Origin of the sequence: Prochlorococcus marinus str. MIT 9107 (assembly GCF_000759855.1) — a bacterium.
Classification (GTDB): Bacteria; Cyanobacteriota; Cyanobacteriia; order PCC-6307; family Cyanobiaceae; genus Prochlorococcus_A; species Prochlorococcus_A marinus_N.
On the sequence record NZ_JNAI01000003.1, the window covers coordinates 55,427 to 112,795 of the forward strand.

The following is a 57,369-nucleotide window of genomic DNA, read 5'->3' on the forward strand; positions in this document are numbered from 1 at the left end:
ATAATATTAAAACTTCGAGCAAATCAGAATATCTTACTTTTAATGCCTGCATCAAGATCCCAAGAGTTAAGATATATATTACCTACCTTCTTAAAAACTGCAAAAAAACTACAATTAAGATATCCAAGTCTTGTTGTTTATATTCCCTCCTGTAGGAAAGTTTTTGATAAAAAATTTAGAAAGGGTCTAGAAAAATATGGAATCCAAGGTAAGGTTATTTCTCAACAAGATGATTCTGAATTGATGCCTTATATTTATTCATTATCAAAATTAGCTTTATGCAAATCAGGAACAGTTAATATGGAATTGGCATTACATGGAATACCTCAGATTGTTGGATATAGAGTGAGTAGGGTTACTGCTTTTATTGCAAAAAAAATTCTTAATTTTAAGGTAAAGTTTATTTCTCCTGTGAATCTTTTATTAAAGAAATTAATCATACCTGAGTTTGTACAGCAAAATTTTAATGAAAAGAAAATTTTTAATAAAGCTTGCAGACTTCTCAATACGACATCAGAAAAAGCAAAAGTCAAAAAAGGTTATGCTCTTTTAAAAAAAGAATTAGGGGAGGAAGGAGTAGTTGAGAGGGCAGCTAAAGAAATTATTAATTCTATAATTTGAACTTTATAATAAAAAAATGAAATATTTTTTACCTCTATTAATTGTTTTTTCAATATTAATAAACCCTTTAAATACTCTTGCAGAAGAATTAATTCTTGGAGGAGGTTGTTTCTGGTGTTTAGAGCATGACTTAGAGTCCCTAGAAGGTATAAATTATGTACAAAGTGGATATTCAGGAGGAAATTTACAAAATCCTACCTACGAAAATCATGATGGGCATCAGGAAGTAGTTCTTGTTAATTATGACTCTAAATTGGTAACTTTACCTGATATACTCAGGCTATACTTGAGAAATATTGATCCTCTAGACGGTAAGGGTCAATTTTGTGATCGTGGAGATTCTTACAGGCCAGTTATCTTTTTCAAAGATTCAATGGAGCAAAGTGATGCAAAAAATGCACTTATTTCGGCCTCTAATGAATTGAGAGTGCCATTGGAAAGAATATCTGTAGAACTAAAATCTAAAGATCAATTTTGGTTAGCTGAAGAATATCATCAGAATTTTGCTGAGAGAAATGAATTAAAATATAAGTTTTACAGATTCTCATGTGGGAGAGATCAGAAATTGGATAAGTTATGGAGGGATAACGCCAGATCTACCAATCTTTGGTCTGAATGATTCCAAATTTATTTATTTTTAATCCATTGAACTAGAGTTTTAACTCCAAAACCAGTTGCGCCTGAAGGATTAATCCCATTATTTTTATCAGTCCAACAAGTGCCAGCTATATCAATATGAGCCCATTTTATCTCTTTATCAAAGAATTCCTCTAAAAATAAAGCAGCAGTTATTGAACCACCTGCTCTGGGCCCTGTATTTTTCATGTCTGCTATATGAGACTTTAAACCTTCTTTATAGGATTTCTGTAAAGGCATTTGCCATAATTCTTCTCCAGCCTGAGTTGATGCAGTTTTTAGATCATCTGCTAGATCATCATTATTACTCCAGAATCCAGCTACATCATTCCCTAATGCAATAACAATTGCTCCTGTTAACGTAGCAAGATCTATAATTGAATCCGGTTTTAAATTTGATGCGTAAGTTAAAGCATCAGCCAATGTAAGCCTTCCCTCTGCATCAGTATTATTTATTTCAATTGTCTTACCATTTGATGCTTTAACTACGTCTCCTGGATGAACTGCAGATCCATTTATCATGTTTTCGCAAGCTGCCACAATAAAATGTATTTCTAATCCCTTTGGTTTTATAGCTCCAAGTGCTTTTGCCGCTCCTAAAACTGCTGCGCTGCCGCCCATGTCATATTTCATCATCTCAATTTGAGATGCTCCTACCTTCAGATTGTATCCTCCAGAATCAAAGGTTAAACCCTTCCCAACAAGAGCTATCTTTTCTTTAATAGGTCCATCTGCCTTTAAAGTAAGGTGTATAAATTTAGGTTTTAGATCAGAACCTTTTGCTACAGCTAAATATGCACCCATTCCTAAATCTTCACATTCTTTCGCATCTAAAATTTTTACTTCTAAATCATGTTCTTTTCCTATTTTGGAAGCTATTATAGACATTTCTTGGGGCGTAAGACTATTTGGAGGGGCCGCTACAAGTCTTCTGGCTAGTTCTACACCTTCACATATGTTTTCGGTCTCTTCAAAGCTAATATTCTTAAATTTATTTAAATTCAAAAACTCTATTTCATTAAGAACATTCTTTTCATCTTTTTTCTTATTGAATCTATTGTCCTTGTAAGCTGATAATCTTGCTGACTCAGCTAGATTATGTATTTCTAGTTTTGAATTTATTAATTCCCATGGCAACAAGATGCTTATTTTATCATTTTTATCAACAAGCTTTCTTACTAGATCTCCTAAGGAGTTTTTAATGAGGCCTTTATTCAGGTCTCCTGATTTGCCAAGGCCTATTATTATTAAAGTTTCTAATTTCTGATCTAAAAATTCAAAATCTAAAATTTCCCCTTTTTCTCCTTTAAATTTTTTTTTGGTAATTTTTTTTAGTAGTAACTGTGGGTCAAGCACGAATTTTATCTTTTCTACTTGGATTTCGATGTCTTCCTCTACAACTCCAAATATTAATGAATTACCATGCCAGTCATTTAGATCGTTTTGGAAAGTGGAAAATTGCATTGTTGAAATGGATTTAATTAACTTTTAGTTATTTGTGAAAGTAGTTGTCCACCTATCTCGGGTTTCTTTATTAAAAGGCGGCAACCATAAATATATCAGTTGCTGTTCTAATTTACGTCTTAATTTTACTTCTTTGGGTACATCTAGGTAGAAACGTATATCTTGGTGACTTGAGAGATTGTTATCAGCTAGGGCTTCTTTATAGTTAGTGAGGTAATTTTTACAGTCATGCTCTCCCTTCCATCTTTTATTAGCTGAATTTGTTTCTCCTATATAGAGTATTATTTTAGAATTTATCATTGTGTCAATTACAAAGTACATAGCTGGACCATTGTGTATATGTTGATTCGTTCTCCAGAAGTTCAATGATAAAGGCTGCAGAGAAAACGGATCAATTTTTTTTTCATAAGAAATTTTTTTAATAGGAAGAATTGTTTGTTGCATATTTTTATTTTGACTATCTTCCGAAATTTTGAGTTGGTGATTATGTATTTTTTTTCTCCATTCAGTTAAGGTCTCACCTTCTATTTTTAGATTATTTGTGTGTTGAAAATTAATTGATGTATTTGTATTTGAACCAAATAATTCAAATTGTCTATTTTGGTTTGAAATATTATTTATGTTGAAGTTTTCCAAAAATTCTGATTCATGTTTTCTAAATTTAATTCTGAATAAATATAAATCAGAGAATTATTTATAAACTTAAATTTTATTAATGCTTTAATAAATTTTTAAGATGATTTCGTTCTTTTAAATAATCTTTTGTCCTCGCGAAGTTAAACAATATAAATGGGATTTTATGAGTCTAAAAAAACTTATAAATTAATCTTTTTGTTTAAAAAATTTAGGTAGTACTTTCTACCTTTCAATTCTTGTTAATATAGATTAGTTTAGGATGACATAAGTTTAACTTCAATCCAAACCATATGGTGTCAAGGTGTGCAAAACATCAAAAGTTTCACCGTTGCAACAACTTATTTAAAACATGCAAATCAGGCAAGTCAGTTGTAATTTTGTTACTCAGAGATTAGAGGGAGGAACATAATCATGGGATTCTTCGAGTCAGACATCGTACAAGAAGAAGCTAAAAAGCTTTTTACTGATTACCAAGAACTTATGAAGCTTGGTTCTGATTATGGCAAATTTGATAGAGAAGGGAAAAAAATGTTTATAAAAAAAATGGAATCTCTCATGGATCGTTATAAGGTTTTTATGAAGAGATTTGAATTGTCTGAGGATTTTCAAGCAAAAATGACAGTAGAGCAATTAAAGACGCAGTTAAGCCAATTTGGTATTACGCCTGATCAGATGTTTGATCAGATGAATAAAACCTTAATTAGAATGAAGGATGAACTCGATAAAACTTCTTAAAGTTTACAATTAAAGCTTCATGTCCGATAAATTAATATTGCCAAAATGGATTTCGAGAGGAATCGAAGAATACTTTCCAATTAAGGGTACAAATCAAACTTTTGCAGAGATAATCGATGATGCCGAAAAAAACAATAGAAAATTAAGGATTAAACTCGGAATCGATCCGACTGGAACCGATATTCACCTCGGGCACAGTATATTGTTTAAAAAACTTAGGGCATTTCAAGATAACGGACATATTGCAGTTTTAATTATTGGCGATTTTACTGCTCAAATAGGAGACCCAACTGGAAAAAATAAAACAAGAGTTCAGTTATCTGAAAAACAGGTTAAGGAAAATGCAAAAACATACTTAACCCAACTAGGGATGGGGAAACCATCTAATGAATCTATTTTAGATTTTGATTCAAAAGATAGAATTGAAATTAGATATAACAGTGAGTGGTTAAAAGAATTAAATCTTAATTCGATAATTGAATTGATGGGGAGTGCAACGGTTAGTCAAATGCTAGCTAAGGAGGACTTTAATAAAAGGTATAATGCACAAGTTCCAATTGCTTTGCATGAATTTTTATATCCACTATTACAAGGTTTTGATTCGGTAGCAGTTCAATCAGATATCGAGCTTGGTGGCACAGATCAGAAATTTAATATTGCAATAGGTAGGGATCTTCAAAGGCATTTTAAACAAAAACCTCAATACGGCATTCTGTTACCAATTTTGACAGGTTTAGATGGAATTAAGAAGATGAGTAAATCTGAATTTAATACTGTAGGTTTGAGCGAAGATTCTCTTTCAATGTATTCAAAATTAGAAAAAGTTCCTGATAATATAATTCCTACATATTTTGAATTACTTACAGAATTAGATTTAAATATTCTCAAGGACGAAAATCCTCGCGAGTTGCAGAGAAGAATGGCTTTGGAGGTTACTTCTTTATTCCACGGCGCTGAAGAAGCATTAAAAGCACAATCAAACTGCGAGAAATTGTTTCTTGGACATAAAGAGAAAGTTGGAGACATCCCAGAGATTTCATTAAAAGAAATAGTTTTCCCCGTTAAATTTTTTTACTTACTGAGTGCTTTAGAGTTATTTAAATCTAGCAGTGAATCCAAAAGATCTATTAAAGGTGGCGGTGTAAAGATTGATAGCCAGAAAGTAATCAACCCTGATCTAGTTTTTGACTCTAAAAAAGATTTAGAGGGTAAAATTTTGCAAATTGGAAAAAAAATAATTAAGAGGTTTGAAAACTAATAAAGAAATGAATAACAGATTTAATTCGGGAGATAAGATAATATTGGCAATTGATGGCCTAGATGTAAGTCAAGCAAAATTACTTTTAGAAAAATGCCCTGATATTAAGTGGGTAAAAGTTGGTTTAGAGCTTTTTGTTAGAGAAGGCCCAAGAGTTATTGAACTATTGAAAGGTTTAAATAAAAATATTTTTTTGGACTTAAAGTTTCATGACATTCCAAATACTATGAGTGCAGCTTGTTATCAAGTTTCAAAATTAGGAGTTGATATAATTTCTGTTCATGCTTCGGCAGGTCTTAAGGCTCTGAAGGATTCGAAAAAAGCATCTTTAGAAGGAGCAACTTTATCTAATGTAAAAGTTCCATTAATTGTAGGCATCACTGTATTAACAAGTTTTTCTCTTAAAGATTTTCAAACTGATCTTGATAGGAATAATTCAATTGAGGATAATGTTTTGAGACTTGCAAAGTTGTCTTTTGATGCGGGATTAGATGGATGTGTCTGTTCCCCATGGGAGGCGAAAATGTTGAGATCAATCTATAAGGATAATTTTGAACTAATTACTCCAGGTATCAGGTTAAAGATTGAAAATAAAGATGATCAAAATAGAATTATGACTCCCTATGAAGCCATATATAATGGTGCTTCTAAATTGGTCATTGGTAGATCTATATCAAAAGCCACAGATCCTAATAAAGCTCTCACAGAAATATTTAAATCTATTAATTCTGGTTGATTTTAGATTCTTCTCCCTTAAGCAATCTTATTATGTTTGCTCTATGTTTCCAGATAACTAACAATGTCACAATTAAACTTATAAAAAAGTACGAGTCCATAAAATTATCGAGGTAAAAAAACATAAAAACAGGAAGTAAGATTGCAGCTGAAATACTGGATAAAGATACAAATTTAGTTTTTGCTAATACGATTAAAAAAATGCCAAGCGATGCCAATCCAACTTTCCAAGAAATAGCTAAAAACATACCTAATCCAGTCGCAACAGCTTTTCCTCCCTTCCCTTTAAGCCATATTGGCCATATATGACCTGTTATAGCGGATATGCCTGCCATTACTTCTATAAACCCTTGATCAGTAAAAGTTTGAGCAATTTTTACTGCAAAAAGACCCTTTCCAACGTCAATTATAAAAACAAAAAGTGCTGGCCATTTCCCTACATTTCTTAAGACATTTGTGGCACCTGTAGATCCAGAGCCTATAGTCCTGAGATCTATATTTTTGAGGTATTTCCCAATTAAAAAGCCTGTGGGAAGAGATCCTAAAAGATAACTTACAGAAATTATTAAAATATTCATAAGTATCAGTTTAGTTCAAGATCATCGTAAATTTCACTATCCGAACCAGCGAATGCAAGCCATAATGGGAATTGAAGTATTGGAATTTCAACAGATGTTTCTGCTGCATCAATAATAATAAATGGCAATTCTTCATTGGATTCTAATCTATCAGCTCTTTCGATAACTCCCTCAGGTCTTTCAAAAAGTACAATCCCACTATTAGGTCCAAAGTCATCTCTTGTAAGACCAAGTGAATCTTGAAGAATTCTTCTCCACTCTCCTAATCGTTCAGGCTGGGAAGCTAAGATAAGCGTCTGAAACTGATCTCCATATAATTCGCCAAGAATAGATATTAAACCAGCTGATAATAAGGCATTTTTTTGTCGAGATCCTCTACTTTCAAGAGAACCTCTCCCACCCATATTGAAGAACCAATCTTCCATGATTTCTATATCTGATGAATCAAGACTTCGTCTTAATTTCCATGGTTCAGCATAAAAATCAGGTTGTTCTGTAAAAGCTGAAAAGCAGCTTTTTATAATCTTTTCATCTGGCTTAAATGTTTCAGAGAGAGCAGGAACATTAACCGAATTATTTATGCTAATGTCCTGCTTTTTTTCATCAAGCGGAGATGGCTTTACAATTATTGGTTGAGAAACTAATTCAAGTTTCTCCACATTTTGTGAAAGGTTCTGCAAAGATCCCGTTAAATATTCTTGAAAGCCTTTAACTCTTTTAGCAATATTATCTGACTGTCCTTTAAAATTTGACTCAATATCTTTTTCTAGTTCATTTTTTTTTGTTTTTAATTCTTTTATTTCTTTAACTAAAGAGTCTTTTTTTGAAATGAGATCGCTAAAGATCTCATTAGAAATTTCATCAAAGGATTTAATTGACTTGTCGTTTTTTGAAGTATTTTTTCTATTTTGAGTTGACTTTTTCTTATTAATTTGATTTGTTTTATCATCTGAAATCGTCTTGTCTGGGATTAACTCCTTCTCAGGATGATTGTTTGAAATTTCTGTATTGGTCATTTAAATAATTTTGATGATTAAGCAAATACTGGATTTTAGGAATTTTTAATTTCTAAGGAGTCAACTTTTTTTAAAAGTTCATCTTTTAATTGCTTTGGATTAAATAATATTGGTAATAAATGGGGACTGGACTTTTCTCTAAAATAAAAAATACCCGGGATTACAGGAAAAAAGAATTTCCAAGATATCCAGTTCTTGAATGGGAAAGTTCTAATCTCTTTTCCTAGTTGTAAAACGACAAAATCATCACTTGTTATTTTTATTCTTAGGGTAAATGATTGCAGTAATAAAAAAAAGCTAAAAGATGCAGAAACTATTGTTGGCAAAGAACCAATATTCAAGAATAAAAGCATAAAACTTAAAACTATCAGAATAATTGGTAATTGAAATGATGGTGATATTATTACTGGCTCTTCTTTTTTTGATTTAGTGTTAATCATAGAATCATCCAAATAAAATTTGTGTTAGTAATACATCCATTAAAGATACAGTAACGAGAGTCATTACAACTGCCCCTGTAGTACTTGTTCCAACTTCTTTTGGACCACCTTTAGTTGTAAGTCCATATCCACAAGAAATAATTGAAATAAGTAATCCGAACACTACAGATTTTATTAACATTGAGTTTAAATCTGTATTTGTCAAACTTACATTACCTGATCTTACAGATGTCCAAAAAACTATTGGAGGAACGTTATAAAAAATTGTGCTCCAAATTTGTCCACTCCACAAAGCTACAGATAAAAACAAAAGACACTGTATCGGAGACATTATTACCATCGATAGTAACCTCGGGACTACCAAATATTGGACTGGTTCCGTTCTTAACATTGTTATAGCCTCAATTTGTTCTGTAACTTTCATAGTGCCTAGTTGAGCAGCATAAGCGGTAGCAACCTTCCCTGTCATTAAGGTAGCAGTTAGAAGGGGAGCCATTTCTCTTGCCATTCCTACTGCTAATAAACCTCCTATTTCACTTGAGACACCCATACTTGTAAGTTGTGATGCAACTTGAATATTAAAGACTGTACCTGCAGCAATTCCTGTAATTAAAACTATTAATAAACTTCCAGGTCCCGACTCCATTAGTTGCTCATAGAGATCATTTTTAGAAATCTTACCTCTAAAGATAAAATTAATTGCTTGCCCGCCAATGATTAAGCTGCTTAGAAGTCTTATAAAAAACTTAGGGTAATTCATATCTCTAGATTAGTTTGTAATTAATTCTTGATCCCATTTTCTCATAATTAATAGGCCCCAATAGACAAGAATTGAAGGTATTAATCCCATACAAATTCTTACAGTTATTAATGCGGAATCTGGTTGAGTGATGTCTAAAATTCCTTGACAGGCTGCTTGTTTGAAACCAGTAAGAGTTAGTAGATATCCAAATAATCCTACGCTTAAAGCTATACCAAGTTTTTGACATAAAACCATCCAAGCGGTGTAGATCCCTGCTGCTTTGTCTGGATCATGATCAATAGCATCTGGCAATAAAGACCAAGGTATTAAATATGCTGTTGATGCTCCAAATCCAACAAATAATATTGTTAGAAACAAAATTAACATTTTTATAGAATCTATATTGAAATTATTCATTTCAAAATTATTTGACAATGAAGGTAATATCATTGCGATCAAGCAACCACCAATCCATATAAATCCTCCTATTTTTAGTGCTTTAATTCTTCCATATCTATTGGAATAAAAACTCCAAACCTGCAATCCTAAAAGAGCACTGATTTGAAAAGGAATGATGATCCAAAAAGATATCCCTCTTGGTAAATTCATCACTTGTTGCAAATATATTAATGAAACTGTTTGCATTAACTGCAATCCGCACCAAAGCAGTAAATAGAGATAGATTACTTTTATAAAAATTTTATTATTGAAAATGCGCTTGAATTGATTTTTTATTGGTTGTATTTTATTAATGGGTTTTCTCGCATTTTTTGCAAATGGAGCTAAACCCCAAGTTGAAAGTAGAGTGATTAGTGCAACAATAGTACCAGATGTTCTTCCCATTGTTAGGTACCCAATATCCCCTTTCGTTAAGAATATTGCTCCTACAGTTAATCCCGATAAAGAAGCTAATATTGAACCAGTAAATCTCGCGGCGTTAAGTCTAGTTCTAATATTTTCGTCTTCACTAATTTCTGTTGCTAATGCTCCATAAGGAAGATTTACAGATGTATAAGCTGTCATGTACAAAATTGATGTACATATGTAGTAAAAAGTTTTTTCTTTTATGCTGTAATCATTGGGAATCCACCACATTGCAGCTAAAAAAATTCCTAATGGAAGTGATGCCCCAATCATCCAAGGTAGTCTTGGACCCCATCTTGATTGAGTATGGTCACTCATCCAACCAATCAAAGGATCATTAATTGCGTCCCAGAGCTTAATTGTCATCAAGATAGAACTTGCTACCCATGGGGGTAAACCTGCCGCACAAGTAAAGAAAGGGAAGAGGTAAAAACCAAATTGAGCATTAGCAAGTCCTGTCCCAGCATCACCAAGCCCATAGGAAAGCATTAATCTAGTTCTTGATCCAGTTATATTTTTTGAGTGTGAATTTTCCAATCTTTTTAAGTTGTTGATTGTTTGATAATGTATTATTGCAATTGTAATTCTATTACGTATTGCGGGCGTGGTTTAGTGGTAAAACCTCAGCCTTCCAAGCTGAAGATGCGGGTTCGATTCCCGCCGCCCGCTTTTAGAATATATTTTTCCTTCCTCCAAATAATTCTTCTGAAATAATTAAAAGAGAGCTTCTACTCTTTATTAAAACAGTTTTTTCATTAACAGTTTGGGGTTCAAAAATCTCAGACATGCTAGTATCAATTACTTTTAACCAATTATATTTACATTTTGGTAATGGGAAATCGATACTTTTTGAATATGCATTTAAACCTATCCATACAAGAGGATTAGTTTTGCCTTTATTAATGCTAAAAGCAACTGTGTGCGACCAACTACTCCAATCGGGGCTATCTAACTTTGTTCCATGCCAATGATATCTTGGAATATCTTCATGGTTTTGATTGTTAGGTAAGAATAATGGATTGAAAATTTTTATAAGTTTTTTTCGAATTTTTATAACGTACTTTAAATAGTTTAATAATTCTAAATCTTGTTGATTATGATCCCAATTCATCCAACCCAATAAGGTATTTTGGCACCAAGAATTATTATTGCCTCCTTGGGACCTTCCTATCTCATCTCCCATAAGTAGCATTGGAACACCTTTTGAAATAAGTAAACTAAGAAGAAGATTTTTTTGTTGTCTTTTTCTTAGGTCATTTATAAATGAATTTGTAGTTGGACCCTCTATCCCATGATTCCAGGAATTGTTATGGTTATCTCCATCTTTATTCTGTTCTTTGTTCGCGAAATTATGTTTTCTATTAAATGTTACTAAATCTTTGAGAGTGAATCCATCATGAGAAGTAATAAAATTTATAGATTTAGGAAATATATTATCTTGTTTATAAATAGATGGGCTACCTTTTATCTTATCGCTCATATTCCAAGCTGTATCTTTATCTCCTTTCCAAAATCTCCGTAAGTCATCTCTAAAGTGACCATTCCAAGTGAAAGTATTCCTAGATGGGAAATTACCCAATTTATATAGGCCACCACAATCCCATGGTTCACTTATCAATTTGATGTCAATAAGCTCTGGTTCACATTCTATATCTTCAAAAATTGGAGGATTATCTAGTGGCAAAAGATTTTCTCCTCTTGATAGTGCAATTCCTAAATCAAATCTAAAACCATCAACTCCTAATTCATTCGCCCAACATTTTAATGATTCAATTATTAGTTTTCTAACTAATCCTCTGTTTGCTGCAATAGTATTCCCACAACCAGATACGTCCTGATAATTTTTGTCTTTTCCAATAAAGTAATAAAGATTTTCATCTATCCCTTTCCAAGATATTGCAGGCCCTTGAGAATCTCCTTCAGATGTATGATTGTAAACAACATCTAAGATGACTTCAATTTCTGCATTATGACATTCCTCTACTAATTTTCTAAATTCCTCTCTATTTTTTTCTGCAGATTCATTCGACAAATATTCAAAGTGCGGCGTAAACCAATTGATTGGACTATAACCCCAAAAATTTTCTAGACCATCTGGAGCATCAGTGGGATCAAAAGAAAAAATTGGAAGTAATTCTATTGTTGTGATACCAAGTTCTTTGAGATATGGAATTTTTTTTAAAAATCTCTTAAAACAACTTTCATCTTTATCCGTTGATTCAGTGAAGGCTTTGATATGGAGTTCATAAATAATTGTTTCTTCCCAAGAATGTTTTGGTCTTGGATAATCTTTAAAATTAAATAATTTTCTATCGCAAACAACGCTTTTAAGACAAGAATTGGTATTTTCATGCTTTTCTAATGCATTTTCTCTCTTATAACTTCCCCATCCAGTAATACCCCTTGAACATGGATCAAGTAAAACTTTTTTTTCGTAGTTATTGTTGATTCCATTATTTTTTTGTTTTATTCTAAAAGCATAAATACAGCCTTCATTTAGATTCCTTATTTCAGCATGCCAATAGGGACCTGTATTATGCTTCCTATCTAGTTTTAATATATTTTTTGGGCAAATAGAGTCCTCTTTCTCAAACAATAAGATTTCTACATATTCTGCATTTGTTGCTATGAGGGAAAAATTCACTCCTTGTGAAGTTAGAGAACTGCCTAGAGGGAATGGTTTACCTTTATTAATATGAGTCACTGTCTACTTATCATTGATTAGTTAAATATGAGATAAATTTATTTAAATTAGTGATATTGGAATAATAGATGCAAAATTTAAAAAAAAACTCAAATTTAAGGTTTCACTAATCAACTTCTTTAAATCTTGAACTATATTAATTTTTAACTTATTGCAATTTGCCCATATATCTGTTCAGTGAATTAAACCATTTAGGAAGAAAGATTGATTAAAAAAAACAGATTTTTTTTATTTCAAAATACTAATTAAGCTTTTTCATGTGATGAGAAGGAAATATATCTGAAAGTTAATAAAAAATAATATAAAGTTCAAATTCTTAAATTCATTGCCTTTGGAATATTTTTTCTTTGATAAATGAAGTTAACTTTTTTAAGAATAAGGCTAGTATTACCAATGGATTTAGCTGTTTTCTAGGTGTAGAGCTAATGTTTAATATAAGAAAAATTTGCGACTATAAACATAAACAATACAGCTAAAAATGTCCCTAAAGTTTGTATAAAGCTTTGCGCCGCCGGGATTTTCGGTTGCCGTATTCGTATTTGCTCCATATGATGTGCAAGTTCGAGGTTATAGGCTTGATTAACACTCTTGTCTTTTTGAATCTCTGCTTTATAAACAATTCAATGAACAAAGCTGATTTAGTAAATCTTGTTGCTGCTCGTACCGAGCTCACAAAAACGGATGTTTCTTTAGTTGTTGATGCAGCTATTGAAACTATTGTTGATTCAGTAGTGGAAGGCAAAAAAGTCTCCATACTAGGATTTGGTTCTTTTGAACCAAGAGATCGTTCTGCAAGACAGGGATTAAACCCTAAGACAGGCGAAAAAATAGCAATACCTGCTAAAAGAGTTCCTACATTCTCAGCCGGTAAACTTTTTAAGGATAGAGTTCAAGGGTAATCTTTTTTAATCTAATTCTTCCCTTAATACTAAGATGCTCTTTTAGAGCATCTTTTTTATGTCTTAATAAGTAATGAAATTTTTAACTATTTTATTCCTGAAATATTTGTTATTCTCTAATTTCGTTTTAGCAGAGACAATACCAACAAAGTTCAAGGTTTTAAAACAATCGAGTGAATGTATTAAATATTCTCAAACCCAACAAGTATGTATAGAGTTAGTTTCTCAAATAGAAAAACTCCAATTATTAGTATTTGATCAAAATAGATTCAAATGTCAATCTAGTTTATTGGGATTACAGGCTGAACTTATTGAAGCTTATTTTCTGAAAAATTTATCCAAGAAAAGAACCTCATTTATGATTCCGTATGTGAATAAAAATTGTTAATTATTAAAATAATTTCTTTTTTTGGAATATTATAAATCTGATATTTAAGTTGTAATGGTTAAAGGTTTCTCTGAAAATGAAGGTAAGAATGAAGATCAAATAAAAGATTCAAAAAAAGAAAAAAAAGGATTAGCTTCTTTTCTTAAAGGCAAGAAATTTACTTACACCTTGCCAGGGAAAAAACAAATAAATATTTTTGGATCAATAGTACTAGGGTTGAATATGATTTTGTTGCTGTTAATTATCCTGTATCTAAATAATCAAAAATTCCACGATTTTATTTTTAATGTCGGCCGTTAACTATATTTTTTGATCGCAAATTTTTTCTAAAATGATATATTTAAATTTTAGAAATTCTTATGAAGTTAGTTAATTTGGTTTCTCAAGTATTTTTTTTGTTAGTACTTGTTTTTTTCTTGATATATTTTCTAACAGGTTATGGCTCTGCTTTTGAAGCGGATCAGTATTGCCATTCATATCTATCAAGTTTCGAAAACGTTTCTAGTAATTATGGTTGTGATCATGATACTGAAACACATCAGTGGATACTTTATGAGTCAAATGAAAACAAAGAACCTGCTAAGGTTATTAAGAAATTTAGGTACAAGTTTTTATAAATCAATTTTTTTAAAAATAAATTTTGCACATATGACTGAAAGTATCGCTGTAATTGCGAAAGTAAGATATTGATATAGGCTCCCTTCTAAATAAATTTTATTTGTATATAGAGGATAATCTATCAAAGAGCCTAAAGTCCCCCAAATTATTACCCATACAGAAATGTATAAGAATACTTTTATTGGATTAGATTTTTTTTCTTCCATTTTTAATTAATACCAAAGATTGAAGATGTAACGGGTCTGCCGCTAAAAACCAACTCTGTTAATATGAGCATCAAAAATCCGATCATTGCTGCTCTACCATTAACAAGCTCAGAACTATTATTAAATCCAAATACATTCTTTACTTCATCTCCCTGATTGTCTACCCAATTTGAGAATTCATTATTAGTTGATGATGTATTAGTAAAATCATTATCTTGATTTTCTATTGGAGAATTTTGTTCTTGCATAAAGTCTTTTTGTTTATATTAATATTTTTAAAACTAATTTATTATTAAATTAAACTCGAAACTATAAAAATTAAGATAAAAATTATTATCCATAAAAATTGTAATCTCAAAATTAATTGACAAATTAAGTTAATTTTCTCTCCAGTACAAATACCTCCATTTGCATTGATTATTGGCTTTTCAATAATTTCATTGTTATATACACTTTTTCCTCCCAATTTAATGTTAGAGATATAAGCAAATATAGCTTCTGAAATCCCAGAATTAGGCGAATCATACTTTTTGCCATCAAGATAACTTTTTTTTATGATTGATTTATAATCATTAACTTTAGAACCAACTATAGGTAATGTGATCAAAACTAATCTTGAAGGAATAAAAGTACAAATATCTTCAATTTTTGCACTAAAAAAACCTAAATATTTAAAGTAATCATATTTGTAACCTATCATTGAATCCAAAGTGCTTATAGCTTTATAAGAAAAACCAAGTGATAAAGGCCCTGGAAAGAAAATTGAAAACTTCATTAAAATAATTCCAATAAATATCCAAAATAAGGGTCCAAATATTCCATCAACAGAATTTTCAGTAAGACTCTCAGTACTTGATCTCAAAAGGTGTTCTATCGAAGATACTCTTACATCCCTACTTACTATTCTTTGCACTTTCTCTTTAATTATTTTTTCAATTTGGTAATTAATTTCTTTGTGTTCTATTAGCTCTGCAATCTCTTTCACACTCAAAATAAGGCTCTTAGTAGCGATGCAACTTGAAAGTCCTAAAAAAATTAATAATCCGCTCAAAGAATTATTTCTTGATTGCATATAACTGAGTTCTATAAATTTTCCTAAACTAAAACTAATTCCAATAGTAGATATAGCGACAATCAAACCACCCCAGAATAATATCTTTTTATTTTCTCCAAAATGATTTATGAGGTAATCAGATATTTTTTTTATATAAAAGCCAATTATTTGAACAGGGTGAATGAAGTTTCTTGGGTCACCGATCAATAAATCAAAACCAATAGATCCCAGAAATATTAAGAATAAATTTATTTCAGCCAACTGAACATAGAGCGCAGACCTTTACCTACTTTTTCAATTTCATGTTTTGAGTTCTCTTCTCTTAGTTTTGTCATTAAGGGTTTATTTTTATGGCATTCTTCTACAAAATTCTTAGCGAAAGTCCCATCTTGAATATCTTTTAGGATTTTCTTCATTTCTTTCTTTGTATCACTATTGATCAGTCTTTTGCCACTTACATAATCTCCATATTCTGCAGTATTTGAAATGGAATCTCTCATTTGAGATAAGCCTCCCTTTACCATTAGATCAACAATTAGTTTTACTTCATGTAAGCATTCGAAGTAAGCAAGTTCTGGTTGATATCCCGCCTCTACAAGAGTTTCAAATCCTGACTTGACTAGTTCAGATAAACCTCCGCATAAAACCGCTTGTTCGCCAAATAAATCAGTTTCTGTTTCTTCTTTGAAATTCGTCTCAAGTATCCCAGCTCTTGTCCCCCCAATACCTTTAGCGTAAGCCATGGCTAATGATCTCGCACTACCAGAGGAATCCTGCTCTACTGCGAATAATGCTGGAACTCCTTGACCATTCTGATATTCCCAACGAACAGTGTGCCCAGGTCCTTTTGGGGCAATCATTACAACATCTACAAAACTAGGAGGTTTGATAAGTTCAAATCTTATATTAAAGCCATGAGCGAAACTTAATATCTTTCCTTCTTTTAAGTTTGGTTCTATTTCTTTAAGGTAAACATCTTTTTGAAACTCATCGGGTAAGAGAATCATAATCCAGTCTGCTTTTTCGCAAGCTTCAGAAACACTAAAAACATTTAGACCATCGCTAATAGCTTTGCTTTCAGACTTACTTCCTTTGTATAATCCTACAATTACATCCATACCGCTATCTTTAAGATTTAGAGCATGTGCGTGACCTTGTGAACCATATCCTATTATTGCAATTGTTTTATTATTTAAAAGACTTAGATCGGCATCTGTGTCGTAAAAGAGTTGGGTCATTAGTTGTAAATACTTAACATTTGATAATTAGTATTTTAGACATTAAATCTGTAAATAAACCAATAAATTATTAATTTAAAAATTAATATTAAAATATATAATTTAGAAAAATTAAGACTGATTCGCTTCGCTTGGATGTGTGATTACTCTATCAATTAAGCCATAGTTTTTTGCTTCTTCTGCGCTTAGAAAATAATCTCTATCTGTATCCTTTTCGATTTTCTCAAATGATTGACCTGTCATGTCCGCCATAGACATATTTAACATGTCTTTAATTCTTAAAATTTCCTTAGCTTCTATTTCAATATCACTGGCTTGTCGCTGAGATGTTCCTCCAAGGGGTTGATGAATCATTATTCTGCTGTGCGGTAAAGCAACTCTTTTGCCTTTTGTTCCAGCGGCTAATAGGAATGCCCCCATTGAGGCTGCTAGGCCTACACATATTGTTACTACATCACTTTTAACGTATTTAATTGTGTCGTATATAGCCAAGCCAGCTGTTACTGATCCTCCTGGACTATTTATATATAAATAGATAGGTTTAGTATTATCATCAGAATCAAGATAAAGCATTTGAGCTACGAGGCTATTAGCAATAGCATCATTAACTTCTTGACCAAGAAAAAGAATTCTTTCAACACCTAGTCTGGTATATATGTCAACCCATCTTTCATATTGACTTCCTGGAAGTCTGTAAGGTACGCTTGGAGTTCCTATTGGCATGATTTTAAGTAGTTGTTTGTGAGAGTTAAATTTTATTTGGTAAATCTTTTTGGCTTGTGAGTATTCTATCGATCACTCCATAATCTAAGGCTTCTTGAGGGTTGAGATAACTCATCCTGTCTGAGTCTTTAGAGAGTTCTTCAACTTTCTTACCAGTATTGTGAGATAGAATTTCTAGCATTGATTTTTTATTTTTCAAAACTTCCTCGGCTCTTATTTGAATATCGGTTGCTTGCCCTCTTGCTCCGCTTATCGGCTGATGTAAAACAATTGAGGCGTGAGGCAGAGCGGCTCTTTGCCCCTTTGTGCCAGATGAAAGGATAACTGCAGCTGTACCCATTGCTTGTCCTATACAGATTGTATGGACTGGGGGCTTAATGTAGCTTATCGTATCGCAGATGGCGAAAGCTTCTGTTTCGAAACCAACTGCGTCACCAGTGTACCAACTTGTCCCTGTTGAATTTATATAAAAATAGATAGGTTTTTCAGGATCTTCAAACTCCAGATAAAGAAGCTGAGCAATTATTAGCTCAGTAACATCCATTCCTAGTTGTCTTTTTGCATCATCATCAGAAAATAATGGTAAACCAAGGTAGACAATTCTCTCTTTGAGTAATAGAGAGGGCAGATCAGGGGGTGGAGTCCTCATGACGGTGTTTTCGCCGTAATAAGGAGCAGATACAGTCATTTGTATCACAAAATTAAGATTGTTTTGATTCTAGCTAGATTTAGCCCCGTGTCGCTGGTGATTTAAAAGATTTGTTTGACTCAGGATTATTTGTAAGTTTTCCGAAGACCATTCTTCCAGTGGGAGTTTGTAGTGCTCCTGTGATAATTATATCTAATCTGCTCCCCACAAAATTCTTTGCTTCATCAATAACAACCATTGTTCCGTCATCTAAATATCCAATACCTTGCATTTTTTCTTTGCCTTCTCTTACGATTTTTATATTAAGTGATTCTCCTGGCTGTACTTCTGGTCTAAGTGCAATAACTAAATCACTCAAATTCATAACTTTTAATTCTTTAACTTCCGCAATCTGAGAGAGATTATAATCAGCCGTAATTAAAGTTCCTGTCATATCTTCAGTGATTTTCAAGAGTTTTTCATCTACGCCATTACCTTCGTACCTTGTTGGGTTTATTACAAGTCTTCTCCCGTATAAATCTCTTAATTCTTTTAATAATTTTAGACCTCTTCTGCCCTTTGATCTTTTTTCATTACTGCTTGAGTCGGCTAAAGTTTGTAATTCATCAATTACACTTTGAGCAACGATTAATTGTCCTTCCAAAAGGCCACAGCTTAATAAGCCATTTATTCTGCCATCAATAATTACACTTGTATCTAGAATCTTTGGACTTGCAGCAGGGAGTATTCCTTCATTAACTAGATATGCATCGGTATTATTTGGATTGAATAATCTCAATAATGTCCTGCCATGAGTATCAGCTAACTTATAACCTAGTACTCCAAAGAAAATATTGCTTAATATAGCTGATAAGGGTTTTGCAAAAAAGACTTCTCTAGGAAAGGGAATTAATAATATTGGAGCAAGCAAAAGATTCGCTACTAGTAATCCTAAAATTAAGCCAACTGACCTACTTATTAATAAATCCGTAGGCATTGTCCTTATTTGATCAAGAAACGTCTTCCTAAGTTGAAGGAATACAAAACCAGCTGCTAAACCTATAAACAAACCTATTATTGCTAAAACAATCCTAAAACCTTCTACATTAGACACCTGTTTGAGGACGTCTACTGGCAATAAATCAACCCCAAGCCATCCTGAAGCCGCGCCAGACAATACAAATAAAATTAATACTAAGATATCTGTCATATCTATAATCTACTAGGATTTACTTATTGAGTAAATAAGGATTTTATTTTTTTCGTTCCTTGATACTGTTTTGGGGTTTAAAAATGTATTTAGATTATGAATAAGTTTCCAAGAAGTGCTTATGTACACATCCCTTTTTGCCATAGAAGGTGCTTTTATTGTGATTTTGCAGTAATTCCACTAGGAAATAAAATAGAAACTTTAGAAGGATATGGAAGCAAAACTGTTAAAGAATACTTGCATTTTTTGCACAAAGAAATATTGTCAATTAAGCATAAATCCCCACTTTCGACAATTTATATAGGTGGTGGTACACCATCAATTTTGGATCCCCAACAAATTAAAGAGTTAATTGATCTTTTTAAAGAAAATTATGGAGTTGACTATGGCGCTGAAATCACTATGGAAGTTGACCCTGCAAGTTTTTGTTTAGATGATCTTTATGGATTCATAAATGCTGGGATAAATAGATTTAGTCTGGGAGTGCAAAGTTTCAATAATCAGATACTTCAAAATTCTGGAAGAAGGCATATGAGAGAAGATGCTGAAAAATCTTGTTTATGGTTAGGGAAAGTATATGATTCTGGATTAATAAAAAGCTGGAGCTTAGACTTAATTCAAAACTTACCACTTAGTGGATTTATTGAATGGCAAGAAGACTTAAAAAAGACAATAAAGTTTTCTCCGCCGCATATATCCATATATGATTTAAATATTGAAAATGGAACTGTTTTTAAAAAATTAGCTAATTTAGGAAAATTAAAACTTCCAAGTGATGAAGAGGCTTTTAGAAATAGTGAATCAACTAATTTAATATTAAAAAAATCAGGTTACTCAAGATATGAAATTTCAAACTATTGTCTTCCGAGGCATCAATCGAGACATAATAGAGTTTATTGGAGTGGTTTAGGCTGGTGGAGTTTTGGTCAGGGTTCTACTAGTTCTCCTTGGGGAGAAAAGTTAACTAGACCTAGAGTTAGTAAGGAATATAAAGAATGGGTAATTAACCAATATGAACTTAATTTGGATGTGTCCCTTATTAATAATGATTTTGTTTATAAAGAACTAGATGAGAAAATAATGTTGGGATTGAGACTTAAAGAGGGTATAGATATTTATAAATTGTTTAAAGAACAAAACTGGGAAAATAAAAAATTTGAAAGCAAATTTATTAAGTTGCTTGAAGAATGGGAAAGATTTCTTGAAAGCGGACTATTAGTGAGAAAGGGGAAAAGATTCTTTTTAAGTGATCCAAAAGGAATGGAGTTAAGCAATCAAATTCTTATTTCTATGTTTAAGTGGTGGGATAAGGTGAATTAAGACTAACTATATTCTTGAGGTCATAGCTAAAAAAATAGTTATTAATGGTTTTATCTCGATTTGAGATAATAAAATAAATCCCCTTAAAAACTTCCTTAAAAAAATAAGGGAAAGCAAATCCCTGAGATGAAAATGGTTGAATTTCGATCTAAATTAAAGGGTATAAAAATCCTCTTTTTCAATGTCTATTAATACATTCCTCTTGTTGTTATTAGTTATCGCAAACTACACAAACTTATTTTTAAATATCAAAAATAGGAAAAAATGAATCTCTTTCAAAATTAGCCATTTCTATAATGACTGTAGTAAAAACCTAATTCTCATGGGATTTTGCTTGATGTCAGAATATATGTGGTTAGTTAAGTCTTTCTGAGGCTACCCATTTTTTTAGTTTATCCTTAAATAAGTCCTTCCCCTGAATAATCGGTTGGCAAAATGGTGGTTGATCATCATTAAGGCCTAATAAATCTGCAGTAACTCTTACTTGCCCATCGCAATAATTACCTGCACCAATGCCTATTGTGGGAATTTTTAAGTTATTTTGTATTTCTTTTGCAAGTAATTCAGGAATATGTTCAAGAACTATTGAAAAACATCCTAATTTTTCAAGAATTGAAGCCTCTCTTTTGATTTTTTCTTGGCTTTCTAAACTTTCTCCTTGTTTCTTTAATCCGAGTTTTAAATAGCTTTGTGGTGTAAGTCCTATATGACCCATAACAGGGATTCCCATTCTTATTAATCTTGAAATGACTTTTTGTATTTCAGGTTCAGCGCCTTCAACTTTTACAGCTTTTGCATAAGTGCTTTGAATTATTTTCCCTGCATACTCCACAGCTTTATCCTCCCCACATTGGTAAGTCAAAAAAGGCATATCGCAAACAAGCAAAGGTTGTTCTTCGATTTTATTCTTAAATCCTCTCGATACAGCATTAGTATGATAAATTATGTTTTCTAAAGTTAAGGGCAATGTCGATTTGTATCCTAAACAGACCATCGCTAGAGAATCTCCTACTAAGACGAGGTCAACATTAGCTTGTTCTGCAATAGATCCTGATATAGAGTCCCATGCAGTTAATGCAATAATCTTTTGAGATTTTTCTTTATACTTAATCAGTTCTGAAGGTAACATAAGTATTGTAAGTATCTTTTTTAATCAAGAATTGCTAATATATCATTGACTCGGCCTTTCGCGGTTTTAACACCTAAACCTGGTCAGGACCGGAAGGTAGCAGCCACAAGGGATGCTTGAGGCAGGCGAGATAACCGAGTCACTCTATTTTACCTATTAATTTATATCTTTTTTATTTTGCCTTAATCTCAAAAACTCAGGAATATTTGCACCTGTGTCTTTCTTCTCGGAAACGTTATAAAAAGATTGATTAGTTAATCTGTTTTTAATTCTTTGTTGCTTCAATGTTTGGTTTGTATCAAAGCCTGTTGCAATGACTGTAACTTGTATCTCACCTTCCATCTCTTCATTAACCGCTTGACCTACAATTATATTTGCATCTTGATCTACGACATCACTAATTACATCTCCGACTGAGTTGACATCGTCAAGGGTTAAATCTCTCCCCCCAGTGATATTTACAAGGCAACCTTTTGCTCCATCAATTCTTCCTGCTTCTAGTAATGGACTATTGATTGCAGCTTGAGCAGCCTCTATAGCTCTAGATCGACCAGATCCAACACCTACACCAAGAAGAGCTGTACCAGCTTCAGTCATGACTGATCTCACATCAGCAAAATCAAGATTAACCTCGCCAGGGCGTGTAATTACTTCACTTATACCTTGAACTCCCATTCTTAAAACATCATCTGCATTCCTGAACGCTTCTTGAATAGAGGCACCTGCAGAAACTTCTTTTAAACGATCATTTGGTATGACAATAAGAGTATCAACATTTTCTGCCAATCTTTCAATCCCTTCTTCTGCTTGACGCATTCTCCTTTTGCCTTCGAAAGAAAAAGGTTTAGTTACGATACCAATTGTTAACGCACCACTTTGCTTAGCAACTTCAGCAACAACTGGAGCTGCTCCTGTGCCAGTACCTCCACCCATTCCTGCTGCTATAAAAACCAAGTCGGACCCCTCTAGTGATTGTTGTAGCTCCTCTCTTGATTCTTCTGCAGCCTTTTGACCAATACTTGGATTGCCTCCAGCTCCAAGCCCTCTTGTTAAGTTCTGACCTAATTGAATTCTTCTTTCTGCAGAAGACTGCAGTAAGGCTTGCGCATCAGTATTAAGAACTCTGAATGAAACGCCTTCAAGGTCACTATCAATCATCCTGTTTACAGCATTACTTCCACCACCCCCAACGCCAATTACTTCTATTTTGGCATTCTGACTTGGTAGGATGTCTTTTGATTGATCAAAGTTTGGAATGTTACCTAAGCTCATCTCTTAATAGGATCTAATACTGGTGTTGGGTGCATTATGAACTTACTAAGCTCATCTGTAGGAAATTGTTGAGGAAAATCTTTAAATATTCATTTAATAGATATTTTGCGTTAAATGCTAAATCCTTTTCAACACTACAATAATAAAAAAAATTATTTTAAATCCACTCCCAATTATTAGGGTTTGAACACTTTTATTTTTGGATTATTTGGATCAGTAAGGTCAATATTATCTATTTTTTCAGAAAAATTAATTTTCTTAAATTCATTATTTAGGTAATTGATTATTTGAATTTGATAGTTTATTAAATTAGGATTAAATCCAAGGAAAATTGTGTTTAAATTTTCTTCCTCAAGAGTTAGAAAACCGTTTGGTGAGAAGGTTATTTTATCTATCTCTAATTCATAATTTTCTTGGGCAATTAATAATTCAGATAATATTTTTTGAAATTTTTCTTCCCAACCAAAAACTTTTATAGTTAAACTCTCCAAATTGCTTTTTTCCGCATATTGTTTATTTATAAAAACTCCATCTTTATCAATAAAGCCAGATATTTTTTCGTTATTTACTATTCTCTCGCCGTAGGCTATTGGAATTCTTGTATTAACATGTACTCTCAAACCAAAAGGAAATATTTGTCTATTAACAGAAACATTCTTGAGGGATAAAGGTTGTTTTAACTCTTTTTCTAAAAAATTAGTTTTAATAAAAATTAACCGGATTGGAAATTTTAAAGATGAATTATTCACCACATCATTCTGCGAGAATAATTCACTTCCTGAAATTCTAATGTCCTGAATATTGACCTTTTTTAAGGTTTTTAGACTTATTAAGCTTGTTGATAAAAATAAAATTAGCAATAAAAAGCTTCTATTGTTAATGGTTTTTTTTGTTTTCACAAATCACATCGAGCTTTTTCCATCAATTGGTCCATCCATTTTCTTGCCTGTTCTGCATCTGAAAATGGTACATCCATCTCTTTCCCATTACCTACTAATCTCAATCTGCACTTACCTTGAGATTCACTTGTTAGAGGAGCTTCTCCTGAAGTTAAGGCCATTAATTCAACTAATTCTAATTTCTTGATTGTGAAACTATCTTTTTCTTCAAATGAGCCAGCTTCAAATGCACTCCATCTTAATTCCCCATCTTTCAAAGACGCAGCACCAGAACTATCTAACTTACAAAGTTCAGATCCATTTGCCCAGCTTCTAAAAAGATTTTGCCTTCTTCTTTCTAACCATCCTAGAGCAGTTAATAAAATAAAGATTAAAAGTAATGGTAACCAAAGAAATCCATGCAACATTTTATTCGAATTATAAATCTAGAGATATATCTACCAGTTTAGCCACAAGTTGTTGAATATTTAAACCTGAAGATTTCCAAAGCATAGGAAACATACTGTTTTTTGTAAAACCAGGAATTGTATTTATTTCATTTAACAAAATTCTATTTGAAGACTTTTCTAAAAAGAAATCTACCCTTGCAAAACCAAAAATATTTAGTGCTCTGCAACTTTGAATAGCAATTTCTTTGATTTGTTGGGTGAGTTTAGGATCTATTTCGGCTGGAATAGTTATTTTATTATTTGAGTTATATTTTGAATCGTAATCATACCATTCACTTTCGTACTTTACTTCGCCTATCTCAGAGGCTAAGAGTTTTGAATTTCCAATTATTCCACATTCAATCTCTCTTACCTCTAAACCTTCTTCTACTAAAATTCTTGGATCTATTTCAGAAGCTATTTTTAACGCTTGTAATATTTCTGATTCATTTATGACTTTAGAAATGCCAAGAGATGATCCAGAATTAGATGGTTTAACAAAAGCAGGAAAATTTATTTTTTTTGAAATCTCATTAATACAATTATTTATAACTTCTTTATCATTGAAATCTTTATTTTGAAAAGCTAGATAATTAGCTTGTGGAAGTTTAAGACTGGAGAAAATTGTTTTCATAGTTATTTTATCCATTCCGAGAGCAGAGCCTATGATTCCACATCCAACTAAAGGTTTCTTAGTAAATTTAAGTAAACCATGAATTGAACCGTCTTCGCCATTAAATCCATGCAGAAGAGGAAACCAAACATCAACATTTTGAAATTCAATTCCTTCTAAGAAATTAATTTTTTCTTGATTTAAAAAACCTTGTTTTTTTGCTCTATTGCTTTCAATCTCACCAATTAGGATCTGTTCTGAGATATCACTATTAAGCCATTCTCCATATTTGTTTATGTAAAAGGCTTTAACAGTAAAGCGTTGCTTATTTATTTTTGAAGTAAAGGCTTGATAAACAGTCTTTGCAGAAGAAATCGATACATCATGTTCATTGGAATAACCACCAAATATTAGTCCTATACATTTTTTCTTATCCCCAATCATTCAGAAAAAATCATATGCAAAGTTCACCTGTCAAAGAAAAAGGTCTTGCTTCATTTATTCTGACATTAATCTCATCTCCTAATGAAAATTTAAAGTCACTATTATTTGGGAGTTCTACAAAAGTCAATCTATTTGTCCTTGTTCTACCCATAATTTGCGATGAATTCTTAGGATTCGACCCCTCAATTAGAATACTTTCTATATTATTTAAGTATCTTTCATTTCTTTTCTTAGCAGTAGTTTCTACCAATTCATTTATTTCTTTTAATCTTTCTTTTTTAATTTCCTCAGAAATTTGATTGTGCCATATAGCTGCAGGTGTATTTGGTCTTGGAGAATAGGCAGCTGTCATAACTTGATCAAAGCCAATATCAGAGATCAATTTCAACGTATCTCGATATTGTTCTTCGGATTCTCCAGGAAAAGCAACTATTGCATCTGCAGTAATAGAGGCATTTGGCATCAATGATCTTATGTTTTCAATGATTCTTTTGTATTTATCAATAGTGTATCCTCTGGCCATTAACTTAAGAATTTCATTATTTCCGCTTTGAAATGGAATATGAAAATGCTCACAGACTTTGTCTAATTCATAACAAGCTTGTATCAATCTTTTAGAAAAATATCTTGGGTGGCTGGTAGCAAATCTTATTCTATGAATTCCCTCAACATCATGAATGTAATAAAGGAGATCAGTTAAGGTATTCTCTTTAATACCCTCTTTTGTAGTCTGAGGGAGATCTCTTCCATAAGCATCGATATTCTGACCCAAAAGAGTAATTTCCTTAAAATTATCATGTGCTAATTTTTGTATCTCACTTTTTATTGCATTTGGATATCTTGATTGCTCTTTACCTCTAACAGAAGGGACGACACAATAAGAGCATCTTTCATTACATCCATAAATAATATTAACCCACCCACAAATTGAGCTCTCCCTTCTCGCATTTGTAATATCCTCAGAAATGAAGGTCTCTTCTGTCGCAGCGACTTGATTCCCTGAATCAACTTTACCCAAAAGATTTTCAAGGTTATTGACGTGTTGAGGCCCCATTACTAGATCAAGTTCAGGAACTCTTCTTAGTAAGGACTCACCTTCTTGTTGAGCAAGACATCCTGCCACAACGAGCTTTAAACTTGGTTTTTTATGCTTTCTTTTTGCCTGCCTTCCTAAAAAACTATAGACTTTTTGTTCTGCATTGTCTCTTATAGTGCAAGTATTATATAAAACCAAGTCTGCTTTTAGTTCATCATCAGCTCTTGTATATCCCATTTTTTCTAAAGTTCCAGCCATTCTCTCAGAATCAGCTTTATTCATTTGGCATCCAAATGTTGTTATCCAATATCTGCCAATAGTTGAATCTTTTTGGGATTTTTTTTCGTGATTTATTGTTTCTGTTAGCACTTTTCGAATAAATTTAATGACTCTATTATTTCAAAATTACAAGTTATATAATTTTGGTGCAATTTTTAGAGGGCGAGCGAGGGGATTCGAACCCCCGAATAGCGGCGCCACAAGCCGCTGCCTTAACCACTTGGCGACGCCCGCCTCACATTTATAAATTTAACAACTCAAGGGCAATATTTCATAGTCATTTTATCTTTTAGAAAAATTTGAATTAATTTTTTATTCAGTAAAGTTTTTTTATGTTTTAAAATAAACCTATAAGCAAAAAAAATTTGAGTAATTCCGGTAAAATTGAGGCTCTAATACCTAGATGCCTTTGTTCAATTGAAAATAGTGATAATCTCAATATTGATTTTGAGGATTTATGTTCAGTTTCAATATCTTGGGAAAATGGATTTGTTTCTGAATTAAAGCCTTTAAAAATTAAAAATAAAAAACCAAATAATATTCTATTTCCTAGATTTGTCGAAGCTCATTCTCATATTGATAAATCTTTTACTTGGGAGGAATTCCCAAATTTAAGATCGAATTATGATGGGGCATTATCAATTAATTTGCAAGAACATAAGACTAGAAATACCAAAAAAGTACTTGAAAGAGCAGAAAAGTCATTAAATTTAGCTATTAAAAATGGATATAGAGCTATTAGAAGTCATATTGATACCTATCAAAATCAGGAAAATGATGTGTGGACAGATCTCTTTAAGTTACAAAGAAAATATTCTTCTAAGTTACAACTTCAATTTGTTGCTCTTTCGCCTTTAGACTTTTGGCAAACTAAAAATGGAAAAAAGTTAGCAAAAAATTTTTCTATACAGAAAGGTATTCTTGGAGGGGTTGTAGTCCCTCCTTTTGATAAAAGAGAGACAAGAAAATTGCTCTCTAAAATGCTTTTGCTTGCTGATAAATATAAATTAGAAATTGATTTACATATAGATGAATCAATTACGGAACCTGGAGCAGGAGTAAAACTTCTTTTAGAAGTTATAGATAAATTAAAGATTCAAGTTCCAATTACATGTAGTCACTTGAGTAGCATTTTATTTCTCAAAGAAAATGAGATATTAAATTTAGGAAAAAAATTGGCTGACAAAAACATTAAGGTTGTTGCTCTACCTCTTACAAATTTTTGGTTACTTAATCACAAAAGTAAAATTACATCTTTAAAAAGACCAGTTGCACCTATCAAACAATTACAGAAATCATTAGTTGATGTTTCAATAGGTAGTGATAATGTTCAAGATCCTTGGTATCCATTTGGTGATTTTGATCCACTTTATATGATGTCTTGCTCAATACCTATGCTTCAACTAAATCCCTGGGAGAGAATGACACTATCTTCTATTTTTTTAGCTCCAAGCAGATTATTAAACTTAAAATGGGATGGTTTAATTAAAAAGGGTTGCCCTGCTGATTTCGTGATTCTAGATGCACAAAAATGGGCAGATATTTTTTCGAGCACTTTAAAAAGAAAAGTTTATATCAAAGGCAATTTATATTGCTAATCTACTATTTTATGTAGAACATGAACAATTTAATTAATGTCTTCAAATAATCTTGAACTTATAGACAAATTTAGGGAAGTAAATAACTTAGAAATTATTGAAAGCCAATCTGATATAAAAAGACTTTCAAAAGATTTTTATAACTACTCTCCAGTCCTTACAGAAAAATTAGACGGATGTATTGCTGATTTGGTGGTAAGACCTAGTGATCATTATGCAGTGAAGAAAGTAGCAGAAATTTGTTGGCAGTTTAGTATCCCACTTACTTTAAGGGGTTCAGGTACAGGTAATTATGGACAAGCGGTCCCTTTGTGTAGAGGAGTTGTAATGCAGATGACTCGCTTTAATAATCTTGAGGAGTTTGATCCTGATACAGGTTTTGTGAAAGTACAGTCTGGCTGTTTAATGGGAGATTTGAACAAACAATTAGAGAAGTATGGGAGGGAATTAAGGTTGCTTCCTAGTACTTGGAAAACCGCTACAATTGGAGGCTTTATTGCAGGTGGATCAGGAGGTATTGGATCGATTAGGTGGGGATTCTTAAGAGATCCTGGCAATCTTATAGGTTTAGAAGCAGTGACGATGAATGAAAAACCTGAGTTATTAAAATTTGATGCTGAAGAATCCGAACCTCTAAATCACGCCTATGGGACTAATGGAATCATTACTTCTTTATTACTTGCTACTGATATCAAACGTAGATGGCATTCAATGGTTATCGATTGTATTGAATTTCAAAAAACAATAGAAATACTAAAAACTCTTACCAGCGCAGCAATTGATCTGAAACTGGGAGCAATCCTCGAAGAAGAAATTGTAGATCAAATGCCAACTTGGCTTAAAAGTAAATCTAGAAGTCACAAGATCTTAATTCAAACTACTGTTGGAGGAATAAGAACAATCGAACTGATTTGTAAAAAATTCAAAGTTGAATCTTGTCTCCTAGGAGAAGAAGAAAAACTTATTAATGGAATTTCTGAAGTCGTATGGAATCATACCACTCTTCATATGAGGTCTAGGGATAAAAATTGGACATATTTACAGATGCTTTTACCTTTGAATAATGAACTTGAGTTAATTAATTTTTTGAGAAAGAAATGGGGTAAAAAAGTTCTTTGGCATATAGAGGCAGTTTCTCAGCAAGGATCGCCACGATTAGCTGCTTTACCAGTATTAAAGTGGAATGGTTTAGAAGAATTAAACGAAATAATAGATGATTGTAAGAGCCTTGGGGCGTTTATTTTTAATCCCCACGTTTTAACTGTCGAGGGCGGAGGACTTGGAGTGGTGGACGCTGATCAAGTAAAAGCAAAACTAAAATTTGATCCTAAAGGGTTACTAAATCCAGGAAAATTAGAGGGTTGGGCAATTAAGGAAAAATTTAATGTTTAATCTTTCTGTTCATTTGCAAATTTTATAAATTCAGCGACTAAAAAAATAGAACCTGTTAAAACAGGATGATTTATTGGCCATTTTTTAAGAGCAAATAAATATTTTAAGGCAAATTCAAATTTCTCGAACTCAATTATTTTTTGGAAATCAATCCCTTCAACTTCTAAGAGATCTTTTAATTTCCAACTAGGTTGGTTGGGAACTGGTACAATTAGTAAATGATCGTTTTTCTTTAGAAGTGTTTTTAATATCGCTGGCATATCTTTTTGTTTTTGCACACCTATAATCCAATAAATCCCTTCCTCTTGATTATTCCAATTGCTTCTCTCATTTGAGAGCGCTTTTGCAGCAGGATAGTTGTGTGCACAATCTACAAGTATTTTTTTGTCCATGTAATTAATTATTTCTAGCCTTCCATGCCAAATTGTTTTCTTAAGACCTTCATAAATATATTTTTTTTTCACCTCAAATCCAAGTTTATTAAGTGCTTCAATTACTCCAAAGGCCACTGAAGCATTTTGCTTTTGAAAAATTCCTTTTAACCCGATTTCACAACTGTTTGAAATTGAATCTTTCCAGATAATTTCGGCTCCAACCTCTTCAACTTTTTTGTTTATTAAATTTTCAACTTGATTATTTTGACTACACGAGATGACTATTGAGTTTTTTTTTATAACTGCTAATTTTTCTTCGGCAATTTTCTCAATTGTATCTCCAAGAAATTCTTTATGATCTAATCCAATGTTCCCAATAGCAATAATTGGTCTTAATTTATGGGCTGTTGTTGCGTCTAATCTTCCCCCTAAGCCTGCTTCAAGAATAAGCAATTCAACTTGCCTTTCATCAAAAAACTTAAGTGCACAGCAAATAATTTTTTCAAAAGGAGTTAATTCATAAATTGCAAAATTTTTTTCTATCAACCTGAAAATTTTTTCAAACTCAATAGAGTTGATATTTTTTTTATTAACTCTAATCCTTTCACAAATATCAAAAAGGTGAGGAGATGTGGTTACACCAAAATTCTTGTGGGCTTCAAAAAGTATACTTTCTAAAAATGCAGTGATTGAACCTTTCCCGTTAGTTCCAATAATTTGAACTGCTGGAATATTTCTACACGGATTACCCATTTCTTGGAGAACTTTCTTAATTCTAGTTAAACATAAATTGATATTATCCCTTTCATCTTTAGGCATTATTAATTCAAAAAATTTTAAGTTGGCATTTTTCAAAATTTAGGGAGCTATTTATATCTCTTCAAAAATTGAATTTAGTTTATCTAAAAGAATGTTAATTTCTCGTCGAGATATAACTAATGGTGGGACAATCCTAATAACGTTACCACCTGCAGGCACTACAAGTAATCCTTTATCAAAAGCTTTTAAGGTTATTTTTTTTGCATCTGCATAATTATTATTGATTACAAGACCTTGTATTAGACCTAAACCTCTTTTCTCGCAAATAATTTCAGGAAATTGTGTTAACAATTTTTCAAACCCAGCGTTTAATTGTTCTCCTCTTAAATAAACGTTATTGAGAAGATTTCTTTTATTGATTTCTTCCAAGACAGTTAAGGCAGCCTTACAGGCGAATGGGTTGCCTCCAAAAGTGCTTGCATGGTCTCCTGGAGAAAAAATATTAGCTTTTTCCTTCACCAATAATGCACCAATTGCGTGACCTCCACCTAATCCTTTAGCCAGAGTAAACCCATCAGGTTCAATTCCTAAATGCTCATAACCCCACATTTTTCCAGTTCGACCTACCCCACTTTGGACCTCATCAAAAATAAGAAGAGAATTATAATTATTGCATATTTCTCTAAGGCTTTTAAAAAAGATTTTACTTCCTGGAATTACGCCACCTTCTCCTTGTATTGGTTCAACTAAAACTCCAGAAATTAATTGATCATTATTTTTACATTCTTCAAATAATTTTTTTACTGAATTGATATCGTTATATCTAAAAAACTTGAACCCTTTAACCATTGGTTCGAAACCTTTTTGGTATTTGGGCTGACCAGTAGCACTCAAAGCTGCTAATGTTCTGCCGTGAAAACTAGATTCTGCTGCAAGAATAATTGATTCTTTACCTTCATTTATTGCATTCCCATATTTCTTGATTAATTTAATCGCGGACTCATTTGCTTCAGCACCACTGTTGCAGAAAAAAACGCTTTCAGCGCAACTCAAATGGGTTAAAGTTCTGCTTAATTGTTCTTGTTCCTCAATGTTGTAGAGATTTGAAATGTGTTGAATTTTCTTTAGTTGATTTGATAGCCTTCTTCTTAAAACTCTATCGCTATGTCCAAGACTACACGTCGCTATCCCCGCCACTGCATCTAGATACTTTTTACCTGCTTTGTCCCAAAGCCAACAACCTTTTCCTTTTGTGAAAGAAATTTCGAATCGACTATAAGTATTCATCAATGTGGGAGCGGTCGGACTTGAACCGACATACCCGAAGGTGCCGCATTTTGAGTGCGGTGCGTCTACCAATTCCACCACGCTCCCAAGGCTTTTGAAAAATAAAGAACTTTATTATTATAACAAAAATTATTTTATTGACTATGCTGTTTGTAGCTTAAAGCGGCCGTTCAGAATTACTGTAGGCATTAAATAAAGTTTCTCTAGCAAAAGGTATAATCACATTTTTGGGATCGCTGACAAATAACAAGAAAAACAACGCATACTTATGCATTTTTGATGCATTTATGTGACAAATATAGAAAAACAGTCTTAAGTTCCTCGGTTTAGCTTCATATTGTGTAATATTGTGTTATATTAATAAAAAAAGTAAATGTCTAAAATTCAATCAAATAAACTTTCTTTAAAATTTGCATCTTATCTTTTTATAGCATTAACTATACTTACAACATTTGGATTTAATGGCGGTACTTGGGTATGAACCATTCCAAGATTAATGGTTTAAATAAACATTGGTCTAAACGTTTTTTAGTATTATTTCTAGTATTTTTAGGATTCGTTTCATTAATAAATATCGCTTACGTTTAATAAATGAAATTTTAAATAATTTTTTTAAGCCGCTTTAATATTTGAAATACCCACTTTCATACTATCAAATTCGTATTCTTTCTCCTCAACAATTTCATTATAAGATTCTCTAGATATAGAAATACCTAATTTTTTTAGTTTTAATTCGAAATTTTCATAACCCCTATCCAAATGTTCTAAACCGTATATCTTGCTATTCCCTTTAGCGATTATCCCGGCAATTATTAATGCGGCTGAAGACCTTAAATCTGAACCAACTAAATTCATTCCCTTAATTGTATTAACACCTTTGATATAAGCTACGTTTTTATTTAATTTTATATTGGCACCCATTTTATTAAGTAAATGTATGTGATTCATTCTGTTTTCAAAAATTGTTTCAGTTATCTTTGATTCACCATTAGCGATTGTCATTAGAGCTGTAAATGGTGCTTGCAAATCAGTAGGAAACCCTGGGAACGGTGCTGTATAAATATCTACTCCTTTAATATCTCTACCCTTTATCGTTATTGAATTACCCTTTATAGTAATTTTGCTTCCACTCTCTTGAAGCTTATTTGTAACAGCTTCAAGATGATGAGGGATCACAGGGGAAACTGTTATGGAAGACGAAGTAGCAGCAGCAGCTATTAAAAAAGTTCCAGCTTCTATACGGTCTGGAATTACTTTATGAGTACATCCCCCAAGTTTATTTACACCATCAATAATTATCTTATCTTTCCCAGAGTCGTAAATTTTTGCTCCCATTTTATTAAGCATTATGCATAAATCCTGAATTTCAGGTTCTTTTGCAGCATTCTCAATAGTAGTTCTTCCTTCAGCTAATGATGCAGCCATTACGAGCGTTTCAGTTGCTCCTACGCTTGGACACTTTAATTTGATATGAGTACCTTGTAGTTTATTTATCTTTCCCTTTATTTTTGCTTTGACAATTCCTTCTTCAATAAGAATTTCTGCTCCTAATGCTTTAAGTCCATTGATATGTTCATCTATTGGCCTTGAACCAATTTTGCATCCTCCAGGTAAGGGAAGTTTAGCTTCTCCAAATTTAGTTAATAGTGCACCGATACAAAAGAAACTAGCTCTAATTCCATTTACAAGTTCATATGGAAGTTCTTTTATGGAAATATTTTTTGAATCTATTTCTAATTTATTGTTTTTATCTACAAAGCAAACTCCTAAATTTCTAAGGATATTAGCCATTTTTTCAATATCTGTAAGACATGGAACATTCTCAAGAATTATTTTTTCATTAGTTAATAAAGATGCTGCAAGTAAAACCAAAGCAGAATTCTTTGCGCCACTTATTTCAACTATCCCTTTTAATTTACCTGGACCTATTATCTGTAAATTTTGAGATCTTAGATATGACTTTTTTTCACTTTCGCAAATCATTAAAAGTTAATTGATTAGATGTATCATGACAAACTAATAATATTAAGTCCACCATCTGTAACGTGGGTAAATATTAATTAAAAATAAAAATATGTTATGTAATTTTTAGGAAATAAATTTTAAAAATTATTGATCAAAACTTTTATGGAATTAAAATAAAAGTGATAAAAATTTTAAAAATTCCTCATAGAAAATACTTTTTTAAAAATAACTAGTAAAAACAATAATCTAGTTAAAAGATTTAGATCATTTAAAAGTGGTTCTTCTCGAAAAGACAAAGACTTTTTCTGCATTGAGGGTACTCATCTCATTGAAGAGTTGTTGAAGTCTGGAAATGTTCCTTCCAAAATTTTAGTTACTGAAAAATGGCTTGGAAAAAATCAAAATCTTAGTAAGAAGTTTGATCAGTCTGTAATAACTATTGTTTCAGAGGAAGTTTTAGCATCTGCGATATCAATAATTAATCCAGATGGCATTGCAGCATTAGTTGAAATTTCATCAATACCTAATTATCAATTTAATATTGAAGATGATTTAGTTCTTGTTCTAGATAGGATTCAAGATCCTGGGAATATGGGTAATCTTTTTAGAACTGCTTTAGCTGCAGGAGTCGATGCAATTTTTTTAGCCGGGGGGGCACACCCATTAAGTCAAAAGGTTTTAAGAGCATCATCTGGTGCAGTCTTTCACCTCCCATTCCTAAGATTTGAGGGTACTGAAGAAGAAATAATAAATTCACTATTAAAGTCCTTATCTAAATTGTCAAATAATAGGTTTCAGATATTTTCTACTAGTAGTCATAATAAAAGCTCTAAAAAATCTTCAAAGCCTTACTGGGAAATTGATTGGACTAAAAGGACTTCATTGATTTTGGGTAATGAGGGTCAAGGTATTCATAAAAAAATTCAAGAAGCTTTTAATGAAACAATTTCAATTCCGCATAGTGAGCTAGTAGAATCATTGAATGTGGCTTGTGTTGCAGTTCCATTATTACTAGAACGGAAAAGAGTCGCATACATTTCTAATACATAAATAAAAAGTGACTGATTCAAGTTTTGATTTTGATTTAATAGTAATAGGAGCAGGGTATGGAGGTTTTGATGCCGCCAAACATGCTGCTGGTAAGGGACTGAAAGTCGCAATAGTAGAATCTTCTGATATGGGAGGTACTTGTGTTAATAAGGGTTGTGTCCCCTCTAAAGCTCTTTTGGCTGCAAGTGGAAAAGTTAGAGAAATAGCTGATTATGAACATTTAGCCAAATTTGGTATTCATGCTTCCCCAGTAAGGTTTGAGAGATCAAAAATTGCAGATCATGCAAATAATTTAGTTAAAAATGTTAGAGAAAATTTAACAAAAACTCTCAAAAGGAGTGGAGTGGAAATCATTTTAGGCTTTGGAAGACTTGAAGGAAATCAAAAAGTGGGTGTGAGAGATAAAAATGGAATTGATAAAATCTTCACAACTAAGAATATTGTTATAGCAACTGGATCTTCTCCTTTTGTGCCTCGTGGAATAACTTTGGATAATAGGACTGTATTTACTAGTGATGACGCGGTTAAACTTGAGTGGCTCCCAAGATGGATAGCTATTATTGGCAGCGGATATATAGGCTTGGAATTTGCCGATGTTTATACCGCGCTAGGTTGTGAAGTTACCATGATCGAGGCTTTGGAAAATATTATGCCAACATTTGATCCAGACATTACAAAAATTGCTAAGAAGAACCTTATTCAATCAAGAGATATAGATACAAAATCAAATGTCTTCGCGACAAAAATAATACCTGGATGTCCTGTAAAAATAGAACTTACAGATGCAAAATCTAAAGAAGTGGTAGAAACTTTAGAAGTTGACGCTGTACTCGTTGCAACTGGTAGAAGTCCAAATAGTAATAATTTAAATCTTGAGTCTGCTGGGATCGAAACGGTAAAAGGTTTCATTCCTATAGATGATCAAATGAGGGTTAAAAATGGTGAGGAAATAATACCTAACATTTGGGCTGTTGGAGATGTAACTGGCAAGCTAATGCTTGCCCATACAGCGGCAGCGCAAGGTACTATTGCTGTTGATAATATTTGTGGTTGTAATGTTGAAATTAATTATAAAAGTATCCCTGCTGCAACCTTTACTCATCCTGAGATAAGTTCAGTTGGTTTCTCCGAAGCTGAAGCTAAAGAAATATCAGCAAAAGAAAAATTTTCTTTGGGAGTTGTCAAAAGTTTCTTTAAGGCTAATTCAAAAGCATTGGCTGAATTGGAGAGTGACGGGATGCTCAAGTTGATTTTCAATAAAGATAATGGGAAAGTATTAGGTGCTCATATTTTTGGGTTACATGCAGCTGATTTAATTCAAGAAATTTCGAACGCTATTTCAAGGAACCAAGATGTAATTGGATTATCTACAGAAGTACATACTCATCCCACTCTTAGTGAAGTAGTTGAGGTCGCATATAAGCAAGCGGCTTCTCAAATAAAGGCTTCTCAAATAAAATAGTATTCATAGTTAATGGAAATAAGACGCAGACCACCAAATCCAACAGTTAGGGTAGAAAATTTAGAATATGCTGTACCTCACAGAGAGGCACAAGCAAAAAATATTCTCGAAGAAATTGTATGGCATAAGGACATTGAAATTAAAAATTTTAAAAAAATAGTTTCTTTGGAAGATCTAATAAAAAAGATTGATAAACTAGCCCCTCCTAAAAATTTTTATAAAAGTATCTTCGAGTCAAGAATAAAACCAGGAGTAATTGCTGAGATTAAAAAAGCTAGTCCTAGTAAAGGTGTTATTAGAGAAGATTTTAATCCCGAAGAAATAGCCATTTGTTATGAAGGATTAGGCGCATCTTGTATCTCAGTATTAACCGATAAAAGGTTTTTTCAAGGTAGTTATGAAATACTGGAATCTGTAAGGAAATCGACTAATCTCCCTTTGCTCTGCAAAGATTTTATTATTTCTGCTTATCAGATATATAAAGCAAGGGTATCTGGTGCTGATGCAATATTATTGATAGCAGCGATTTTAAGCGATTACGATTTAGTTTATTTAAAAAAAATTGCTTATAATTTAGGGATGAGCGTTCTTGTTGAAGTCCATAATGAAAATGAATTAGAAAGAATATTAAAGTTAAAATCTTTTAATTTGGTTGGAATAAATAATAGGGACTTAAAGTCTTTTAATACAGATTTAAAAACATCAATAGAATTGATGAATATATATTCGGATATATTTTCAAAACAAAATATTCTTCCCATTAGTGAATCAGGAATTAATTGCTCAGAAGATATAGAATCCCTTAGATCCATTGGAATCAAAGGTGTCTTAATTGGTGAAACTTTTATGAGAGAAAGTAATATAGAAAAATCTTTCAAAAAACTATTTAACTTAATTTAATTTGACATTAAATCGTGCTTTTTACTCTTGACACATAATTGTTCTATAAAATTAAATAGATAAAGTCGTATTAAATATAAATGCAGGCTGTAATACTAACAGGTATTTTCGCAGGATTTATTCATGTAATAAGTGGAGCAGATCACCTAATCGCAATGGCACCCTCAGCAATTAATAGTCCCCAAAAAGCTCTTAAAAATGGCTTTTCATGGGGATTGGGTCACTCTTCGGGAGTTCTTTTATTAGCTTTTCTGGCAATTTTTATAAAGGATATTACTCCGTTAAATAAATTCTCTAATATTGCTGAATTTTTGGTTGGAATTTCGCTTCTAATTGTTGGAGTAATTGCTATAAAAAATTCTTTTCAATTAAGCATCCATTCTCACCCTCACAAACATGAAAATGGTTTTGCTCATCGTCACTACCACTTTCATACTAAGGAACAAAAAAATAATAAAAAGCACACCCATGCTTTAACAGGTTTAGGATTACTTCATGGTATTGCTGGAGGTTCGCATTTTCTTGCAGTTCTACCTGCATTAGCTCTTCCTTTAATTAGTGCATGCTTTTATTTGATTTTATATTTGATTGGTTCATTAATAAGCATGAATCTTTTTACTTGTTTAATATCTTTTACAACCTTAAACGTGGGTCAAAAATTTATTAAAAGACTAATCTGTGTTGCAGGAGGGCTATCCTTTTCAATGGGATTATTTTGGATTCAAAGAAGTGCGTTTATTTTTTTGAATTAAAAAAATCTTTTAATTTGGGAATAATTAATTTAGAGGTGAAAATCCCAATGATTTTTTCGTTATTTAATAGTCCAAATTTATTACTATCTTCGCTAAATTTAATATTGTCGCCAAGAACCACAATATTATTTTGATTAACTAAACTTATTCTTTTAATACAAATTATATTTTTAAGTGGATGATTGAAAATTACAATTTCTCCAGGTTTAGGTTCTAATTTCCCCTCCTTATACATTTTGAAAAATATAATGTCACCTTCTTTAAGGGAAGGCAGCATGGAATCACCCCTAACAATAGCGGTTTTTCTTAAACCCAAGAAAAATAAAATTAAGTCAAATAAAATTTTGAAGGTAATTATTTAACTAGCTTTTACGAAAGCATCTGATCTTCCTTTGGATGCCCAGAAAATATTATGAATCTTTTCTACATAACTCATTAGTTCTTCAGCTTGAGCTAAATCAATATTAACTTTGCAAGCACTACATAATTTAGCTGCCTTCCAAATGGTTTCATGTAAGTCTGGATAAGTTTCTAAGTGCACTGGCTTAAAATAATCTGTCCATAAAATTAGAATTTCTTTTTTAGTTTCTTTTGCTTGCTCTTCTTTAACTGCAACATATCTAGCAAATGTATTACTGTAAGCAGCCCATTCTTCTGAGTCAGTGCTAGAAGGAGGGTCTAGTGAAATAAGTTTTTTTGTCATTGATAAAACTGCTTCTGCTGCAACCCTTGTAGAAGCTGGGTCGTAAACACCACAAGGAGCATCGCAGTGAGCGTTTACAGTCATTGGAGATGACTTATATAAAAGGGAATTGATGAATTTACTTAACATTTCGAATATTTAATGTTGTACATATATTACTTAGATAATAACTAAATTGAAAAGTCTTAGATATTTTTCTTACTTAAATTTAATTGACTTTTAATAATTCAACTTCAAATATCAAAGTGGCATTCGCGGGGATCACATTTCCTGCTCCTCTAGATCCATATCCAAGTTCTGGTGGGATTGTTAATTTTCTTTTACCTCCAACCCTCATGCCAGCAACACCTTCGTCCCAACCTTTTATTACTCTTCCGGCACCCAAGGGGAAGCTGAATGGGGCTTTGCCTATACTTGTATCAAATTGTGTTCCGTCTTCTAGAGTCCCTGTGTAATTTACGGTAACTGTTTTTCCTGGACTGGCTTCATCTCCTTCTCCATTTAGGATATCTGCAATAATTAGGCCACTTTCTGTAGTCCTTGAATTACTACTCTCTGATTGTGTTTCTTCTGCCATAGCGAAAAGGATTGGATTTGGATCTGATGGGTCTAGTTCAAATAAATTATTATTTGAGACATTTGATGGTTTTGCTAAAGGTGTTTTTTGAACTAACTTGGTTTCTGATTCGGCAGCATTAACAACTTGTGGTGAATTAAATTGACTGAAAAGAGTTAATGAAACGCAAAAAACAAAAACTGCAAAACTAATAAAGACTTCTTTCACTTAAATTTTGAAAGTTACTAACACTAATATTACAGAATAAAGGTACAATAAATGGGTGATTATAAATTTAATTTCGAATTTTAGATTGTTAATATCAACTCAAATTAAAAGTTTAAGACAATATTTTTACCCTTGTTTTGGTGGCATCTTAGGAGGAATATCTGTAGCATCTCATTTTTGGCTGATTTTTATGCCGATTTCTTTGTTCATTTTATGGAAGGGAAGTGAGAGAAAAATAGCAAATTTTTGCTGGGGTTTTTTCTTTATTTTGATAAGTCATTCTTGGCTTTATGATCTTCATCCATTGACTTGGCTTGGGTTTTCATGGCTTGTAAGTTTAATAATTACCATTTCAATATTATTATTTTGCGCTTTTTTGGGTGGGTTATTAGTTTATTTATGGGGGCTGTTAGTTGAAATCTTTCTCTGGAAAGAGGATGTTTTTAAAATGAAAATTTTACCTTTAAGTGTAAAAGTAATTTTTTTATCTTTGACTTGGAGTATTGGTGAATTGATACTTTCTCAAACACCTTTTTTTTGGATAGGTTTAGGAGAGAGTCTTGTCCCAGGTGATATTTATCTTGCTGGTTTGGCAAGATGGATTGGTGCAACTGGTTTATGCGCATTACAAATATTGATTGGATTTTGGATTTTTTTTAGTCACGGTAGATGGAGAAGAAAAATTCAATTTAAAAAAACATTTATTTACGGACTATTGGTGATTATTTTTTTACATTTACTAGGGGGTTTAACAACGCCAATAAAAAGAAATTATGAATATCCAGTAGCTATTTGGCAAACCAATATACCAACAAGAGAAAAATTAAAAATAGATGATGAATTCATTAAAGAAAAACTATCCATCGCTCAAAAATATACTTTAGCCAATAAAGCGAAACTTCTTGTTGCTCCTGAAGGAACTTTGTCTAATAACTTTAATCTGGGTAAAACGATTAAGGTTAATTTGTTGGCGGGAGGGTTCAGAAATTTTAATAATGAGATAAGAAGTTCTTTACTCGGATTTAAAATTGGAGATCAATCTTTTACATCTTTTATAGATAAAAATAGACTTGTTCCATTGGGTGAAAAAATACCTAGATTTTTTAATAATTTTTCAAGAGGATTTTCCGCGGTAGGAGGGATTCAATCAGGCTCTGATTCAAGATTTTTTGATCCTAAATTTACACCACCTTTAGCTATAGCTATTTGTTACGAAATTAGTGATGGATTGAAAATAAGAAAGGCTATCAATAGCGGTGCAAAATTAATAATAACAGCAGCAAATTTAGATCCCTATCCAAATAAGCTATATGATCAATTTCTATCTATGGCTAAATTAAGAAGCATAGAAAATAGCAAAGACAATTTACTTGTTTCTAATACTGGACCCTCGGGTTTAATTAGTGATGTGGGAAAAACAATACGACTTCTGGATCTGAATACTGAGCAAAATGAAATAGTGTTCCCTAATATTTCATCAGAAAAGACTTTCTATACAAAATTTGGAGATAAACCTATTTTGTTATTGTTAGTATTTTTTTTGATATTAAATTTCTTTTGGGAAATTAATTAATCCACCACCTAGTAGAATTTCTCCTTTATAAATGACTGCAGCTTGGCCAGGTGTAACAGAACTTTGGCTTTCTTCAAAAATTAATTTAAATAATTTAGTTGGACTATCTGAATTTTTCAAAGGAATTAGAGTCCCCTTTACTGGTTGACTTCTGTATCTGATTTGCGCTTCTACTTCGATTTCTTTCTCGGGTTCTTCGATTGAAACCCAATTAAACTTATTTATTATTAATTCTTTTTTAAAAAGATGACTTTTTTCTGCTACATATACAATGTTTTTTTTCTTGTCTAAACTTTCCACATAAAGAGGTTCTGGCCAAGCAATACCCAATCCCTTTCTTTGGCCTACAGTAAAGTGTTGAATACCATCATGAGTTCCAAGAATCTCGCCATTAGTATGTATGATTTCTCCTTTTTTGGACTCAATGTGTTTATCAATAAACCTTTGCATTGATCCGTAATGCTCAACTAGGCACAGATCTTGACTTTCTGGCTTTTGAGCAGTTCGTAGTCCTAATCTTAGAGCTTCCTTTCTTGTCTCTTCTTTTTTCATTTCACCAAGAGGAAACTCTAATCTGCTTAACACTTCTTGCGTAAGAGAATAAAGAAAATAACTTTGGTCTTTGTTCTTGTCAGCACCTCTGAGAAGTAGGTAATCTCGAAATTTAAGGCCCTTGCAATTAAGAATTTCACTAGAAGATGATTTCTTTATCCTTGCGTAATGTCCAGTTGCAATATGAGTAAAGTCTTTTTTGTTTATTGCGTAATTAAGCATCTCTTCAAACTTCACATTCTTGTTGCACATCGAACATGGAAGGGGAGTAAATCCTTTCTCATAGCTTTCAGTAGTTTTCTTAATTACTTCTCTTTCGAAAATTTCTCTTGAATCGATTATTTTATGATGAATTCCTAAATCTTCACAAAGACCAGCAGCATCTACTAATCCTTCAGAACAACAGGAACCTTGTCCTTTCAAGAGCCAAAGAGTTAACCCTTCAACATTCCAGCCACTCTCTACAAGAAGAGCAGCTGAGAGTGAACTATCTACCCCACCAGAAAGACCTACAATAATATTTTTCTTCTTCTTAGCTTTATTATTAGTAAAACAGTTCTCTAATTTTTTATTCTTTTGTGTCTTTAACATGGAAGTTTAAATTTTTGAACAGTAATTAGATTGCTTTGTACTAATTATGAATGAAATTGTATGGCCAACAATTGACTCGAAACATTTAATTGTTGATTCAAAGCAAATGTTGAGATTAGAGAAAGAAATGTTTTCTGATGGGATGCCTCAAGAAGCATTAATGGAAAAAGCTGGTATCCAAATTACTAGATGGCTCTTGAAACGGAAATCTCTACTAAAGCATGGGATAACTGTTTTAATAGGTCCTGGTCATAATGGTGGTGACGGCGCCGTAATAGCTAGAGAGCTTTCCCTAAAGGGTTATTTAGTTAAGGTATGGTGTCCATTCCCAATAAAAAAGACATTAACAATTAACCACCTTAATTATCTTACATCTATTGGTGTAGCAAAATTAGTAGAGCCTCCCGACGCACATGGGAAAGAACTCTGGATTGATGCTGTTTTAGGTAATAATCAAACAGGAGAAGTTGATAATAAATTAATTAAATTGTTTAATCAGAAATTTTATAATAAATATGGCAAAGTAATAAGCATTGATATTCCTACAGGATTATGTCCTGATAAAGGAGAGCCTTTTTTAAATAATGCAGTAAAGGCAGACTACACTTTAGCTATAGGTCTTAATAAAATCGGGTTAACTCAAGATTCTGCTTTACCTTTTATTGGCGAATTGAACCATATCGATGTTGGAGTACCTATTAGCAAATTGTCCAAGGAGGATAAAAAGATTTTCAAGGTTACTTATAAAGATCTAAAAAATATTGATTTACCTTTGTTACCAAAAAATTCCAATAAATATAAAAGAGGAAGAACATTATTAATTGCAGGAAGTGAAAAATATCCTGGAGCTGCATACTTAGCATTAAGAGGGGCCATATCAAGTGGAGCAGGTTTTATCTCTGCGGTCTTGCCGGAGTTAGTGGCTAATTCTATTTGGCAAGTTGCCCCAGAAATAGTTTTAAAAGGAACTATGCAATGTGATCAAAATGGAAATGCATCTTTATTCAGTGCTTTAAAGAATATTGATCTAAGCTCATATGATTCATTAGCTGTAGGTCCAGGAATAGGCATTGATAATGATGATTGGCAAAAGTCAAAAGACTACCTTTTGGATTTTGAAGGATTGTTGATTTTGGATGCGGATGCACTTAACAGAATTTCGGAATCTAATTTAGGATCAAAATTCTTTAGAGAGAGAGAGTTTAAAACATGGATTACACCTCATAGGAAAGAATTTTTAAGATTATTCCCTGATATTAAATGTGAAACTAATGTTGGATTAGCTCTAAGTGCAGCAAAAGAATTTAATATTAGTGTTTTATTAAAGGGAGCTAACAGCATAGTTGCTGACAACAAAAAAGCTTGGCAACTTTTTGGGACTGATTCTCAGACAGCTAGAGCTGGATTAGGTGATCTTTTATCTGGATTTATAGCTGGTAGTTCTGCGATTGATTTAACCTTTTGTAGAGATATAAGAACTGATTTTTTTGCTAAATACGTACTTTTGCATTCATTTGCTGCATCAAAGTGTAAAAATGGGTCAAATGCCTTTGCTATTGGTGATGAATTATCAAAATTAATGAGAAATAGGAAAACGAGACAAATATCTTGAAAGAAACAATTTAAGAGAGTTATTTCTAGTTTTAAACACATATATATACAAATATTACCTGAAATCTGAAGCCGGTATTAAATATTTGGGTATTTCTAAAAAAGTGTAGGAGAGTTTTATTACCTTATCAGGTTAAAATATGGTCTCTTCAATATCCACTCAAGCAGAACCTCAAAAAAGGAGAAGTAGTGATCCAATTAGTTGGTATTTGCAGAACATTGGAAGAGTTCCTTTGTTAACACCTGCTGAAGAGATTGAATTGGGTAATCAAGTACAGAAGATGATGATTCTTACAGAAGATGGCCAACTAAATGAAAAAAACAAAGAATTTACAACTCACGAAAAAAGAACAATAAAAATTGGCAGAAGAGCAAAAGAGAGAATGATGAAAGCAAATTTAAGATTAGTTGTTAGTGTTGCAAAAAAATATCAGGGGAAAGGACTTGAACTTCTCGATTTAGTTCAAGAAGGTTCACTTGGTTTGGAGAGGGCGGTTGAAAAATTTGATCCTACAAGAGGATATAAGTTTTCTACTTATGCTTTTTGGTGGATTAGACAAAGTATGACAAGAGCCATTGCTTGTCAATCTCGAACAATCCGTTTGCCAGTTCATTTAAGCGAAAGATTAGCATCTATTAGAAAAGTTAGCAGGGATCTAGCACACAAACTTGGTGCTATGCCAAGCAGAATTGAAATTGCAGAAGCAATGGAAATTGATGTTGAAGAATTAGATTCTGTTTTAAGACAGGCTCTATCAACAAGTAGTTTAGATGCTCCAGTTAAGGGTGATGATGGAAGAAGCTTTTTAGGGGATTTAATTGCAGATAGTAACAATGAAGAACCTCTAGATCAAGTTGAGCAGAAAATGCATCAAGAACAACTTGGGAAGTGGTTAAGTCATTTAAGCGAGCAAGAGCAACATGTTCTTAAATTGAGGTTTGGTCTAGATGGGAATGAGAGACACACTCTTGCTGAAATAGGAAGATTATTAGAAGTTTCCAGAGAGAGAGTAAGACAAGTTGAACTTAAGGCATTAAGAAAATTAAGAAATCTAACCAGAAAATTACCCAGCGGTATTTAAGCTAATCTTCTGCCCAAATATATTTTGTTAATTCTTGTGAAGGTGGTTCAGGTGCTTCTAAAGCATTTTTAACCGACTCTGATATCTCTATATCAATCTTCTTCTCAATACTTTTTAATTCTTCTTCCGTTGCGAAATTATCATCAATAATTTCTTTGGCTAATTTCTTAATAGGATCTCTTTTCCCCCAAAACTCCTTCTCTTTCTCAGACCTTAATTCATCAGGATCTGCGAGAGAGTGCCCCCTGTATCTGTAAGTCAAACATTCTAAAAGAGTTGGTCCCTGCCCTGCTCTAGCACGTTCAATTGCCCTTTTTGCTGCTCCTCTCACTGCTAATACATCCATTCCATCAACTTCCTCACCATGCATCCCAAAAGCAGAGGCTTTTCTCCATATTTCAGGATTACTAGTTGCTCTATCGTGAGCCATACCAATAGCCCATTTATTATTTTCAACAACAAAAATTATGGGTAATTTCCATAATTGGGCCATATTTAAACATTCAAAAAACTGTCCATTATTGCAAGTCCCATCACCAAAGAATGCAGCAGTTACGGCATCGCTACTTTTATTACCTGCAACTTCTTTTGTATATTTGCTTGAAAAGGCTGCTCCCAAAGCAACTGGAATTCCTTCCCCAATGAATGCATATCCACCGAGTAAGTGATGCTCTCTTGAAAATAAGTGCATTGACCCCCCTCTACCTTTACTACAGCCTGTAGCTTTACCAAAAAGTTCACTCATTACTTCGAAAGAGGGAACACCTGCACTTAATGCATGAACATGATCGCGGTAGGTACTACAAAACCAATCATGTTTCTTTCTCATGGCTCCAATCACTCCAGTACTAATAGCTTCCTGGCCGTTATATAAATGAACGAAACCAAACATTTTCCCCCTGTAGTACATTTCTGCACACTTATCTTCGAATCTTCGACCAAGTGTCATGTCTTCATAGAGAAATAATCCGGTTTCTCGATCTAATTTGGCTTTTTTTACGTCTTGAAGATTTGAGATTCTCTCTACGTGTGTTTCCAAGAAAATACCTTAATGAAGTTTTGATTTGTTAACATTCTAGGGCGTGATGGTCAATTTTCATGATTTTTTTTAATAACTCTGTAAGACCTTATGAAAAAAATTTTTAACTTGATAAAATTTGTCTAAGATTTTTCAATAGGATATTTGTTTGGAACTTCCATTAGACCATTTTCGTTTAATCGGCGTAAGCCCCTCTGCAACATCTGAGGAAATATTAAGGGCTTTTCAATTGCGGTTAGATAAAACGCCTGATGAAGGATTTACTTATGAAGTTTTAACCCAAAGATCAGAGTTGCTACGCCTTACGGCTGATTTACTTACAGATCCAGAAAGCAGGAGAAAATACGAAAATTTGTTACTAAATGGCGCATCTGGATTGGAATTTCCCTCAAATAGAGAAGTGGCCGGGTTAATACTTCTTTGGGAATCAGGTTCTCCTAAAGAAGCTTTTAAAATGACAAGAAAAGCTTTGCAGCCTCCACAAACTCCAGCTTTAGGAAGTAGTAGAGAAGCCGATCTGACTTTATTGGCTGCTTTAACAGCTAGAGATTCTGCAATTCAAGAACAACAATTTAGATCTTATATAAACGCTGCAGACTTTTTAAATGAGGGGATACAACTTCTCCAAAGAATGGGGAAGCTTGGTGAAATTAGGAAAGATCTTGAAGAGGACTTGGCTTCTCTGCTGCCATATAGGATCCTAGATTTAATTAGTAGGGACTTAAATGATCCGGAGTCTCATGCAAAAGGTTTAAGACTTTTGGAAAATTTGATAATTAAAAGGGGTGGTTTGGAAGGTAATAATAAATCTGAATATGGAGATTATCTAAATCAGCAAGAATTTGAAGCTTTTTTTCAACAAATCAAGCCATATTTGACAGTACAAGAACAGATAGATTTGTTTCTTGAACTACAAAAAAGAGGGTCATTAGAAGCAGGATTTCTAGCTTTTATATCTCTGACAGCAATCGGTTTCTCGAGAAGAAAGCCAGAGAAATTATTTGAAGCTAGAAGAATTTTAAAGAAACTTAATTTATCAGGTCTTGATTCAATGCCTCTTCTTGGTTGTTTAGATTTGCTTTTAGCAGATATTGATCAGGCCTCTGCAAGGTTCTCAAGCAGTTCTGATGAAAAATTAAGAGATTGGCTCAATAGCTATCCAGGAAATAAGTTAGAAGCGATATGTATTTTCTGTAAAAATTGGTTAGAGAATGATGTTTTAGTTGGTTATAGAGATATTGAATCAAAAGTGGTGGATTTAAATTCTTGGTTTGAAGATAGGGAAATTCAAGAATTTATTGAGAAATTAGAAATGAAATCGAATAAAATTTCAAATAAATTAAACCTGAACAACCCACAAACTAAAAAAGACTTTTCTAAAAGAATTAATAAAGATTTTGATAGGAAAAATTACAATATTGAGGAAAGGGGATTACCCTGGCCAGGTGGAATTAAAGAGCAAGAAGAGAATATAGATACCCAAGAAAATCAATTTGAGGAAAACGTTTTAAAAAATAAGCCAATAGAGTTTTATGGATATCTAGTAGAGAAGATTGCTGAATTAAAGTTTAGTTTTGGAGAATTTTTGGAGAATAAAGCAATATTTTATAGGCCGCAATATTTAACTTATTTTTATGCTTTTGTGATTTTATTTTCTTTGGGGATAGGGTTTGGACTATTTAAAAATAATTCTAAAAAAGAGTTTACAGAGAATAATGCAATTATTGAGAAGCCTTTATTTATTTCAAATGATAATCTTGATGTAACTAAAAAGAATATTTCTAAAGATACTGAAAAAGAATTAAATAACGTAACTAAGGAAATCTTTGAAAAGAAAAGTGAGAATATTTCTTTTGAAGCTAAAGAACTTATTATTGCTTCTCCGTCAATTGAAGAAATAAAGTATTTGATAGAAACTTGGCTTGTAAATAAAAGTAATTACTTGGCTGGCAAAGATGAACTTAATATCTCTAAGATTGCAAAGACTGGGCTAATAAAAAGGACTATTAAAGAGAGACAAATCGATATTGAAAAAGGTAGATTTAAAGAAATTGATTCTCAAATTCAAGAAATAGTATTAAAATCTCAAAATTCTTCTAGGATAGTTGCGATGGTAGAAATGAATTATTTAGAGAGAATATTAAAAAATTCTGGAGAGTTGATTAACGAAACCTCTCTAACTCCTCTAAAAGTTAAGTATATTTTGGGTTTCTCGAAAAATTCGTGGAAATTAGCTGATTTTGTGAGTGGCCTCTAGGTATTAATTTAGGGATAATCTATAATAATTAAAATTACTTTGAAATAAAATATGTTTGATGAACTCTCTTCACGCTTTGAAGACGCAGTAAAGGGTTTAAGAGGCGAAGCGAAAATTAGTGAAAATAATATCAACGATGCCTTGAAAGAGGTTAAAAGAGCACTACTCGATGCCGATGTTAGTTTGTCTGTAGTGAAAGATTTTATTTCAGACGTTAAAGATAAAGCTGTCGGAGAAGAAGTAGTAAGAGGTGTAAACCCAGGTCAAAAATTTATTGAGATTGTAAATAAAGAATTGATTAACATTATGGGGAATGAGAATTCTCCATTAAACGAAAATGAAAATAGCCCTACTGTTATTTTAATGGCTGGACTCCAGGGGGCTGGTAAAACAACAGCAACTGGAAAATTAGGACTTTATTTAAAGGAAAAAGAAAAAAAAGTTCTTTTGGTGGCTGCAGATATTTATCGACCAGCAGCTGTAGAACAGCTTAAAACATTAGGAAGTCAATACGACTTAGAAGTTTTTTCGGCCAAAGAAAAAAATAGTAAACCAGAAGAGATAACAAGGGACGCATTGCAGTATGCGAGTAAAAATAATTTCAACTCGATCATTATTGACACTGCAGGAAGATTGCAAATTGATGATTCAATGATGAGTGAAATGGTTCGGATAAAAGAAGTTTCTAATCCTGATGAAGTTTTGCTTGTTGTTGATTCTATGATTGGTCAAGAAGCTGCTGATTTGACAAAGTCATTTCATGAAAAAGTAGGGATTTCAGGTGCGATACTTACTAAGTTGGATGGAGACTCAAGAGGAGGAGCTGCTTTATCAATAAGAAAAATAAGTGGTAAACCAATCAAATTTATTGGTGTAGGCGAAAAAATTGAAGCACTACAACCATTCCATCCAGAAAGAATGGCTAGCCGAATCTTAGGAATGGGGGACGTATTGACTCTTGTTGAAAAAGCCCAAAAAGAAGTTGAGCTTGCTGATGCAGAGGCGATGCAAAAGAAGCTTCAAGAAGCAACTTTTGATTTTAATGATTTTGTTAAACAAATGCGATTAATTAAAAGGATGGGATCACTTGGTGGATTGATAAAATTAATACCTGGCATGAACAAAATAGATGACGGGATGATAAAAAATGGTGAAGATCAACTCAAAAGAATAGAATCGATGATCTCTTCAATGACTCTTGAGGAGAAACAAAAACCAGAGGTCCTTGCTGCTCAGCCTTCAAGAAGACAAAGAATTGCGCAGGGTAGCGGCTATGAAGCAAAAGATGTAGATAAAGTATTAGCTGATTTTCAAAGAATGAGAGGCTTCATGAAACAAATGTCGAATGGCGGAATGCCAGGAATGGGTGGAATGCCAGGAATTGGTGGAATGCCAGGAATTGGTGGAATGCCAGGAATGGGCGGAATGCCAGGAATGGGGGGGATGAATAGTAATAAATCAATGAAAAAACAAAAAAATAATAAAAAGAAAAAAGGGTTTGCTGATTTGTAGGTTCTAAATTTTTACCTTTAAATGATATTATTATTAAAAATGCATTAATTTAAGATGATTAAATTGCGCCTTAAGCGCTTTGGAAAGAAAAAAGAAGCAAGTTTCAGAATTGTTGCATGCAATAGTACTTCCAGAAGAGATGGCAGACCTCTTCAAGAACTAGGTTTTTATAACCCAAGAACTAAAGAAACTAGGCTTGATACAGAAGCTTTAAGAGCAAGACTTACTCAAGGTGCTCAGCCAACTGATGTTGTAAGAACTTTATTAGAGAAAGGTGGTTTATTAGAAAAAATAGAGAGACCATCTATTGCTATTGGTAAGACAAAGTTAGAAAAAGAAAAATTATCTAAAGCTAAAATTAAAGACGATCAAAGCGATAGTAATGAAGCAGAAAGCTAATGTTTTGATAATTTTTTATTCTAATACAATAACTAAATGACAGAAGTTTCCAACACTGGTCACTTCACAATTGATTTGCCAAGCTCTGATGCTGCCACAGCACTATCAGGACCTGGGAATTCTTTCTTAAAAAAGTTCGAGTCTCTGACGGGAGTTTCCTTAACTATAAGAGGTTTACAACTTGAGATGAATGGAGTCATGTCTAAGATTGAGAGAGCGTCGGCATTAGTAGAACTGACAAGACCAATTTGGGAACAAGGGTTAGAAGTTCCAGAGGTAGATCTTAAAGCTGCTCTAAGTTCTTTGAATATGGGCGAGTCATCTTCACATGCTGAACTTGGCAAAAAAGTTCTTGCACGTTCCAAAGAAGGAAGATATTTAAGACCAAGAACTATAAGACAAAAAGAATATGTTGATTCAATTGAAAACTTTGATCTTACGTTTGCAATAGGTCCAGCAGGCACTGGTAAAACATTTTTGGCTACTGTTTACGCAGCAAGATTATTGAACGAGAAAAAAATAGAAAAAATTGTTTTAACAAGACCAGCTGTAGAAGCAGGTGAAAGTTTGGGATTCCTTCCTGGAGATTTACAACAAAAAGTAGATCCATATTTAAGACCTCTATTTGATTCTTTACATAGTATTTTCGGATATGACAAAACAAATTCGTTAATCGAGAAAGGAATTATTGAAGTTGCTCCTTTAGCCTTTATGAGAGGTAGAACCTTGGATAACTCTTTTGTTATTTTGGATGAAGCACAAAATACAACTTGCTCTCAAATGAGAATGTTTTTAACCAGATTAGGTGAGAGATCTAAAATGGTTGTAAACGGAGATATTACTCAAATTGATTTAAAAAAAGACCAGGAAAGTGGCCTCATCGAAGCAACAAGAATTTTCTCCGAAACTGAGGGTATAAAATTTTGTTATTTAACTGTTGAAGATGTAGTTCGTCATCCTTTAGTTCAGAAAATTATTGAGGCTTATAGATAACTTTATAGCTCTGGTGATCCGTACCCTGAAATTTCAAAAATCAAGTAGAATAGGTTTATATCTATTTAAAAAAAATGCCAGCAAGTAGTAATTTTAATCAAGCTATTCGTGAAGCACAAACTAGCTCAATTGTTGGACCTAATGTTGTTCAAAAAGCTCTACCTTACGTCGGAGGAGGCATGGTGCTTACTTCTTTAGGTGTCTTAGCGGGTGTCTCACTAATAGCAACAAATCCTGGACTTTTCCAGCCTCTTTCAATAGTGGCTTTAATTGCAGAACTAATTTTGTTTTTTATAGCAACAAGCGCTGCAAACAATGCAAATAATGCAAAGGCCTTGCCTTTGCTAACTGGATTTAGTTTGCTAACTGGATTTACTTTAAGCGGAATAGTTGCTTTAGCGATAGGAACAATTGGTATTGGTTCGGTAGGAACAGCAGCATTAGCAACAGGTATAACTTTCGTTATTGCATCTTACACTGGTCAAAGAATGAGCGATAGTGTTGGCCAAGCACTAAGTGGTGTAGTTGGACTTGGTTTGATAGGACTTCTCATAGCAATGTTTGTTCAATTGATTGGAGGGTTCTTTGCTCCAGGAGTTTTTGGAGGTTCTGGCTTTGAATTGATGATTGCAGGATTTGGAACTGTCTTATTTGTTGCGATGTCTTTTGTAGATTTTTATACAATGCCAAGAAGATATAATGATGATCAATACCTAGCAGGGGCTTTAGGTATGTATCTAACTTATATAAATCTTTTCGTTTTTATTTTAAGATTAATGATTGCCCTACAAGGTGGCAACAGGAGAAATTAGTTTTTACTAAGAATTTTAATCACCAAAGAGCGTTGATTAAATTCAACGCTTTTTTATTTGGAGATATCAAGAATTTGTTTTTTTATAAATTCCTTTTGCTCTGAATCATATTTTGTTGAATTTTTAAAACTATTTCCCATATTATCTAAGTCTCTAAGCACTTGATTAACAGACTTTGTAACTAACTTAGTTTGAAGCAGTTTCAAGATAGCTTTACATCTATCTGAAATATTTTCTGATTTTATCCCATATTCATGATTATTATTTCTTCGATGAATAATAATTTGAGCGGAACTCATTATTAAATTCTTTACTACTATTTCTGCTACAGCATCCCCACCTTCATTCAGTTTGTAAATTAGTGAAAAAGGAAGTTTATCTAACAAAAAACAATCTTTATCAGACAAAGTGTATGCAAAAAATCCTCTGAGCCCATTTCTTGATTTAATTAACTCTGCAATTCTATCGGCTAAAACCTCTTCGCTTAGTAAATCTTCAGCCCACTCTTTACACCATTGTGCGGATATGTTTATTGCTTGCGTAAACGAAGCTTCTTTTAAATTTATGGTTTTTTTTTTCATTTTTGATCAGAATTTTATTATTGATGCATTAAAAGTCTTTGACTAATTATAGATCTGGGTTTGTAACTTTACTAGGAAGGCCAAATGTGGGGAAATCTACTTTAATAAATAAATTGATTGGAGAAAAAATAACAATTACTTCTCCAATAGCGCAAACTACTAGAAATAAATTAAAAGGAATACTTACTACAAAAAATGGGCAAATAATTTTTGTAGATACACCAGGTGTTCATAAACCTCATCATCGCCTTGGAGAGATATTAGTAAAAAATGCAAAATCTGCAATTAATGGAGTTGATATGGTGATTTTTGTAATTGATTCAAGTGAAGAACCTGGTAGAGGGGATGAATATATATTGAACTTTTTAATCGCAAATAAAACTGAGTTTATTGTTGCGTTAAATAAGTGGGATTTGGTTAATAAAGAATTTAGGAATTTGCGATTAGATCAATATAGAAGATTTTTTGGAATTAATAGAAATTTTCAAATTGTAAGTGCTTTTCAAGGAGAAGGATGTTCTGAACTAGTTGATAAGGCACTTAATTTCCTTCCAGAGGGACCAAAACTTTATGACGAAGATACGATATGCGACCAACCATTAGATAATTTGTTATCTGATTTAGTAAGAGAGCAGGTATTAATAAATACAAGAGAAGAAGTACCTCATAGTGTTGCAGTAAAGATAGAAAAGATAGAGGAAATGAAAAGAAAAAATGGCAAAAATTTTACAGCTATTTTGGCTACTATTATTGTTGAAAGATCAACTCAAAAAGGCATTCTTATTGGAAAGAAAGGTTCAATGTTAAAAATTATTGGTCAGTCAGCAAGATTAAATATTTCAAAATTGATTGATGGCCCAGTTCACCTGGAGTTGTTTGTGAAAGTTGTTCCAAATTGGAGAAAAAAAGAATCAAGGTTAATTGAGTTTGGTTATGAGGAAGATTTCAGATGAGTAGTTTTAATTTTGATGTAATTACATTGTTCCCTAAAGCTTTTGAATTAATAAATAATTTAGGTGTTATAACAAGAGCTCTAGATAAGAATTTGATCGATGTAAATTTATATGATTTAAGAGAATATGGAGAAGGTTCTTACAGACAAGTAGACGATAAGCCTTATGGAGGAGGCGCAGGGATGGTATTAAAACCAGATCCTATTTATAAGGCATATGAATCAATTAGAAAATCACCTAAAAGTAAAACTTTGTTGATGACCCCACAGGGTAAAGTCTTAAAGCAAAATGATCTTACTAGATGGTCCACTTTGGATCAAATAATAATTATTTGTGGTCAATATGAAGGTTTTGATGAAAGGATTAGATGTTTAGCTGATGAAGAGATATCGATAGGTGATTATGTACTTTCTGGAGGTGAAATACCTGCTATGTCAATAATTAACGGTTTGACAAGATTATTACCAGGAACACTTGGAGATTCAAACTCTTTAGTGGATGAGAGTCATAATTCTTCTTTATTAGAATATCCTCAGTACACGAGGCCATTAACTTTTAGAGATATGAAAGTGCCAGATATTTTAGTGAGCGGTAATCATGAAGAGATTAAATCGTGGAGAAGACGAAAAAGTATTGAAAGAACATTTGAGAGAAGAATTGACATAATTTCAAATGAAAACTACAAAAAATCCCCACAAAGTAAGAGAATAATAAAAGAATATAATCAATTCATGAAATTTAGAATAGGTAATGGATACGATATTCATAGATTAGTAGAAGATAGAGAATTGATTATTGGAGGTGTAAAATTGCACCATCCTGAAAATTTAGGATTGGATGGTCATAGTGATGCTGATGTTTTAAGTCACTCAATAATGGATGCATTGTTGGGAGCACTTTCGCTGGGCGACATAGGAAAGTATTTCCCCCCATCTGATGAAAAATGGAAAAATGCTGATAGCTTGTTTTTGTTATCAAAAGTAATTGACTTGATAAGACAAGATGGTTGGGAAATAAATAATATTGATAGTGTTCTCGTCGCTGAAAGGCCAAAAATCATGCCACATATAAAACTAATGAAAAAAAACATTTCTGAAATATTAAATATTGATGAAAATTTAATTGGGATTAAAGCAACTACGAATGAAAAATTGGGTCCAGAAGGGAGAGAAGAGGGTATAAGTTGCCATTCAGTAGTGCTAATTGAGAAAAAATGAAATCAAATTTAAATTTGAAAAAGAAATTTCAAAGATTTTGTTTAGTATTGATTTTCTTAGTCGTTTTAATTTTTCAATCTGATATCCCCAATTTAAAAGCTCTTACTATGGAAAATTATCAAGGTGAAATGGTCATAGAGGAATTAAGACTTAAAGTCCCTGCCGATGTAAAAGCAGTATGGTTAAATGCTGAAAAAGAAATATGGGAGCCATGGTTATCTTCTCAAGATGGTTTTTTGGGTAGACAATTATTTTGGGATAAAGAAAAAGAAGAAGCTTTAATATTGGTAAATTGGAAAAGTAAAAAATTATGGAAAAGCATATCAATGTCAGAAGTAAATGTAGTCCAAAAAAAGTTTGAAGATAATGTTAGAGCTGCTCTAAATGGTGGAGAAAATCCTTTTGAATTAATTTATGAGGGAGAGTTAGATAAGCAACGATGAATTTTGATATTAACTTTGATTTTCAAAGAAGAGAGAGACTTGGGCTCATTGAGGCTATTTGGGGGCAAGATAAGAGTCTGGACCAATTAAAGAGATTATCTGAAAGTGTATTAAGTAAAAATGAGGTTGTTTTCATTACTAGGATTAATAGAGAAAAGGCTTGTTATCTTTTGGATTTGTATGATGATGCACGATTCTGTGAAGAAGCAAATTGCCTAATAATTGGTAAAAATCTGAAAAAAATAAATACAAATAAAAAAGTTGCAATAATTTCAGGAGGCTCAAGTGATTTAGCCGTAACACTTGAAGCACAATTAGCGCTTGAAATTTATGGAGTGAATTTTCAATCTTTCATAGATGTTGGAGTAGCAGGACTTCATCGATTAATTAGTCAGTTAGAAGAAATTAATAAATATGATGTATTAATAGTTTGTGCTGGTATGGAAGGGGCTTTGGCAACAGTTGTGGGAGGATTGTTGGCACAACCGATAATCGCAGTGCCCGTTTCAGTTGGCTACGGCATTAGCAAGGATGGAGAAACTGCTTTAAATAGTATGTTGTCAAGTTGTTCTCCAGGTATTGCAGTTATGAATATAGATAATGGTTACGGAGCAGCAATGGCGGCTTTGAGAATTATTAAAAGTATTTCCTAAATACTTACTTTTTTTCTATTTCTAATAGGTTCTCTATCCATAAATTAAGTTGTTTTGAAAGTATTCCTTCTTCTCTCATTTTGATTGCCTTTATAACGACTTCTGTGTTTACCCACTCTGGAAACCTTTTCAGCATTTATTTTAATATTCAGTAACTTTAATTTGGTACAAATTTTTATAAAGACAAGATCTAAGTAACAAATTTAATCTTTAATGTTTGATTTTGTACCTAATCTAGAAAGCTCAGATGAGGTATGTTCACTTTCTACATTTTTTAATCTTTCAATTAACTCAGTGAGATCTTTGTGGGCTAACTCCCCATTTTGCTCCCATTTTAGGGACCTTGAGTTACTATCAATTTTTTCTTTCATTGTTCTATTTAAGTATTAAGAATATAAAACGAAAACAGGAAAAATTTGGTTATTGTTTCAAGCCTAAACTTAAAAAATTATGAAGATTTTTAATATAAAAAAAATTTATCTTTTAACCACCACCAACTATTGAAACGATTTCTAAATTATCCCCATCTTTAAGTTTAACTTTTTCCCATTTTGTTGAATTAATAATTAAATTATTTAACTCTACGACAATTGTGTTGGGTTTATATCCCATTAAATTTAGAGCTGTAGATAGTAGAGCATTTTCTTGATCAAGTTCTATTTTTTTTTCTTCTCCATTTACTTTAATTTTCATGAGACAACTCTTTTAGGATTATATTAGCGTCTTCTCTCGGATCTTCAGAATTCATTAATTGCGAAACTAAGGCAATTTTTTTAAACCCATTTCTTCTTAAATATGAAATATTATTTGACTTGATTCCTCCGATAGCAAACCAAGGAATATTTAAATCTTTTGTTAATGTTTTGATCTTTTCAATACCTATAGGTTTTTTGTTCTTTTTTGTAGCAGTTTCAAATACTGGTCCTATTCCTATGTAATCACAACCCTCCTCAAGAGCATTAGAAATATCAATTTCATTATTTGCGCTTATACCAATGATTTTTGAATATCCTAATAATTTTCTTGCGTTTTTCAAATCTAAATCATCTTGTCCAAGATGAATTCCATCTGCATTAGATGCTAGAGCTATATCAAGTCTATCGTTAACTATGAATAACGAATTATATCTTTTACATAGATTTTTGATCTTAATTGCTTCTTGAAGATGATCTTTATCAGTTCCCTTTTTAAATCTATGTTGAATGATTCTTACTCCCGCAATTAAAATCTCTTCAATTATTTCTAATAAATTTTCCTTTTGA

General features: G+C 32.5%; 62 protein-coding genes, 3 tRNA genes and 1 other RNA gene (2 of these 66 only partly in view). 30 read left to right on the forward strand and 36 right to left on the reverse strand.

Annotated elements, in window-relative coordinates; genetic code table 11:
• Positions 1-621, forward strand: partial view of a lipid-A-disaccharide synthase gene (gene lpxB / locus EU92_RS07155; protein WP_032513138.1) — the 3' portion only. The gene continues 558 nt to the left of window position 1, outside the view; only the last 621 of its 1,179 coding nucleotides appear in the window; its start codon lies off the left edge, out of view; its stop codon occupies positions 619-621.
• Positions 622-637: 16 nt separating this feature from the next.
• On the forward strand, positions 638-1,240 hold the full coding sequence (msrA, locus tag EU92_RS07150) for a peptide-methionine (S)-S-oxide reductase MsrA (protein ID WP_032513137.1): 603 nt from the start codon (positions 638-640) through the stop codon (positions 1,238-1,240).
• Positions 1,241-1,248: 8 nt separating this feature from the next.
• Here msrA and EU92_RS07145 read toward each other — a convergent pair whose 3' ends face one another.
• Positions 1,249-2,721: a leucyl aminopeptidase gene (locus tag EU92_RS07145; protein ID WP_032513136.1), complete on the reverse strand. Its 1,473-nt coding sequence runs from the start codon at positions 2,719-2,721 to the stop codon at positions 1,249-1,251.
• Positions 2,722-2,745: 24 nt separating this feature from the next.
• On the reverse strand, positions 2,746-3,357 hold the full coding sequence (locus tag EU92_RS07140; protein ID WP_032513135.1) for a hypothetical protein: 612 nt from the start codon (positions 3,355-3,357) through the stop codon (positions 2,746-2,748).
• Positions 3,358-3,768: 411 nt separating this feature from the next.
• On the opposite strand from EU92_RS07140, the gene EU92_RS07135 reads away from it, so the two are divergent.
• The 3 genes from EU92_RS07135 to pyrF are packed head-to-tail and all read left to right on the forward strand — an operon-like array spanning position 3,769 to position 6,086.
• Positions 3,769-4,092 carry a DUF1825 family protein gene (locus tag EU92_RS07135; protein WP_002807348.1) on the forward strand — a complete coding sequence of 108 codons (324 nt, stop codon included), beginning with the start codon at positions 3,769-3,771 and terminating at the stop codon, positions 4,090-4,092.
• A 19-nt stretch (positions 4,093-4,111) separates the two neighbouring features.
• Positions 4,112-5,350, forward strand: a complete 1,239-nt coding sequence (tyrS, locus tag EU92_RS07130) for a tyrosine--tRNA ligase (protein ID WP_032513134.1) — start codon at positions 4,112-4,114, stop codon at positions 5,348-5,350.
• Between the two features lie 7 nt (positions 5,351-5,357).
• Positions 5,358-6,086 (forward strand): orotidine-5'-phosphate decarboxylase, encoded by a 729-nt coding sequence (pyrF, locus tag EU92_RS07125; protein WP_032513188.1) that lies wholly within the window; start codon positions 5,358-5,360, stop codon positions 6,084-6,086.
• Here the strand turns inward: pyrF and plsY are convergent.
• Genes plsY through EU92_RS07105 form a run of 5 tightly spaced genes read right to left on the reverse strand, consistent with a single transcriptional unit; the run spans position 6,073 to position 10,214 of the window.
• Complete coding sequence (gene plsY / locus EU92_RS07120) at positions 6,073-6,663, reverse strand: glycerol-3-phosphate 1-O-acyltransferase PlsY (RefSeq protein WP_032513133.1); 591 nt, start codon at positions 6,661-6,663, stop codon at positions 6,073-6,075. The two genes, pyrF and plsY, sit on opposite strands and share 14 nt — an antisense overlap.
• Positions 6,664-6,668: 5 nt before the next feature.
• On the reverse strand, positions 6,669-7,679 hold the full coding sequence (locus EU92_RS07115) for a DUF3086 domain-containing protein (protein WP_032513132.1): 1,011 nt from the start codon (positions 7,677-7,679) through the stop codon (positions 6,669-6,671).
• Between the two features lie 35 nt (positions 7,680-7,714).
• Positions 7,715-8,119 carry a DUF3119 family protein gene (locus EU92_RS0108805; RefSeq protein ID WP_032513187.1) on the reverse strand — a complete coding sequence of 135 codons (405 nt, stop codon included), beginning with the start codon at positions 8,117-8,119 and terminating at the stop codon, positions 7,715-7,717.
• Between the two features lie 4 nt (positions 8,120-8,123).
• On the reverse strand, positions 8,124-8,879 hold the full coding sequence (locus tag EU92_RS07110) for an MlaE family ABC transporter permease (RefSeq protein ID WP_032513131.1): 756 nt from the start codon (positions 8,877-8,879) through the stop codon (positions 8,124-8,126).
• A gap of 9 nt (positions 8,880-8,888) precedes the next feature.
• The gene (locus EU92_RS07105; protein WP_032513186.1) at positions 8,889-10,214 is read right to left on the reverse strand and encodes an MFS transporter; all 1,326 of its coding nucleotides are present in this window, start codon (positions 10,212-10,214) and stop codon (positions 8,889-8,891) included.
• A 109-nt stretch (positions 10,215-10,323) separates the two neighbouring features.
• On the opposite strand from EU92_RS07105, the gene EU92_RS07100 reads away from it, so the two are divergent.
• Positions 10,324-10,394, forward strand: a tRNA-Gly gene (locus tag EU92_RS07100).
• 1 nt (position 10,395) lies between these two features.
• On the opposite strand, the gene EU92_RS07095 is transcribed toward EU92_RS07100, so the two are convergent.
• Positions 10,396-12,429 carry a glycogen debranching protein gene (locus EU92_RS07095; RefSeq protein WP_032513130.1) on the reverse strand — a complete coding sequence of 678 codons (2,034 nt, stop codon included), beginning with the start codon at positions 12,427-12,429 and terminating at the stop codon, positions 10,396-10,398.
• Between the two features lie 623 nt (positions 12,430-13,052).
• Here EU92_RS07095 and EU92_RS07090 point away from each other — a divergent pair.
• From EU92_RS07090 to EU92_RS0108810, 4 genes are all read left to right on the forward strand, one after another.
• Positions 13,053-13,328 (forward strand): HU family DNA-binding protein, encoded by a 276-nt coding sequence (locus tag EU92_RS07090; RefSeq protein WP_011132955.1) that lies wholly within the window; start codon positions 13,053-13,055, stop codon positions 13,326-13,328.
• A 73-nt stretch (positions 13,329-13,401) separates the two neighbouring features.
• Entirely contained in the window at positions 13,402-13,716 is a 315-nt protein-coding gene (locus tag EU92_RS07085; protein WP_032513128.1) for a hypothetical protein, read from the forward strand.
• 54 nt (positions 13,717-13,770) lie between these two features.
• Entirely contained in the window at positions 13,771-14,016 is a 246-nt protein-coding gene (locus EU92_RS07080) for a hypothetical protein (RefSeq protein ID WP_032513126.1), read from the forward strand.
• A gap of 59 nt (positions 14,017-14,075) precedes the next feature.
• Positions 14,076-14,333: a hypothetical protein gene (locus tag EU92_RS0108810; RefSeq protein WP_052045053.1), complete on the forward strand. Its 258-nt coding sequence runs from the start codon at positions 14,076-14,078 to the stop codon at positions 14,331-14,333.
• Here the strand turns inward: EU92_RS0108810 and EU92_RS07075 are convergent.
• From EU92_RS07075 to EU92_RS07045, 7 genes are all read right to left on the reverse strand, one after another.
• The gene (locus EU92_RS07075; RefSeq protein WP_032513124.1) at positions 14,328-14,540 is read right to left on the reverse strand and encodes a hypothetical protein; all 213 of its coding nucleotides are present in this window, start codon (positions 14,538-14,540) and stop codon (positions 14,328-14,330) included. The two genes, EU92_RS0108810 and EU92_RS07075, sit on opposite strands and share 6 nt — an antisense overlap.
• Before the next feature lie 2 nt (positions 14,541-14,542).
• Complete coding sequence (locus EU92_RS07070) at positions 14,543-14,788, reverse strand: chlorophyll a/b-binding protein (protein ID WP_032513122.1); 246 nt, start codon at positions 14,786-14,788, stop codon at positions 14,543-14,545.
• A 44-nt stretch (positions 14,789-14,832) separates the two neighbouring features.
• A complete protein-coding gene (cbiB, locus tag EU92_RS07065) occupies positions 14,833-15,855 on the reverse strand; it encodes an adenosylcobinamide-phosphate synthase CbiB (RefSeq protein WP_032513121.1) in 1,023 nt (340 codons plus the stop codon).
• Entirely contained in the window at positions 15,843-16,832 is a 990-nt protein-coding gene (ilvC, locus tag EU92_RS07060) for a ketol-acid reductoisomerase (protein ID WP_032513119.1), read from the reverse strand. The genes cbiB and ilvC overlap by 13 nt, the downstream gene beginning before the upstream one ends.
• Positions 16,833-16,943: 111 nt before the next feature.
• Positions 16,944-17,555 (reverse strand): ATP-dependent Clp protease proteolytic subunit, encoded by a 612-nt coding sequence (locus EU92_RS07055; protein ID WP_032513117.1) that lies wholly within the window; start codon positions 17,553-17,555, stop codon positions 16,944-16,946.
• Positions 17,556-17,580: 25 nt separating this feature from the next.
• Positions 17,581-18,243, reverse strand: coding sequence for an ATP-dependent Clp protease proteolytic subunit (locus EU92_RS07050; RefSeq protein WP_032513115.1), 663 nt, complete (start codon positions 18,241-18,243; stop codon positions 17,581-17,583).
• A gap of 40 nt (positions 18,244-18,283) precedes the next feature.
• Positions 18,284-19,393, reverse strand: a complete 1,110-nt coding sequence (locus EU92_RS07045; RefSeq protein WP_032513114.1) for a PIN/TRAM domain-containing protein — start codon at positions 19,391-19,393, stop codon at positions 18,284-18,286.
• Positions 19,394-19,489: 96 nt separating this feature from the next.
• Between EU92_RS07045 and hemW the strand changes: the two genes are divergently transcribed.
• Entirely contained in the window at positions 19,490-20,713 is a 1,224-nt protein-coding gene (gene hemW, locus EU92_RS07040; protein ID WP_032513112.1) for a radical SAM family heme chaperone HemW, read from the forward strand.
• Between the two features lie 355 nt (positions 20,714-21,068).
• Here the strand turns inward: hemW and panB are convergent, their stop codons facing one another.
• Entirely contained in the window at positions 21,069-21,842 is a 774-nt protein-coding gene (gene panB / locus EU92_RS07035) for a 3-methyl-2-oxobutanoate hydroxymethyltransferase (RefSeq protein WP_032523516.1), read from the reverse strand.
• Positions 21,843-21,889: 47 nt separating this feature from the next.
• On the opposite strand from panB, the gene ffs reads away from it, so the two are divergent.
• Positions 21,890-21,986: signal recognition particle sRNA small type (gene ffs / locus EU92_RS09460), an RNA gene on the forward strand.
• 12 nt (positions 21,987-21,998) lie between these two features.
• Here the strand turns inward: ffs and ftsZ are convergent.
• From ftsZ to EU92_RS07005, 6 genes are all read right to left on the reverse strand, one after another.
• Positions 21,999-23,114, reverse strand: coding sequence for a cell division protein FtsZ (gene ftsZ / locus EU92_RS07030; RefSeq protein ID WP_032513110.1), 1,116 nt, complete (start codon positions 23,112-23,114; stop codon positions 21,999-22,001).
• A gap of 176 nt (positions 23,115-23,290) precedes the next feature.
• Entirely contained in the window at positions 23,291-24,013 is a 723-nt protein-coding gene (locus EU92_RS07025) for a cell division protein FtsQ/DivIB (RefSeq protein WP_032513109.1), read from the reverse strand.
• On the reverse strand, positions 24,010-24,420 hold the full coding sequence (locus EU92_RS07020) for a hypothetical protein (protein ID WP_032513108.1): 411 nt from the start codon (positions 24,418-24,420) through the stop codon (positions 24,010-24,012). The genes EU92_RS07025 and EU92_RS07020 overlap by 4 nt, the downstream gene beginning before the upstream one ends.
• A gap of 10 nt (positions 24,421-24,430) precedes the next feature.
• Positions 24,431-25,498 carry a D-alanine--D-alanine ligase family protein gene (locus EU92_RS07015; RefSeq protein ID WP_032523517.1) on the reverse strand — a complete coding sequence of 356 codons (1,068 nt, stop codon included), beginning with the start codon at positions 25,496-25,498 and terminating at the stop codon, positions 24,431-24,433.
• A gap of 10 nt (positions 25,499-25,508) precedes the next feature.
• Entirely contained in the window at positions 25,509-26,903 is a 1,395-nt protein-coding gene (gene miaB / locus EU92_RS07010; protein ID WP_032513106.1) for a tRNA (N6-isopentenyl adenosine(37)-C2)-methylthiotransferase MiaB, read from the reverse strand.
• Positions 26,904-26,974: 71 nt separating this feature from the next.
• Positions 26,975-27,047: transfer RNA gene (locus EU92_RS07005), tRNA-His, on the reverse strand.
• A 131-nt stretch (positions 27,048-27,178) separates the two neighbouring features.
• On the opposite strand from EU92_RS07005, the gene EU92_RS07000 reads away from it, so the two are divergent.
• Complete coding sequence (locus EU92_RS07000) at positions 27,179-28,411, forward strand: amidohydrolase family protein (protein WP_032513105.1); 1,233 nt, start codon at positions 27,179-27,181, stop codon at positions 28,409-28,411.
• Between the two features lie 36 nt (positions 28,412-28,447).
• A complete protein-coding gene (locus tag EU92_RS06995) occupies positions 28,448-29,803 on the forward strand; it encodes an FAD-binding oxidoreductase (protein WP_032513104.1) in 1,356 nt (451 codons plus the stop codon).
• Here EU92_RS06995 and EU92_RS06990 read toward each other — a convergent pair.
• The 4 genes from EU92_RS06990 to murA all read right to left on the reverse strand — a co-directional run bounded on the left by EU92_RS06990 (position 29,800) and on the right by murA (position 34,206).
• The gene (locus EU92_RS06990; RefSeq protein WP_032513102.1) at positions 29,800-31,032 is read right to left on the reverse strand and encodes a bifunctional folylpolyglutamate synthase/dihydrofolate synthase; all 1,233 of its coding nucleotides are present in this window, start codon (positions 31,030-31,032) and stop codon (positions 29,800-29,802) included. The two genes, EU92_RS06995 and EU92_RS06990, sit on opposite strands and share 4 nt — an antisense overlap.
• A 15-nt stretch (positions 31,033-31,047) precedes the next feature.
• A complete protein-coding gene (locus tag EU92_RS06985; RefSeq protein WP_032513184.1) occupies positions 31,048-32,223 on the reverse strand; it encodes an aspartate aminotransferase family protein in 1,176 nt (391 codons plus the stop codon).
• A gap of 5 nt (positions 32,224-32,228) precedes the next feature.
• Positions 32,229-32,310 (reverse strand) — tRNA-Leu (locus EU92_RS06980).
• A gap of 525 nt (positions 32,311-32,835) precedes the next feature.
• Positions 32,836-34,206 (reverse strand): UDP-N-acetylglucosamine 1-carboxyvinyltransferase, encoded by a 1,371-nt coding sequence (murA, locus tag EU92_RS06975; RefSeq protein WP_032513101.1) that lies wholly within the window; start codon positions 34,204-34,206, stop codon positions 32,836-32,838.
• A 186-nt stretch (positions 34,207-34,392) separates the two neighbouring features.
• On the opposite strand from murA, the gene EU92_RS06970 reads away from it, so the two are divergent.
• The 4 genes from EU92_RS06970 to EU92_RS06955 all read left to right on the forward strand — a co-directional run bounded on the left by EU92_RS06970 (position 34,393) and on the right by EU92_RS06955 (position 38,352).
• Positions 34,393-35,238, forward strand: coding sequence for a TrmH family RNA methyltransferase (locus EU92_RS06970; RefSeq protein WP_342665545.1), 846 nt, complete (start codon positions 34,393-34,395; stop codon positions 35,236-35,238).
• Positions 35,239-35,245: 7 nt separating this feature from the next.
• Positions 35,246-36,700, forward strand: a complete 1,455-nt coding sequence (gene lpdA / locus EU92_RS06965; protein WP_032513098.1) for a dihydrolipoyl dehydrogenase — start codon at positions 35,246-35,248, stop codon at positions 36,698-36,700.
• Positions 36,701-36,712: 12 nt separating this feature from the next.
• Complete coding sequence (gene trpC / locus EU92_RS06960) at positions 36,713-37,600, forward strand: indole-3-glycerol phosphate synthase TrpC (RefSeq protein WP_032513096.1); 888 nt, start codon at positions 36,713-36,715, stop codon at positions 37,598-37,600.
• An 80-nt stretch (positions 37,601-37,680) separates the two neighbouring features.
• Positions 37,681-38,352: a hydantoin utilization protein A gene (locus EU92_RS06955; protein WP_032523518.1), complete on the forward strand. Its 672-nt coding sequence runs from the start codon at positions 37,681-37,683 to the stop codon at positions 38,350-38,352.
• Here EU92_RS06955 and sodX read toward each other — a convergent pair.
• The 3 genes from sodX to EU92_RS06940 form a co-directional block, all read right to left on the reverse strand.
• Positions 38,336-38,668, reverse strand: a complete 333-nt coding sequence (sodX, locus tag EU92_RS06950; RefSeq protein ID WP_241432554.1) for a nickel-type superoxide dismutase maturation protease — start codon at positions 38,666-38,668, stop codon at positions 38,336-38,338. The genes EU92_RS06955 and sodX overlap by 17 nt on opposite strands.
• Before the next feature lie 42 nt (positions 38,669-38,710).
• Positions 38,711-39,184 (reverse strand): superoxide dismutase, Ni, encoded by a 474-nt coding sequence (gene sodN / locus EU92_RS06945; protein ID WP_032523519.1) that lies wholly within the window; start codon positions 39,182-39,184, stop codon positions 38,711-38,713.
• Positions 39,185-39,263: 79 nt separating this feature from the next.
• Positions 39,264-39,839, reverse strand: coding sequence for an FKBP-type peptidyl-prolyl cis-trans isomerase (locus EU92_RS06940; RefSeq protein ID WP_032513093.1), 576 nt, complete (start codon positions 39,837-39,839; stop codon positions 39,264-39,266).
• An 85-nt stretch (positions 39,840-39,924) separates the two neighbouring features.
• On the opposite strand from EU92_RS06940, the gene EU92_RS06935 reads away from it, so the two are divergent.
• Complete coding sequence (locus EU92_RS06935; protein WP_032513092.1) at positions 39,925-41,412, forward strand: acyltransferase; 1,488 nt, start codon at positions 39,925-39,927, stop codon at positions 41,410-41,412.
• Here the strand turns inward: EU92_RS06935 and mnmA are convergent.
• Positions 41,386-42,555, reverse strand: coding sequence for a tRNA 2-thiouridine(34) synthase MnmA (gene mnmA, locus EU92_RS06930; protein WP_032513091.1), 1,170 nt, complete (start codon positions 42,553-42,555; stop codon positions 41,386-41,388). The genes EU92_RS06935 and mnmA overlap by 27 nt on opposite strands.
• A gap of 46 nt (positions 42,556-42,601) precedes the next feature.
• Here mnmA and EU92_RS06925 point away from each other — a divergent pair, with 46 nt between their 5' ends.
• Together EU92_RS06925 and EU92_RS06920 are read left to right on the forward strand one after the other, a co-directional pair.
• Positions 42,602-44,167: a bifunctional ADP-dependent NAD(P)H-hydrate dehydratase/NAD(P)H-hydrate epimerase gene (locus tag EU92_RS06925; RefSeq protein WP_032513090.1), complete on the forward strand. Its 1,566-nt coding sequence runs from the start codon at positions 42,602-42,604 to the stop codon at positions 44,165-44,167.
• Between the two features lie 139 nt (positions 44,168-44,306).
• Positions 44,307-45,248: an RpoD/SigA family RNA polymerase sigma factor gene (locus EU92_RS06920; protein WP_032513089.1), complete on the forward strand. Its 942-nt coding sequence runs from the start codon at positions 44,307-44,309 to the stop codon at positions 45,246-45,248.
• Between the two features lies 1 nt (position 45,249).
• Here the strand turns inward: EU92_RS06920 and pdhA are convergent, their stop codons facing one another.
• Positions 45,250-46,287, reverse strand: coding sequence for a pyruvate dehydrogenase (acetyl-transferring) E1 component subunit alpha (gene pdhA / locus EU92_RS06915; RefSeq protein ID WP_032523520.1), 1,038 nt, complete (start codon positions 46,285-46,287; stop codon positions 45,250-45,252).
• A 148-nt stretch (positions 46,288-46,435) separates the two neighbouring features.
• On the opposite strand from pdhA, the gene EU92_RS06910 reads away from it, so the two are divergent.
• The 5 genes from EU92_RS06910 to EU92_RS06890 all read left to right on the forward strand — a co-directional run bounded on the left by EU92_RS06910 (position 46,436) and on the right by EU92_RS06890 (position 52,260).
• Entirely contained in the window at positions 46,436-48,544 is a 2,109-nt protein-coding gene (locus EU92_RS06910) for an IMS domain-containing protein (RefSeq protein ID WP_032513087.1), read from the forward strand.
• 51 nt (positions 48,545-48,595) lie between these two features.
• On the forward strand, positions 48,596-50,056 hold the full coding sequence (gene ffh / locus EU92_RS06905) for a signal recognition particle protein (protein WP_032513086.1): 1,461 nt from the start codon (positions 48,596-48,598) through the stop codon (positions 50,054-50,056).
• A gap of 54 nt (positions 50,057-50,110) precedes the next feature.
• Complete coding sequence (gene rpsP / locus EU92_RS06900; RefSeq protein ID WP_032513084.1) at positions 50,111-50,455, forward strand: 30S ribosomal protein S16; 345 nt, start codon at positions 50,111-50,113, stop codon at positions 50,453-50,455.
• 36 nt (positions 50,456-50,491) lie between these two features.
• On the forward strand, positions 50,492-51,448 hold the full coding sequence (locus EU92_RS06895) for a PhoH family protein (protein WP_032513082.1): 957 nt from the start codon (positions 50,492-50,494) through the stop codon (positions 51,446-51,448).
• Between the two features lie 74 nt (positions 51,449-51,522).
• Entirely contained in the window at positions 51,523-52,260 is a 738-nt protein-coding gene (locus tag EU92_RS06890; RefSeq protein WP_032513079.1) for a Bax inhibitor-1/YccA family protein, read from the forward strand.
• 53 nt (positions 52,261-52,313) lie between these two features.
• Here EU92_RS06890 and EU92_RS06885 read toward each other — a convergent pair whose 3' ends face one another.
• On the reverse strand, positions 52,314-52,841 hold the full coding sequence (locus EU92_RS06885; protein ID WP_032513077.1) for a hypothetical protein: 528 nt from the start codon (positions 52,839-52,841) through the stop codon (positions 52,314-52,316).
• A 38-nt stretch (positions 52,842-52,879) separates the two neighbouring features.
• Between EU92_RS06885 and era the strand changes: the two genes are divergently transcribed.
• From era to larB, 4 genes are read left to right on the forward strand one after another with little or no spacing between them, the layout of a single operon-like run.
• Positions 52,880-53,794: a GTPase Era gene (gene era / locus EU92_RS06880; protein WP_032513076.1), complete on the forward strand. Its 915-nt coding sequence runs from the start codon at positions 52,880-52,882 to the stop codon at positions 53,792-53,794.
• Positions 53,791-55,011 carry a tRNA (guanosine(37)-N1)-methyltransferase TrmD gene (gene trmD, locus EU92_RS09465; protein ID WP_072013171.1) on the forward strand — a complete coding sequence of 407 codons (1,221 nt, stop codon included), beginning with the start codon at positions 53,791-53,793 and terminating at the stop codon, positions 55,009-55,011. The genes era and trmD overlap by 4 nt, the downstream gene beginning before the upstream one ends.
• The gene (locus EU92_RS06875; protein WP_032513075.1) at positions 55,008-55,454 is read left to right on the forward strand and encodes a TIGR03792 family protein; all 447 of its coding nucleotides are present in this window, start codon (positions 55,008-55,010) and stop codon (positions 55,452-55,454) included. Before trmD ends, EU92_RS06875 begins: the two co-directional genes overlap by 4 nt.
• On the forward strand, positions 55,451-56,107 hold the full coding sequence (larB, locus tag EU92_RS06870) for a nickel pincer cofactor biosynthesis protein LarB (protein ID WP_032513074.1): 657 nt from the start codon (positions 55,451-55,453) through the stop codon (positions 56,105-56,107). The genes EU92_RS06875 and larB overlap by 4 nt, the downstream gene beginning before the upstream one ends.
• Positions 56,108-56,111: 4 nt before the next feature.
• On the opposite strand, the gene EU92_RS10255 is transcribed toward larB, so the two are convergent.
• From EU92_RS10255 to EU92_RS06860, 4 genes are all read right to left on the reverse strand, one after another.
• Complete coding sequence (locus EU92_RS10255; protein ID WP_275040514.1) at positions 56,112-56,243, reverse strand: hypothetical protein; 132 nt, start codon at positions 56,241-56,243, stop codon at positions 56,112-56,114.
• 67 nt (positions 56,244-56,310) lie between these two features.
• Entirely contained in the window at positions 56,311-56,478 is a 168-nt protein-coding gene (locus tag EU92_RS09840) for a hypothetical protein (RefSeq protein ID WP_193741718.1), read from the reverse strand.
• A 112-nt stretch (positions 56,479-56,590) separates the two neighbouring features.
• Positions 56,591-56,800 carry a sulfur carrier protein ThiS gene (gene thiS, locus EU92_RS06865; RefSeq protein ID WP_032513072.1) on the reverse strand — a complete coding sequence of 70 codons (210 nt, stop codon included), beginning with the start codon at positions 56,798-56,800 and terminating at the stop codon, positions 56,591-56,593.
• On the reverse strand, positions 56,790-57,369 hold the 3' portion of the coding sequence (locus EU92_RS06860) for a thiamine phosphate synthase (RefSeq protein WP_032523350.1). Its footprint extends 476 nt past the window's final position; 580 of the gene's 1,056 nt are visible here — the last part of the coding sequence; the start codon falls outside the window, past its right edge — the gene reads right to left on this strand; the stop codon is at positions 56,790-56,792. The genes thiS and EU92_RS06860 overlap by 11 nt, the downstream gene beginning before the upstream one ends.

Coding starts and splice junctions, on each gene's coding strand:
- msrA (WP_032513137.1), top strand. CDS start 638: ATGAAATATTTTTTACCTCTATTAATTGTTTTTTCAATATTAATAAAC.
- EU92_RS07145 (WP_032513136.1), bottom strand. CDS start 2,721: ATGCAATTTTCCACTTTCCAAAACGATCTAAATGACTGGCATGGTAAT.
- EU92_RS07135 (WP_002807348.1), top strand. CDS start 3,769: ATGGGATTCTTCGAGTCAGACATCGTACAAGAAGAAGCTAAAAAGCTT.
- tyrS (WP_032513134.1), top strand. CDS start 4,112: ATGTCCGATAAATTAATATTGCCAAAATGGATTTCGAGAGGAATCGAA.
- pyrF (WP_032513188.1), top strand. CDS start 5,358: ATGAATAACAGATTTAATTCGGGAGATAAGATAATATTGGCAATTGAT.
- plsY (WP_032513133.1), bottom strand. CDS start 6,663: ATGAATATTTTAATAATTTCTGTAAGTTATCTTTTAGGATCTCTTCCC.
- EU92_RS07115 (WP_032513132.1), bottom strand. CDS start 7,679: ATGACCAATACAGAAATTTCAAACAATCATCCTGAGAAGGAGTTAATC.
- EU92_RS0108805 (WP_032513187.1), bottom strand. CDS start 8,119: ATGATTAACACTAAATCAAAAAAAGAAGAGCCAGTAATAATATCACCA.
- EU92_RS07110 (WP_032513131.1), bottom strand. CDS start 8,879: ATGAATTACCCTAAGTTTTTTATAAGACTTCTAAGCAGCTTAATCATT.
- EU92_RS07105 (WP_032513186.1), bottom strand. CDS start 10,214: ATGCTTTCCTATGGGCTTGGTGATGCTGGGACAGGACTTGCTAATGCT.
- EU92_RS07090 (WP_011132955.1), top strand. CDS start 13,053: ATGAACAAAGCTGATTTAGTAAATCTTGTTGCTGCTCGTACCGAGCTC.
- EU92_RS07085 (WP_032513128.1), top strand. CDS start 13,402: ATGAAATTTTTAACTATTTTATTCCTGAAATATTTGTTATTCTCTAAT.
- EU92_RS07080 (WP_032513126.1), top strand. CDS start 13,771: ATGGTTAAAGGTTTCTCTGAAAATGAAGGTAAGAATGAAGATCAAATA.
- EU92_RS0108810 (WP_052045053.1), top strand. CDS start 14,076: ATGAAGTTAGTTAATTTGGTTTCTCAAGTATTTTTTTTGTTAGTACTT.
- EU92_RS07075 (WP_032513124.1), bottom strand. CDS start 14,540: ATGGAAGAAAAAAAATCTAATCCAATAAAAGTATTCTTATACATTTCT.
- EU92_RS07070 (WP_032513122.1), bottom strand. CDS start 14,788: ATGCAAGAACAAAATTCTCCAATAGAAAATCAAGATAATGATTTTACT.
- ilvC (WP_032513119.1), bottom strand. CDS start 16,832: ATGACCCAACTCTTTTACGACACAGATGCCGATCTAAGTCTTTTAAAT.
- EU92_RS07055 (WP_032513117.1), bottom strand. CDS start 17,555: ATGCCAATAGGAACTCCAAGCGTACCTTACAGACTTCCAGGAAGTCAA.
- EU92_RS07050 (WP_032513115.1), bottom strand. CDS start 18,243: ATGACTGTATCTGCTCCTTATTACGGCGAAAACACCGTCATGAGGACT.
- EU92_RS07045 (WP_032513114.1), bottom strand. CDS start 19,393: ATGACAGATATCTTAGTATTAATTTTATTTGTATTGTCTGGCGCGGCT.
- hemW (WP_032513112.1), top strand. CDS start 19,490: ATGAATAAGTTTCCAAGAAGTGCTTATGTACACATCCCTTTTTGCCAT.
- panB (WP_032523516.1), bottom strand. CDS start 21,842: ATGTTACCTTCAGAACTGATTAAGTATAAAGAAAAATCTCAAAAGATT.
- ftsZ (WP_032513110.1), bottom strand. CDS start 23,114: ATGAGCTTAGGTAACATTCCAAACTTTGATCAATCAAAAGACATCCTA.
- EU92_RS07020 (WP_032513108.1), bottom strand. CDS start 24,420: ATGTTGCATGGATTTCTTTGGTTACCATTACTTTTAATCTTTATTTTA.
- EU92_RS07015 (WP_032523517.1), bottom strand. CDS start 25,498: ATGATTGGGGATAAGAAAAAATGTATAGGACTAATATTTGGTGGTTAT.
- EU92_RS06995 (WP_032513104.1), top strand. CDS start 28,448: ATGTCTTCAAATAATCTTGAACTTATAGACAAATTTAGGGAAGTAAAT.
- EU92_RS06985 (WP_032513184.1), bottom strand. CDS start 32,223: ATGAATACTTATAGTCGATTCGAAATTTCTTTCACAAAAGGAAAAGGT.
- murA (WP_032513101.1), bottom strand. CDS start 34,206: ATGATTTGCGAAAGTGAAAAAAAGTCATATCTAAGATCTCAAAATTTA.
- trpC (WP_032513096.1), top strand. CDS start 36,713: ATGGAAATAAGACGCAGACCACCAAATCCAACAGTTAGGGTAGAAAAT.
- EU92_RS06955 (WP_032523518.1), top strand. CDS start 37,681: ATGCAGGCTGTAATACTAACAGGTATTTTCGCAGGATTTATTCATGTA.
- sodN (WP_032523519.1), bottom strand. CDS start 39,184: ATGTTAAGTAAATTCATCAATTCCCTTTTATATAAGTCATCTCCAATG.
- mnmA (WP_032513091.1), bottom strand. CDS start 42,555: ATGTTAAAGACACAAAAGAATAAAAAATTAGAGAACTGTTTTACTAAT.
- EU92_RS06925 (WP_032513090.1), top strand. CDS start 42,602: ATGAATGAAATTGTATGGCCAACAATTGACTCGAAACATTTAATTGTT.
- EU92_RS06920 (WP_032513089.1), top strand. CDS start 44,307: ATGGTCTCTTCAATATCCACTCAAGCAGAACCTCAAAAAAGGAGAAGT.
- ffh (WP_032513086.1), top strand. CDS start 48,596: ATGTTTGATGAACTCTCTTCACGCTTTGAAGACGCAGTAAAGGGTTTA.
- rpsP (WP_032513084.1), top strand. CDS start 50,111: ATGATTAAATTGCGCCTTAAGCGCTTTGGAAAGAAAAAAGAAGCAAGT.
- EU92_RS06895 (WP_032513082.1), top strand. CDS start 50,492: ATGACAGAAGTTTCCAACACTGGTCACTTCACAATTGATTTGCCAAGC.
- EU92_RS06890 (WP_032513079.1), top strand. CDS start 51,523: ATGCCAGCAAGTAGTAATTTTAATCAAGCTATTCGTGAAGCACAAACT.
- EU92_RS06885 (WP_032513077.1), bottom strand. CDS start 52,841: ATGAAAAAAAAAACCATAAATTTAAAAGAAGCTTCGTTTACGCAAGCA.
- trmD (WP_072013171.1), top strand. CDS start 53,791: ATGAGTAGTTTTAATTTTGATGTAATTACATTGTTCCCTAAAGCTTTT.
- EU92_RS06875 (WP_032513075.1), top strand. CDS start 55,008: ATGAAATCAAATTTAAATTTGAAAAAGAAATTTCAAAGATTTTGTTTA.
- larB (WP_032513074.1), top strand. CDS start 55,451: ATGAATTTTGATATTAACTTTGATTTTCAAAGAAGAGAGAGACTTGGG.
- EU92_RS10255 (WP_275040514.1), bottom strand. CDS start 56,243: ATGCTGAAAAGGTTTCCAGAGTGGGTAAACACAGAAGTCGTTATAAAG.
- EU92_RS09840 (WP_193741718.1), bottom strand. CDS start 56,478: ATGAAAGAAAAAATTGATAGTAACTCAAGGTCCCTAAAATGGGAGCAA.
- thiS (WP_032513072.1), bottom strand. CDS start 56,800: ATGAAAATTAAAGTAAATGGAGAAGAAAAAAAAATAGAACTTGATCAA.